Origin of the sequence: Flavobacterium sp. ACN2 (assembly GCF_002303885.1) — a bacterium.
Taxonomy (GTDB): Bacteria; Bacteroidota; Bacteroidia; order Flavobacteriales; family Flavobacteriaceae; genus Flavobacterium.
The window spans coordinates 57672-115342 of record NZ_MRCM01000018.1 but is presented as its reverse complement, the minus strand read 5'-3'; the positions used below and the strand labels follow the sequence as shown (position 1 = coordinate 115342).

Genomic DNA, 57671 nt, shown 5'->3' with positions numbered 1-57671 from the left:
TGTATTTTGGACTCGAATAATCAATGAAACAGATGATTCTATTGAATTGAAAATTAACTTTCCTATAGATTCTTATGAGATTCCTACTCTGCCTGGAAAATATTACAAAACATTGATTCCATCTGACACGATGACAATTCAGAAAATACCTTTGTTTAATTATGGTTTGACAAACTTAGAAACTTTTTTTGATAAGAATATTGATAAACCATCTTTATTAAAAAGGACTATTAAACCAAAAGAATCAACTGCATTTTATGTTGTAACGTTTCGTTTGATTGGAGGAGATCAATATGGTGTGTTGAGAACAGAACTTAGTTTAAAGGGACAAAATCTTTTTTATAAAATAAGAGATAAAGAAATTCTGTGCGGAAGTATAGAAATAAAATAAGCTACTAAAAAAGAAAAATCCTGTAAATCAAAAGACTTACAGGCTTTTCGTTTCTTTGTGGGGAGAGCAGGATTCGAACCTGCGAAGTTCACACAGCAGATTTACAGTCTGCCCTCGTTGGCCGCTTGAGTATCTCCCCAAAATCTGATTGCAAATTACAATTTATTGCATTCACGAAATTCAAAAAAAAATCCTTAATTTCTTAAGGATTTATTTGTGGGCGATGAGGGGTTCGAACCCCCGACCCCCTCGGTGTAAACGAGGTGCTCTGAACCAGCTGAGCTAATCGCCCTATTTTACTAGGCTGCTATCGTTTGTGATTGCGAGTGCAAATATACAGCTAGATTTTATATTTGCAAGCCTTTTTTTGAAAAAAGTAAAAAAAACTTCAATAAAAATATATAGAAAACTATTTTTCAACGAATTAAAAAAAAGAAAAAATCTGCAATTTCTAAATTTTAGTTAAAAATTGATTAGTCGAAAGCTTATTCAAGATATTCTTTTTGTATTCATTTGCTATAGTCATACCTTTGCGTACCTTAATTGTATATTCAAATGGCAAGATTTCAAGAAAATGATTTACCTAAAGCTAAATTAAACTCTAACTCCCTACAAAAAGCTCTCCGAATTTTTAAATACGCTAAAAACCACAAATGGAAATTCTTCCTGGGATTGGTTTTCTTATTTTTAACAAGTGCCACTGCCCTAGCCTTTCCTAAATTGATGGGAATGTTGGTTGATTGCGTTACGAATAAAGATCTTTCTAAAGCAAACGAAATTGCTCTTGGTTTAATGGTAATTCTCGCACTTCAGGCAATTTTCTCGTTTTTCAGAATTTCATTGTTTGTAAATTTTACCGAAAACTCTCTTTCTAATATTCGTTTTGCATTATATGAGAATCTGATAAAATTACCCATGTCGTTTTATTCTCAAAAACGTGTTGGAGAACTTAATAGTAGAATCAGTGCCGATATTTCGCAATTGCAAGATACTTTCAGCACCACTATTGCAGAGTTTCTGCGTCAGTTTATTTTAATTATTGGAGGTTTTGTAATTTTAGGAAGCATTAGTCCAAAATTAACCTTAATGATGCTAGCAATTGTACCTATTGTAGCAGTTGCTGCTGTGATCTTTGGAAGATTCATTCGTAAGTACGGAAAAAAGACACAAGATAAAGTTGCCGAAAGCCAAGTTATAGTTGAAGAAACGCTGCAAGGAATTAGCAATGTAAAAGCATTTGCTAACGAATGGTACGAAATTCAGCGTTATAAAAACAAAATTAGAGAAATTGTAAAAATCGCTATTAAAGGTGGTCAATACAGAGGTTATTTTGCTTCGTTTATTATTCTTTGCCTTTTCGGATGTGTTGTTGCTGTTGTTTGGTACGGAATCACATTAACGATTAAAGGAGAAGTTGAAGGTGTTGGTGATTTAATCTCGTTTGTATTATATACTACATTTATTGGTGCTTCTTTTGGTGGAATTGCAGAAATGTACGCGCAAATTCAAAAAGCAGTTGGCGCAACAGAGCGTGTTTTTGAATTATTAGAAGAAACTCCAGAAGAAATCAATGCTAAGCCAAGACTTTCGGCAGTTGAAAAAATAAAAGGAAATGTAGCTTTCAATAACGTTGCTTTTAGTTATCCTTCAAGAAAGGAAGTTCAGGTTTTAAAAGATGTGAATTTCAATGCCGAATTCGGCCAGAAAATAGCAATCGTTGGACCAAGTGGAGCCGGAAAATCTACTATTTCTTCGCTTTTATTGCGTTTTTACGATATAACTTCAGGAGAAATTTTAGTTGATGGAAAAAATATTTACGATTATGATTTAGAAAATCTTCGAGGAAATATGAGTATCGTTCCTCAAGATGTTATTTTGTTTGGTGGAACAATTAGAGAAAATATTGCTTATGGAAATCCAAACGCTTCTGAAGAAGAAATTATAGCAGCCGCTAAACAAGCTAATGCGTTCAATTTTGTAGATGGTTTCCCTGAGAAATTTGAAACTTTGGTTGGAGAACGTGGAGTTAAGCTTTCTGGAGGTCAGCGTCAGCGTATCGCAATTGCGAGAGCTTTGCTTAAAAACCCAAGCATTTTGATCTTAGACGAAGCAACTTCTTCTTTAGATAGTGAAAGCGAAAAACTAGTTCAAGAAGCTCTAGAAGTTCTGATGGAAGGAAGAACAAGCATTATTATTGCGCACAGGCTTTCTACAATTAGAAATGCAGACAAAATCTTAGTTTTAGACAACGGAAGAATTTCTGAAGAAGGAACACATCAAGAACTAATAAACTTAGAAAACGGAATTTACAAGAATTTAAGCAACTTACAGTTTAGTAACTCTTAATTTGAAAATCCAATTTTTATAAAATCCAAATTCAAAAAAAAACTCCATTTAAAGATCAAATGGAGTTTTTTTATCTCAAATAACAAACCCGAAAGATTCTTAAAAACTGTCGGGTTTAATAATACTGACTTATTTCGAATAAAAAAGCTTCAATTTTAATTGAAGCTTTTTCTATATTAAACTGTAAACTGAATTATTTCCCTTTTCTACGTTTACGTTCTGCTTTAATCATAGATAATTCGCGGCTAGTTTGACCAGCAACAGAAGTATTCTCTTCTGCACGACGAATCAAGTACGGCATAACATCTTTTACAGGTCCGAATGGTAAGTATTTAGCAACGTTATAACCATTTTCTGCTAAGTTGTAGCTAATATTATCACTCATTCCGTATAATTGTCCGAACCAAATTCTAGAATCATTTTTAGCGATTCCTTTTTGGGCCATCATTTCCATTAATTTATAAGAGCTCAATTCGTTGTGAGTTCCTGCAAAAATGGCCATTTTTTCAATATGCTCTAACATATATTGTACAGCATTATCGTAATTGATATCAGTAGCTTCTTTAGAAACACAGATTGGAGAAACATAACCTTTTTCTTCCGCTCTTTTGTTTTCTTTTTCCATGTAAGCGCCACGAACTAGTTTCATTCCGATATAAAAACCTTCGGATTTCGCTACCTCATGAAGTTTTTTCAAATAATCTAAACGATCCCAACGATACATTTGCAAAGTGTTAAATACAATTGCTTTTTCTTTATTGTATTTACGCATCATATCGGTAACCAAATCATCAGCTGCATCTTGCATCCAGCTTTCTTCACCATCAATTAATAAGGCAACATCTTTTTTATGAGCTTCGCCACAAACTTTATCAAAACGGGCCACTACTCGATCCCACTCTGCTTGTTCTGCGGGATTAAGAGTTTGTTTTTCTCCTAATTTTTCGTACAATTCAAAACGACCTAAACCTGTTGGTTTAAAAACTGCAAATGGAATTGCTAAACGTTCTTTAGCAAAATCAATAGTTCTTAAAGTCATTTCTAATGCAGCATCAAATTGCTCCTCTTCTTCTTTTCCTTCAACAGAATAATCTAAAACAGACGAAACGCCTTTTGTAAACATTTTATCTACAACAGTAAGACAGTCGTTTTCGTTTACACCACCACAAAAGTGATCAAAAACAGTTGCACGAATTAATCCTTCTACTGGTAAATGAGCTTTAATTGCAAAATTTGTTACAGCAGTTCCTATTCTTACTAGAGGTTCACTGTCAATCATTTTGAAAAGGAAATAAGCTCTATCAAGTTCTGTATCACTTTTTAGCGAAAACGCAACTTGTGTGTTATCGAATATTTTTTCCATTAAGTTTAGTTTTTGTGCAAAGATATAGAGTGTTTTGAATATTATTCACTAAATGGTATCATATTTTTCAATTTTAGCAATAAAAAAGAAATCAATTTTAGCTAAAGAATGCGATAGAATAATTATTTTCCAAATAAGTAAGAAATTACTTTGAATTTTTACTAATTTTGCAAAAAAATGAGTGTTATGAATGCAATTGATAAAATACTTAATGAAACAAAAAGAAAGCAAAGCATCTCAAGCTTTACTGTTCTAACAGTTATTATTTCATTACTCGCAATTGACTTTTTTCCTTATTTTAAAAGTTTAGAAATCATCAATCCTCAATTCCTTTATTTGTCACTGATAAATATGCTATTGGGCTTTTATTTTTACTTTAATTCAGATATAACTTCAATTACCTCATTGTCAATATTAAAAAAGAGTTTCCTTTTTAAACTTTATCTAGCTTTTGTATTTCTTTGCGGAATATCTCTTTTTGCAGCAAAAAACACATCGCTAGTTTATACTAAATTTACTGAAATAGTAATTGTATTTTGCTTATTTATAAATCTCACTATTCTACTGAAAGACAAGCTAGATCTGCTTTATAAAATTACTATAATCGTAGGTATTAGCGCTTTTTTACAGGCTTGGTTGCAATTATGCAATTTTATAATTATTCCGCGACATGCTTCCATAATAGATCTTTTGCATGCAATGAAAGGAAATACAGGAAATATAAATATACTTGCAGCAAGTCTTACAATCAAAGTTCCATTTTTATTGCTTGGAATAACTTATTACGATGGTTATAAAAAATGGTTCCTTCTCGTCGCATTATTTTCAGTAAGTGCAGTCATTTTTCTAACTGGCGCAAGAACTCCTTTAATAAATCTTTTTTTAATCTATACTGTCTACATCATTTATCTACTTAAAGGATCTCTTAGTAAATCGAATTTCATAAGGATTATATATTTAATAATTCCTGTTTTAATAGCTGTATTATTTGTAAATTCAATTTTTGAAAAATCTAAAGACAAGGAACGATATGCATCGTTGGAGAACAGAGTTAGCCAGATTAATACTGATGACGCTTCATCAAAGGCTAGATTAACATTTTGGGGTAATGCAATTAAAATGAGCGAAAAAAATCCAATTTTTGGAATTGGATTAGGTAATTATCAAGTCGAATCCATTCCTTATGAAAGGACTACTTCTAACGATTCAACTGTTTCTTTGCATGCCCATAATGACTTTCTTGAAATCTTAGCTGAAACAGGTATTATTAATGGTTTAATTTACCTTTCTATATTTATTTATCTTTTAATTATTAATTTGAAGAAGATAATTAAGCCAAATAGCACCGATAAGCAACTTATTGCGATCTTAACATTGATGTTGCTAATTGCATATGGTATAGATTCTTTCTTTAATTTCCCGATGTACAGACCTACAATGGCTATATTTTTTAGTTTGATTTTAGCCTTGAGCTTGGCTAATACTGAAATAGATCAAATCGTGCCATCAAATAAAATTTCATTAAAAATTACAGTTTCAATTATAATTATAGTATCTCTACTAACAAGTTATTCTGCTTTTATAATTTATAAAGCTTCAAACTTAGAATACTTAATTGCTCTTGACGATATAAACATGAACACAAAAGGTGTTCTTAGCGGAGATGAAGTAGTGAATAAAATGTCAGCATATCCCAATACACTTAGTAGTTCAGAGTCATTTTATGAATATGCTGGAATTTATTATGTACGCGAGAAAAATTACGAAAAGGCACTTAACTGTTTTTCAAAAGCAAGTAAAATTAATGGTTATGCTGGACGTATTGAGTTTTACAAGCAAGTCATTTCTAAACATAAAGGAAATATTGATAGTGCTTATATTTATTCAAAACAAGCTTTTTATCTACGTCCAAGAAATTATGACATATTTAATAATGCAATTAAATTTGCTATATCTAAAAGGGACACATTAGAAATAATAAAACAGAATAAGTTGTTTTCGGAATACAGACCAATGCCTCAAACATGGAATATTGCAGCTCGCGGACTTCAATATTCAGGCTATAATTATCGAAATTTACTTAAATTTATTGATGAAGGATTGAGGAAATTCCCTAAAGATAGTCTCTTAACAATACAAAAAAACGAACTTTTAATTACAAGTTATCTAATTGGAGGTCATAATTTTGAAAACAAATCGGATTTAAACAATGCTTTACATTCCTATGAAAAAGCGTTAAAAATTGATCCTAGAAATGTGTACGTATCTCAAAATATAGGATTTAATTATTTAAAGCAGGGGCAAAATAAAAAAGCAATAAATGCTTTTCTTGAAGCATTAAAATCGCCTGGTTTAAATGGCGGAAAGACAGAGTTTTTCTTAGGTATTTGTTATTTAAAAGAAAATGATAAAGCTAATGCACTTAAGTATTTTAACTTAGCAAAAGAGAAAAATTATTCTGCTGCAAAACAATTAATGTCTAAAATTCAGAATACTGATGCAGAAGAAGCTGCATTTAAAAAGCGTAAAAATGATCTTTTAATCGCAGATTTAATTACAGAAGGACAAAAATTTGAAGAACAGAAAAAAATGGATGAAGCTCTTGAGTCTTACCAAAAAGCTTTAAAAATTGATCCAAAAAGTATTTACGCTGCACAAAATATTGGTTTCTATTATTTAAAAGTCGGCCAGTCAAAAAAAGCCATAAATTATCTTTTGAATGCTTTAAAGTATCCGGGCTTAAATGGTGGAAAAACAGAATATTTCCTTGCAATTTGTTATCTCCAAGTAAATGACAATAGTAATGCATGTAAGTATTTGCATATATCAAAAAGCAAAAGCTATCGTGATGCTGAAGCACTAATTGCTAACAAATGCAATTAGCTATACAGGCGAAATTTTGAATTTAAGAAAGCTGCTAAATGATATAGGCTAATTTATTTTAAAACAAATTAGCCCAGAAGTTTGAATATTATTACGTTAAAAATGCCTTATTTTGCGCTTTCAATTAACAAAAGAATTATGCAATCTATTCAAGCCAATAATTATCTCGTACATTTTAATGAGAATGCTTACGAAGCTTTAAATAAACATTTGAGAGAGAATAAATATTCTAACATATTTATAATCGTAGATGATCAGACTAATGAACATTGTTTGCCAAAATTTATTCCTTTATTAGAGACAGATTTAGCGATCGAAATCATTGAATTTGAAGCTGGTGAAGCCAATAAAAACATTGAGACTTGTATCGAGATATGGAATATATTAACAGAACTTGGTGCTGATAGAAAATCGCTAGTTATTAATTTGGGAGGTGGCGTTGTTACAGACTTAGGTGGTTTTGTTGCTTCTACTTTTAAAAGAGGTGTAAATTTCATTAATATCCCTACTACATTATTATCTATGGTTGATGCTTCTGTTGGAGGAAAAACTGGTGTTGACTTAGGAAATCTTAAAAATCAGATTGGCGTTATCAACGTGCCTCAAATGGTTTTAATTGATACGCAATATTTAGAAACACTACCACAAAGCGAAATGCGTTCTGGTTTGGCAGAAATGCTAAAACACGGGTTAATATATGATGCGCCGTACTGGAGACAATTTTCAGATTTGAAATCAATTGTTTTTGATGAATTAGATCAATTGATTTATCGCTCGGTTGAAATCAAGAATGAAATCGTAATTCAGGATCCAACTGAGAAAAACATCCGTAAAGCTTTAAATTTCGGACATACGTTAGGACACGCCATTGAAGGATATTTTCTAGAAAGTGAAGAAAAAATCACTTTACTACATGGAGAAGCCATTGCGGTTGGAATGATTTTGGAAAGTTATATTTCTCTTCAAAAAGGATTAATTTCTGCAGAAGAATATAGAGAGATTAAAGCAGTGATTAAAGACATTTATGACGATGTAATTTTTGAAGAAAAAGATATCGATCCGATCTTAGAATTGCTAATTCATGACAAAAAAAATGAATACGGTTTAATTCAATTTGCATTGATTGAAGGAATCGGAAAAATAAAAATTAACCAATCCGTTGAAAATAAATTGATTCTAGAAGCGTTTGAGGATTATAAATCTTAAACTTTTTTTAATCAAAAGCATTGCATTTGGTATATATTATTTTTTACATTTGCCCCATGAAAACAAAGAATCAGCAAAGGCACTTTAGCTCTTACAGAAACAGACTCAATAGTTCTTTATTAAGAATGTTGAACCGTTTCTATAATAGTAAAAGCCCGTTTTGTTTTGATGTTTTCCAATGTACTAAAGCTGAGCATGAAAAACTGCCAATTATATTTGCCAATATTAGAGTTTGAATTTAAGATTAAGCCCCAGAAAGCCTAACATTAAGTAAAATTACAATCTCTAAACATTGACAAATAAATGAATACAAAATATTCTGATCTAATAAATCAAACATACTACTTTCCACAAGAGGAATTCAAACTAAACAAAGACAACCTATTGTTTCACAACATCGATTTGATGAAATTGGTTGAGCAATATGGCACACCATTAAAGTTTACTTATCTGCCTCAGATTTCTGAAAATATCAACAAAGCAAAAGCTTGGTTCAGAAAATCAATGGAAAAGAATAAATACGAAGCAAAATATTACTATTGTTATTGTACAAAAAGCTCTCATTTTGAATACATTATGAATGAAGCTTTCAAGAATAACATTCACATCGAAACTTCATCTGCATTTGACGTGAATATTGTGGAGAATTTATTAGAAAATGGAAAAATCAACAAAAGCACTTATGTAATTTGTAACGGTTTTAAAAGAGATGAATATATTGCTAACATTGCAAGATTAATCAACAACGGACATAAAAACACTATTCCGATTATTGATAATTACGAGGAGTTAGATTTGCTACAGGCAGAAATTAAAGGAAAATTCAAAATCGGAATCCGTATTGCTGCCGAAGAAGAGCCTAAATTTGAGTTTTATACTTCTAGATTAGGTATTGGTTACAAAAACATTGTTTCTTTCTATAAAAAACAAATCCAGGAAAATGATAAATTAGAGCTTAAAATGCTTCACTTTTTTATCAATACTGGAATTAACGATACATCATATTACTGGAATGAGCTTGTAAAATGTATTAAAGTATACATTGCTCTTAAAAAAGAGTGCCCTACTCTAGATGGTTTGAACATTGGTGGTGGTTTTCCAATTAAAAACTCACTTGCCTTTGAATATGATTATCAATACATGATTGATGAAATTATCAATCAGATTAAAATTGCTTGTGATGAAGCCGAAGTTGATGTTCCAAATATTTTTACGGAATTTGGATCGTTTACTGTAGGCGAAAGCGGTGGTGCAATCTATCAGATTTTGTATCAGAAACAACAAAATGATAGAGAAAAATGGAATATGATTGACTCATCTTTCATTACCACTTTACCAGATACTTGGGCTATAAACAAACGTTTTATTATGCTGGCAGTAAATCGCTGGAATGATACTTACGAACGGGTTCTGTTAGGAGGTCTGACTTGTGATAGTGACGATTATTACAATTCTGAGCAAAACATGAACGCCATTTATTTGCCTAAATATAACAAAGAGAAGCCTTTGTATATTGGATTCTTTAATACTGGCGCTTATCAAGAAACAATTGGAGGATACGGAGGTCTACACCACTGTTTGATTCCACAACCTAAACATATTTTAATCGATCGTGATGAAAATGGAATTCTGGCAACCGAAGTGTTCTCAGAGCAACAGACTTCAGACGACGTTTTAAAGATTTTAGGATACAAAAAAAAGGTGTAAAAAAAAACGGCACATTAAGTAATAATTTTTCTTAAAAAATTCTTAATTTGCATGAACATCCAAAAAGGTTAAAACTTTTTAATTCAAAAAAAAAAAAACAAAAAAAATGAAAGGACCAATCAGTCAGTTTATTGAAAAACATTATTTGCATTTTAACTCTGCTTCATTAGTAGATGCTGCAAAAGCTTATGAGCAGCAATTAGCTGATGGTGCTAAAATGCTGGTAAGTATGGCTGGCGCAATGAGTACAGCAGAAATTGGTAAAATTTTTGCCGAAGTAATCAGACAGGACAAAGTGCATATTATTTCATGTACTGGAGCAAACTTAGAAGAAGATATCATGAATTTAGTAGCTCATTCTCACTACGAGAGAGTTCCTAACTATCGCGATTTAACACCAGAAGACGAATGGGCTTTATTAGAAAGAGGATTAAACCGTGTTACAGACACTTGTATTCCTGAGCATGAAGCTTTCCGTCGTTTGCAAAAACATATTTACAAAATTTGGAAAGACGCTGATGACAAAGGTGAGCGTTACTTCCCGCATGAATTTATGTATAAAATGTTATTGTCTGGCGTTTTAGAAGAATATTATGAAATTGATCTAAAAGATAGCTGGATGTATGCAGCTGCAGAGAAAAACTTGCCGATTATCGTTCCAGGATGGGAAGATAGTACAATGGGGAACATCTTTGCTTCATACGTAATTAAAGGAGAATTAAAAGCGTCTACTATGAAATCTGGAATTGAATACATGACTTTCCTTGCGGATTGGTATTCTAAAAACAGTTCAAACGGAATTGGATTCTTCCAAATCGGTGGTGGTATCGCAGGTGACTTCCCTATCTGTGTAGTGCCAATGCTATACCAAGATATGGAAATGCACGATGTTCCATTTTGGAGTTATTTCTGCCAAATTTCAGATTCAACAACTAGTTATGGATCTTATTCTGGAGCAGTTCCAAATGAAAAAATCACTTGGGGTAAATTAGACATCAAAACCCCAAAATTTATTATTGAATCGGATGCTACAATCGTTGCGCCGTTAATTTTTGCATACTTATTAGATTTATAAGATAATTTATGAAAAGAGTTATAGTAGACTACGCCAAACTTACCAACGAAATTTTAAACCTTTTGGTTGAAAAATTTCCTGATGGTTATGATGATTCGGATGTTATCCGTTTTAGAAATGCTAAAAACGAATTGGTTGAAGCTGTAGAAGTTCGTACTGAAGACACAATTTACTTGGTGAAAATTAGTACTAAACTTGCTGACAGAATTGAAAACTACGATGAAGATGATGATTTAGATGTTGATGTAGATGCAATTGCGCCAGTTAAAGGTATTGATCTTGATGATGATATTAGCAATGACGATGACGAAGATGATGATAATCTTGATAAGCCAGATACTGACAGTGGTGACGATGATGACGATGAAGATGACAAAGCAGATACTGAATATGATGAAGAAGACGAAGACGATGAAGATTAATTCATTTTCTTTTTAATAAATAAAGGAACTCTATTGGGAGTTCCTTTTTTTTATGATGAATAAGAAACAAACAAAACCAAATTATATTTTTATTTTTATAGGATTATTTTTACATTTAAATCTTGGATAAAAAATATATGCCTATGACTTCAGAAATTCTACATACTACACTAAAAGAAAATTTTGGTTTCGAAAGATTCAGACCCAATCAAGAAACCATAATTAATACCATTTTGTCAGGACAAGATACCTTGGCAATTATGCCCACTGGAGGTGGAAAATCAATATGTTTTCAACTTCCCGCTTTAATTCTACCAGGAATAACAGTTGTCATATCGCCTTTGATCGCTTTAATGAAAGATCAGGTTGATAGTTTAAAAACCAACGGAATTTCTGCTTGTTTTATTAATAGTAGCCAATCTTCTCAAGAGCAGCAATATTATATTGATAATTTAAAAACAAATCATTTTAAGTTAGTTTATATCGCGCCTGAAAGTCTTTCTTATTTGGATATGGCTTTCAATGAGTTGAACATTAGCTTAATAGCAATTGATGAAGCACATTGTATTTCGTCTTGGGGTCATGACTTTAGACCTGCTTATACTAATTTGGGTTATTTGAAAAGTCGTTTCCCTTCTACTCCAATTTTGGCCTTAACTGCGACTGCTGACAAAGCAACACGAACAGATATAACCAAGCAATTAAATCTTAAGAATCCAAAAACGTTTATCGCTTCTTTTGATAGAGCAAATTTGAGTCTAGAAGTTCGTCCTGCTTTAGATCGCGTTAAGCAAATCATTGATTTTATTGAAAGCAAACCCAATGAATCTGGAATAATTTATTGCTTGAGTCGTAAAACTACAGAAGAACTTGCTGAAAAACTTAAAAAGAACGGAATTGAAGCTAAAGCATATCATGCAGGCCTAGATAATGAAACACGTGCCAAAACTCAGGATCAATTTATTAATGACGATTGTCAAGTAGTTTGCGCTACAATTGCTTTCGGAATGGGAATTGACAAATCAAATGTTCGTTGGGTCATTCACTACAATCTTCCAAAAAATATAGAAGGATATTACCAAGAAATTGGGCGTGCGGGCCGAGATGGTTTGCCAGCTGAAACCGTTTTGTTTGAAAGTTACGCCGATGTAATTCAATTGCAGAAATTTGCATCGGAAGGATTGAACTCTGATATTCAGCTTGCAAAGTTAGATCGTATGAAGCAATATGCCGATGCTGTAAGCTGTCGCAGAAAAATTCTGCTGTCTTATTTTGGCGAACTGGTAACTGAGAATTGCGGAAACTGCGATATTTGTAAAAATCCGCCAACTTTTTTTGATGGGACGATTCTCGCGCAAAAGGCTTTGTCGGCAATTGTGCGATTAAGAGAATCTGAGTCTCTAGCTGTAATTGTTGATTTTTTGAGAGGCTCGAGAAACGCGTATATTTACGAAAAAAATTATCAAGAGCTAAAAACGTACGGAATTGGCGCTGATGTTTCTTGGTACGATTGGAATCAATATCTTATTCAGCTTATCAATTTAGGATATTGTGAAATTGCTTTTCATCAGCACAATAAAATTTTGCTTACTCCCTTTGCGAAGAAAGTTTTGTTTGAAGGAGAAAAAGTAAAACTGACAACAGTTGTCAAAAAAGTAATTGATAAAAACGAAGCCAAAGAAGCAAAACCAAAAGCTGCTAAAAATTCTCTTTTTGAAACGCTTAGAAAATTACGTTATGAAATCGCTCAAGAAGAAGAAGTTCCCGCGTATGTTATCTTTAGTGACGCATCATTAAGACAAATGGAAGTTTTAAGACCAATGTCTGATGAAGATTTTCTTGCTGTGGAAGGTGTCGGTAAAGCTAAACTAGAAAAATACGGAACCGATTTTATAAATGTTATAATTGAATTTCAGCGAAATAAATCGGTTGTCAAAAAAGAGAAAAAAGAGAATACTTATAAAAAAACGTTAGAATTATTTCAAGCCGGACTTTCTGTGAAGGGAATTGCTGAGCAACGAAATCTCGGCGAAACTACAATCATTTCTCATTTGGCTAAATTATACGTTGACGGAAATGATATAGATTTAAGTCAATTTGTTTCTGAAGAGGAAATTCTTCAAATTGAAAAAGCTCAGATTGAATTAGAAAATCCAAATGCACTAAGACCTTACTTCGATTATTTTGAAGAAAAAATGTCTTATGACAAAATTCGATTTGGATTGGCGTTCCTGGAGAGAAAGCATCAAACAGCATAAAAAGGCTTCGACTTCGCTCAGCCTGACATACCAATTAATAAACTATCTATTCCAGGCTGAGCGAAGTCGAAGCTCACGTTTCTAAAAGCAAAAAACTGTACTTTTTCAAGTACAGTTTTTTTTTTATATACAAAGTATATTTTACAAATATCTCTCTTCAAAAACTTTCTGATGGTGTTTTTGATGTCCAATCATTACAAAACCTAAAGCACGAACAGAAATCGGATTGTTAGACGCAGTTCCAATTCTCTTCAACTGTTCTTCGGATAAGCTTTTGTAAAATAATAAAGTCGAATGTCTTACCGCTGAAAATTCAGTAAGCAGATCTTGAATACTTCTGCTGTTTGAATTTGTATTGTCTGCATAATCATTTTCCTCAAAGCTTGGTAAAGGCGTTTTGTCGTTTCTTGAAAAACGCAAAGCACGATATGCAAAAATTCTCTCCGTATCTATTACGTGCTGAATAATATCTTTAATGGTCCACTTCCCTTCCGCGTAGCGATAATCAAATTTATCCATTGGAATATTTTGAACAAATCGAATGAACTCGTGAAGAGAAATTTCCAATTCTTCAATTAAAATACCATCTCCGGCTGCTTTAATGTAAGTTTCAAAATGACCTGAATATTCATTTTCCAATAATTCTGATGCTCTCATTTTTTATTTTTTTTAAGCTGAGTTTCTACTTGCATTCGTATTTCCGAATAGTGATCTCGTTACGATTTTCTCATAAACTTTAATCAACTCTTCATCAGGAGTTTGTTCTTTGTTTAGCTCATTGATTCTCAATAAAGCATATTGCTGAATTGTCAATAAAGGCAAAACAATACGCTCTCTTATTTGAATAGAAGCAATACCATCAGGATAATTTTCCATTAATGTTTTATGATCAGCAATTTTCAACAAAAGACGTTTTGTTTCTGAGAACTCATCGTAAATAATCTGCCAGAATTCGCCAAACTCAGGATCATTTTTCATGTAAGCTGTCAAAGGCAAGAATGATTTTGCTAATGACATCATACTGTTTTCAAGCAAAGTTTTGAAAAACAATGAATTGTGATATAAATCGCTTACTTTGTTCCATTGACCAGATTCTTCAAAATGTTTTAATGCCGAACCTACTCCAAAAAACCCAGGAACGTTTTGCTTTAATTGACTCCATGAACCTACAAACGGAATTGCTCTTAAATCGGCAAAATCTAAAGATTCAGATTTACTTCTTTTTGAAGGACGGCTTCCGATATTAGTCTTAGAATAATATTTAAGCGTACTCATTTTTTCTAAATACGGAATAAACTTTGGATGGTTTTTGAAACTTAAATATTTCTCATAACCTAAATTAGCCAAATCCGTTAAAATTTGAGTTTCATCAGCTGTTAGTTCATTTTTCTCTTTACTAAATACTTGATTTGTAACACCGGCACTCAATAAGTTTTCGATATTGTAACGGCAAGAATCTAAAGTTCCAAAATTAGAGCTAATAGTCTGACCTTGAACTGTAATTTGAATCTCGTTGTTTTCAATTTTTGGACCTAAAGAAGCGTAGAATTTATGTGTTTTTCCACCGCCACGAGCTGGAGGTCCACCACGTCCGTCAAAGAAAATAGCTTTAATTCCGTATTCTCTAGAAATTTTAGTCAGCGAAATTTTAGCTTGATAAATACTCCAGTTTGCCATTAAATAGCCGCCATCTTTAGTTCCGTCAGAGAATCCAAGCATAATGGTCTGTTTGTTTCCTCTAGATTTCAAATGTTTAGCATATTCTGGATTGGTATACAACTGTTCCATAATAGCATGTGCATTTTGCAAATCGTCTACTGATTCGAAAAGCGGAATAATATCAACTGTTGGTTTTTCCCAGTTATTCAAACGAATCATGGCAAATGTTTCCATCACATTCAGCGCGCTTTCGTTATTACTGATAATGTAACGGTTTGCTCCTTCTTCACCATTATTTTGCTGAATGGTTTTAATGGCTTGCACCGATTCTAAAGTATATCTTGTAATTTCATTTTCGAAATCAACAGGATTTAGATTTCCTTTTACTTTAGAAAGAACATCAATTTTTTGATCTTCTGTCAATTCGAAATAATTCTTAGGAAAAACATCTGAACCAGAATTCAAATAGTAATCTACCACATCTTTGAAAACGGCATTATGAATTTTACTATTCTGACGAATATCTAAAGTCGCAAAATGGAATCCGAACAAATTAATTTTTACTAGAAAAGCATCTAATTCATCCAAATATAAAGATTGATGTTTCTCTATAATTATAGTTCGAATTTTGTTTAATTGTGTCAATAATTCTTCTAAAGTAATAAAGATATCTCCTTTAGAATAGAATACAGAACGGTAAAGCTTATGTTCAAGTTCTGCTACTAAATCATCTACACCTGAGAAAGTTAGCTTGCGTTTTAAGTTTCTCATTTCTACATAATAGCACTTTAAAATTGAGGTGCGCAAACGATCTGCAACTTTAAGTGTAATATCTGTAGTAACAAAAGGATTTCCGTCACGATCACCCCCTGGCCAGAAACCAAGTTTTACTAATTGATTATGAATCGGATTTCCGTTTAAAATGTTTTTCTGCAAATAATGTACAATTTCTCCTGCAGTAGCATAAAATACATTTTCTAGGTACCAAATTAAGCTTACTGCTTCATCATAAGGATTTGGTTTTTCTTTCTGAATGAAAGGCGTTTTTCCTAATTGAGCAAGTAATTGTTTAATTTGAAGCAAATCATTTTGACGAATAGCTTCTGTCAAGTCATTTATAATTCCTAAAACGGGTCCTGGATAAAACTGAGTAGGATGCGCTGTTAAAACTGTACGAACGTTAAAGTTTTCTAGAAACTCTACCAATTCGTCATCTTTCTCTTTAGCATCAGATTTCTCCTTAATATCACGAAGAGATCCACGCCCTTCCATATTATTAACTTCTGGAAAAGCAGCATCTTCAATGGCATCAAACAATACAATCTGACGTTCTATATATTGAATAAATCGAAACATAAGATCGATTTTTTCGTCTTCAGAAGTATTGTTTAAAAATTTATTAGAAAAGAAATCTACGATTTCTTTTGGTGTTTCTTGTTTTTTAAAGCCCGTTTCGCAAGTCTCTGTAAATAAAGGAAGTAAAACCCCTGTGTTATCTATAGAGTCAAAAGGTAATGTTATGAAAACACTATTATAAATGTGGTATTTTGAGAGAACGTCTTGATTAAAACGCTCAATTTTTGGCAACGTATACATAATCGTGTTATAGTTGGTTGGTTAATTAGTCATAAAAAAACCCCAAGAATAAACTTGAGGTTATATTTTAATATAGCATTCAAGAAAAGTTATTACATATTTTTGAAAATAGTATGCATCAAACGCTTCTTATCGTTTATACTTTCCTCTAATGAAATCATTGTTTCTGTTCTGTAAACACCATCAATATCGTCAATCATAAAGATAACTTCTTTCGCGTGCTTAGTATCTTTTGCTCTAATTTTACAAAAGATGTTGAATTTTCCTGTAGTTACAGAAGCTACAGTTACGAATGGAATTTGATTGATTCTCTCTAATACAAATTTAGTCTGAGATGTATTATTTAGAAAAACCCCTACATAAGCAATAAATGAATAACCTAATTTATCGTAATCCAAGGCTAATGAAGACCCCATGATGATACCGGCATCTTCCATCTTTTTAACTCTAACGTGTACTGTACCAGCAGATATCAATAGTTTTTTTGCAATGTCAGTAAACGGAACTCTCGTATTGTCTATTAACATATCTAAAATCTGGTGATCTACTTCATCTAAACGAAATTTACTCATAATTGTTTAATTAATATTACTAATTGCTATTACAAAGTATAAAATTATATATAAAAAACAACAAATTCACATAAAAATTAACTTTTTATTAATCCGTTAACAAATTTAACATTTTTATTTAAATAAAAATTTGCTTTCTGACCCGTTTTTGGAAAATTTTGGAAATCGTCCGAATATTCTGCGCCTTTTGCGTCGTATTCGTAATGACCAAAATAATTTTCCAGCTCACCTACTTCTACTATGTAAGCATTAAAATGAATCTTATTTTCGATTAATTCCTCTTTGTATTGTGCGACAAAATTCGTAATAATTTCGATACCATCATAATTTATTTTGACATTTTTATACATAAAATCATAAAAAACCACGTTATTTTGTGAAATATTCAAATATTCGGAAAATCTATTGTCAACTAAATCGTTTTCGGATATCAGCTTGAAGCTTAAAATTAACGAGAAAAATATGAATTTCCTAGTAATTTCTCGCTCGTAATCTTCTGGAAAGTGGCCAGCCTCAAATAAGATAGTAGGAACACCTAAAAATTGAAAAGTGTCTCCTATACAATTAATATTGAATGAGTCATCAAATCGGCCAACCTGTCCGGGAATGTATTTTTGAAGTTCTTCATTGATTCCTGCAATAATATTGATCGCTTTCAATCTATTATCGTTTACTTCTCTTTCTTCATTATAAGAAGGAGCTAGAAAAGAAACTGTTGCTGGTTTTCCTGTCGTTCCTGCTCCAAAGATTGTTCGCTGGTCATGTAGGTTAAAACAGAAATCAGGTTTAAATTTTTCAAATACTTCGCGTAGAACTTTGCTTTCTGGTTGTGTCAGGTTTTGAGAATCACGATTTAAATCTACTTCATTTGCATTTGCTCGTGTATAAAGTCTCGCTCCATCAGGATTAAGTATCGGAATACAGTAGAAAGTAAAAGTCTCCAGCATTTGCTTAGCAAAATCAGTATCGCCATTTAATAAATTAATGAAATCAAATAAAGATTTAGTTGTTGTGCTTTCGTTACCATGCATTTGAGACCATAAATAAACACGTAACTTTCCTGTTCCGATTTGGTAACTATATATAGGTTCGCCTAAAACAGATGTACCAATAATCTCCACTTGGCCATTTGTATTTAACTTATCTAAAAGAGGTTTTATATGATCTAAAGTAAGATATCGTCCAGATATTGACTTTTCTTTGTATTGCGTAAAAAGCTGTTCTAAATTCATTGTATTTTGATTAGTTTACAAAAGTAAATATCTTTATTTTTACAATTGTAAACAAAAGAAAAATTTAATAATTTAGATTTGTAAACAGTTTTATAAAGTATTTATCCATTTACGCTTTAACTTGTTTTAATAGAGCTGTTTAATTCATTTAAGATTCATAAATATATTAATTTCAGTTAATTATAAAGCTTTACATAAATTTTATATTTAACATAAAACTAAAGTCCTATTAAAAATGAAACAACAAGATTGGAGTGTTCTTTCTTTTTGTTTACATTTGTAAATAGAACAATTTAAAACATTAATTCACAATGGTAAACATAGATGATTTTGTAAAAAGACTCGAAACCATATTAGATTATTATGGTTTAAATGCTTCTACCTTTGCAGATAAAATTGGTGTGCAACGTTCTAGTATGTCTCATCTTTTATCTGGTAGAAACAAGCCAAGTTTAGATTTTGTAATGAAAATTCTGGAGGTTTTCCCTGATGTTGATCTGTATTGGATTTTAGTTGGGAAAGGAAGTTTTCCTAAAAACCATGACGAAAATTTAGAAATTCCAGAATCTCCTACTCCAATTTCATCCAATGAAAATATAGGTACAGATTTGTTTTCTTCCATTGAAAAAAATGAAGAAGAAAAGAGCGAAATAAAAAAAGTATCACCTTCAAAAAATGTAAATATTAATTTTGAAGATGATGAAATTGAAAAAATAGTCTTATTCTACAAAAATGGAACTTTTAAAGCCTATTCTCCATAATATAAAAATTAGCGCGTATTTGATTCTTAGTCCAGAAAATTTTCAAATATGCAATTCTCGCGCGTTTGAAAAAATTCTCAGAAATTACAATTTGACTCCATTTTCAGGAATTTTCCCCAAAACTCCTTCATAGTGTTTTTTTAAGATTTCAAAATCGGCTTCATAATTTCCAGTTGGATAAAATGGCTTGCCCAGATTTACTTCTTTTTTGCCCCAATCAAAAGCTACGGGAACAATTGGAACATTCGCTTTAAGAGCGATAAAATAAAATCCTGTTTTAATTTCTTTTACTTTTTTTCTAGTTCCTTCTGGAGCAACAGCTAAACGAAAGATTTCTTTTCTGTCAAAAATTGCAGCAATAGAATCTACTTTATTTAATCCGCCGGAACGATCTAAAGGCTCTCCTCCAACATTTCTAAAATAATAACCGAACGGAAAACGAAACAATTCTTTCTTTCCTACCCAATTCATCTGTAGTCCAGAGATGCCTCGAGTAAAAAGTCCGATATAAAAATCGTGATTACTCGTATGAGGCATCACCATGAGTATACATTTTTTAACTTCTGCATTTTCGATTCCTACTATTTTCCAGCCCATTAGCTTAAAAAAGACGAATTTATATAATAGTTTTTTCATTAAAGATATAATATTTCGTGCAAAATAAAAGATTTAATGGTAAATTTGAGTAAAAGCATAAAAAATGATTCGAAAATTTTTCAGTTACTTAATTCCAATAAAAATATTTAAGAAAAAATCGACCCGAAGTAAAATGATCGAAGTTACCTGGGCAAATGGAGAATTAGTATTGGACACTGAAAACACCAATTATTCGTACGGAAGTCTACAGCGTATATTAAGGTACGGACTTCGAAATATTGGTTATGATAAAATTCTAGAAATGGAACACATCTTATTATTAGGTGTTGCTGGTGGAAGCGTAGTTAAAACATTAGTAAATGAGATCGAATATAAAGAAAAAATAACTGGGGTAGAAATAGATCCCGATATGATTGAGATTGCAAATCAGTATTTTAATCTTAATCAAATTAAACAGTTGGAAGTGGTTATTGATGATGCATTTGAATTTGTTTTAAAAACAAAAGAGAAATACGATCTCATAATAATTGATATTTTTGAAGATACACATATGCCTTACTTTTTGTTTGAGAAGTTTTTTGTAGATAGAATCTGCACGATTTTAAAAGATGCTGGCTTTGTTTTATTCAACACCATGATATTAGACGAAGCGCATAATGTTCGAAATAGAAAGTATGTGACAGAAGTTAATCCGAAATTGTTTCAAACCAAAATGTTACCCCGAATAGAAGTACATAATGAATTAATAATTATAAATAAAGTTGCCTAGTTTTATGAAGCCCCTTACCTCAATCTTAAATGCCCAGCCACCTACTAAAGTTATTGATGCCTCAATTAATATTTCAGAATACACGCCGTTAAATTTATCGGTTTCTAATGAGGAATTAGTAAGTCAAAAATTGGATACCTCAGAAGATTTTGAAAAATACATTTCAAAATTTTTAAAAGAAAACAACGCTAAAGTTGCATTTGGCGGTTATATAGAAGGAAGATTTTTATATCAAAGAAGTCCTATTTTTTTAGATGTATCCAAACCCGAACGTAATATTCACATAGGATTAGATTTATGGGCCGAAGCTGGAACAGCTGTTCTTGCTGCCCTTGACGGAGTTGTTCATAGTTTTAAAAACAATATTGGCCTAGGAGACTATGGACCGACTATTATATTGGAACATGAAGTAGAAAATGAGAAATTTTATACTTTATACGGACATTTATCGTTAGAAAGTATAGAAAATTTAAATATCGGAGACCAATTTAAGAAAGGCGAAAAGATTGCGACTTTAGGAAATGCCTCAGTAAATGGAGATTACGCCCCTCATGTACATTTTCAGATTATCCATAATATTGGCGATTATTGGGGAGACTATCCAGGCGTCTGCAATACAAATGACCTAAACTTTTATATCGAAAATTGTCCCGATCCTAACTTATTATTAAAAATTACTTAAATAGTTATGAAGAAAGCAGGATTGATTATATGTTTGTTATTGTTAATTGGATGTAAGTCGAAAACAGTAAGTAGAGATACAGAAGATTTAAAAATTAAAAAAGTTTCTGGAGAAGAAGTAAATGCAAATCAGCAGCGAAAAGCGTATGATTTAGGAAAGAGAGTTTTAGAAACTTGTAACACTTCAAAATTTAAACCTTTTAATGAAACTGAAGTTACTAAATCGGTTATGGAAAACACTACAGAAGAGCGTTTAACAAAGACCTGCCAAAGATTTAGACAATATTACGGAAGTTTTATAGATTTAAAATTGGATGGAGTTTACAAAACCAAACAAGAAGTCATTTACCGCTATCATGCCTTGTACACTAAAAAAGTGGCCAATAAAGAATTACGCATTTTTGTAAATGAAGATAATCTTATTTCTGCCATAAAATCTATGGATTGGGATGAGAAATTTGATGCCAAATTAGCCGAACAATAAATACCATATATATGAATTTTAAACTGTCACTACTCCTATTATTTTTTATTTCAACTTTTGCTTCGGCACAGCAAACAATGAGTGTAAAAGGTTCAGCTCCCTATCCAGCAACACAAGAATACACTTTTATTTGCGAAAAATATGCTTACTCTGGCGAAATTAACGTTCAAATAGCTAAGACGGAAAAAGGAGGCATTTTAAAACTAACTGTTTCAACAGCAAGTGACAAAGCAAAAATTGCTGGTGGCGTTTATGTCGATTTAACCAATGCAGATGTAATTGCGTGTACAGATAAAAACGTAAAAGAATCTGCTGACGGAAAAACAACTGCCTACTATTATTTTACTCCCGCAGAATGGCTGAAACTTAAAAAGACCGATATTTATGCGATACGGTTTATAATTGCTGGAGGGCCAGATATTTCAGGGAATCTAACGGGACATTTTACTGCTTACAGCAAAGTGAAGTATTTCTCAACAGCATTTGATAAAACAAAAAAAACATTTGATACAGCAAAAGAAATTAGTGTTTTGTAATGATTTTTTAATTTAATAAACCTTATATTTAACATAAATATATTTTTATGAATGCAAATGAGGCTTTAATTGCAAAATTCTATACTGCTTTCGCAAATGCAGATGCTAAAACGATGAGTGAATGCTATCATCCGAAAGTTCATTTTATAGATCCAGCTTTTGGATTATTAAAAGAAGAACAGGTTTCTAAAATGTGGGAAATGTTACTTCTAAAAAGTAAAGGCAATTTAAAAATCGAATTTTCAAACGTAACTGCCGATGATTCGACTGGTTCAGCAAATTGGACCGCTACCTATAATTTTAGCAAAACAAATAGAAAAGTTGTCAATAAAATCTCTGCCCATTTTATTTTTCAAGACGGATTAATTATCAAACACACCGATAGTTTTGATGTGTGGAAATGGTCAAAACAAGCTTTTGGCATTACGGGCTATTTATTAGGTTGGACAGGATTTTTTCAGAAGAAAGTTCAATCGCAAGCCTTATCAGCACTGAAACAATTTCAGAATGCCAAATAAAACAATACGTTACAACTAGATATCACTATTTGCCTCACGCCCGATTCTAATTTTTTTGTTACTTAATTTTACTAAAAGTGTAAATTTTAGATACTAATGAAAGAAATCGTACACAAAAAATTAAATGAATTACAGGCAACTGCAATTTGCGGAAACGACATTAGCTCTTCTTGCTTATATGTTTCAGCGTTAACCATTTTATATGCAGGTCAATATGCTTGGATTTCACTTCTAATTGTTGCTGTTGTATTATTTCTTTTCCGTAAAATTTACGCTGAAGTTGTTGGAGCAATTCCCTTAAATGGTGGTGCTTACAATGTTTTATTAAACACTTCGACCAAACGTCTGGCTTCTTTAGCAGCGACTTTAACGGTTTTATCCTATATGGCAACTGCCGTAATTTCAGCTTCTGAAGGAATGCATTATTTGCACGGAATCTTTGAAGGTCTAAATGTAACCATTGCAACAGTAGTCGTTTTAATTTTGTTTACGGGATTAGCCATTTTAGGAATTGGAGAATCGGCATTTGTGGCCGTCATTATTTTCATGACACATATAGGGACTTTGACTTTGCTGGTTTTAGCATCAGTTTGGTTTGTCCTAACTCACGGATTAGATACTTTTCACATCAATTGGCAAACACCTATTTCATCAGGAAGCATACAAACGGCTCTTTTTCTTGGTTTTTCGGCAGCCATGTTGGGCATCTCAGGTTTTGAGAGTTCGGCCAATTTTGTTGAAGAACAAGAACACGGTGTTTTTCCTAAAACACTTCGAAACATGTGGGGAATTGTAAGTTTCTTCAATCCCGTAATTGCTATTTTGTTAATCAGCGTAATTCCGCTAACAGAAGTTGGAGAAAATAAAGAATCACTTTTAGCGCATTTAGGAGAAACAACAGGTGGATCTTGGTTAGCATGGCTTATCTCTATAGATGCTGTTATGGTGCTGTGCGGAGCTGTTTTAACCTCATTTGTGGGGGTTTCAGGGCTTTTAAACCGAATGACATTAGACCGAATTCTTCCTAATTATTTTCTAAAACAAAACAAAAGAGGTTCTCATTATAGAATTGTTTTAAGTTTTCTAATTCTTTGTATTTCTGTTCTTTTTGCGACAAACGGGCATTTGGAATCTCTTGCTGGAGTTTATACTTTTTCATTTTTAGCTGTTATGGCTCTTTTCGGAATCGGAAATCTGCTTTTAAAATACAAACGCAGAAAACTGCCAAGACCAGAACGTGCGCGAGGTATTGCGGTCGTAATTGCGGTAGTTTCTGTAATAGCTGCTTTTTTTGGAAACATGCTCCTCAACATCAATTCGTTTTATACCTTTTTGCAATATATGATTCCAGCCTTACTCTTTATTGGAATTATGCTCAATCGTGTTATCTTAATACGTCTATTAATAGAAGCTTTAGAATATTTCTATCAGCCACTGCGTAAAATGGTTATTCTGAGTAATCGTTATCTTGAAAAACTAAGTTCCGAAATTAACTCTCAAGAGTTTGTTTTCTTTACAAAAGGAGATGACATTACAATCTTGAACAAAGTCTTGCAATACGTTGAAGACAACGAAACTACAAAGAAATTAAAAATTGTTCATGTCAAAAAAGATCCTGTAGACAACGAAGCACTTAAAAAAGATCTCGAAGTTTTAGATCGCGCTTACGGCGGACTAGATATAGAATACATCGAAATTGAAGGCACATTTGGTCCCGAAATAATCGACGAGCTTTCTGAAAAATGGAAAATCCCAAAAAACTTTATGTTTATCGGTTCTCCAGGAAACAAATTCTCTTACCGTGTAGCCGATCTTGGTGGTGTACGATTGATTATGTAATTTTTAAGAAGCAGAAAAATTTGTGTTTTCATAAGAAATAACAAAATTAATTGCCTTAGAAGACCTTTGTCAAAGTTTCAAACTTTGACAAAGGTTATACGTAAAATTGACAAACCCGACAGGTTTCAAAAACCTGTCGGGTTTACTAAACTTTGCGTTCTTTAAAAATATTTTTATAGAAAAAACTTTCGCGAACTTTGCGGTTAAATAAAAATCTAAGATTTAAACCAACTTTCAACTAGTTCATCTTCAAACGAAGTTGCATCTTTATGAATAAACTCGTTACGCATTTTATCATAAGAATAATCCAATGCCCAAGTTTTATGATTTGCTGCCAACTCTTTTATACTTTCACAAACAAAAGCAATTTCCTCATCTGTAGTCGTTGGGTGAATCGACATTCTAATCCATCCCGGCTTTTTAATTAAATCACCAATCGTAATTTCATTAACCAGCTTATTAGAAGTTTCTTGATCAACATGTAATAAATAATGACCGTAAGTTCCCGCACAGCTGCATCCTCCTCTAGTCTGAATTCCGAAACGATCATTCAAAATTTTAACACCCAAATTAAAGTGAAGATCATCAATAAAGAATGAAATGACCCCCAGACGTTCTTTGTGTTGCCCTGCTAAAATTTTGATATTTTCGACAGAATCTAATTGAGAGAAAACATAATCAACAATTTCGTGCTCACGCTCCATGATGTTTTCAATCCCCATTTCTTCTTTCAATTCAATGGCAAGCGCGATTTTAATAACTTGTAGAAAACCAGGTGTTCCACCATCTTCGCGATCTTCAATATTATCGATGTATTTATGCTCACCCCAAGGATTTGTCCAACTTACCGTTCCTCCTCCAGGGCAATCAGGAATCATATTATTGTATAATTTCTTATTGAAAATTAAAACCCCAGAAGTTCCTGGCCCTCCTAAGAATTTATGTGGAGACATAAAAACAGCATCTAAATAGGCTTCTGGATCAGCAGGATGCATGTCAATTTCTACATAAGGTCCAGAACAAGCAAAATCAACAAAACAAACACCATTGTACTGATGCATCAATTTTGCCGCTTCGTGAAAAGGAGTTCTTAATCCAGTAACATTCGAACATGCTGTAATAGAAGCGATTTTTATCGTTCTATCTTTATATTTTTCTAATAAAACTTCAAGATTTTCTAAATTGAAAAGCCCTTTCTCGCAAGAAGGAATAATTTCTACATCTGCAATAGTCTCCAACCAAGAAGTCTGGTTAGAATGGTGCTCCATATGCGAAATAAAGACAATTGGCTTTTTCTCAGCAGGAACATTGGTAAAACCTTTCAAGTTTTCAGGAATTTTCAATCCCAAAATACGTTGGAACTTATTGATAACTCCCGTCATTCCAGTTCCATCCGTAATTAACACATCATCATGATTGGCATTAGCATGACGCTTAATAATATGTCTAGCATGATGATACGCTTTTGTCATGGCAGTACCAGAAACAGTCGTTTCTGTATGTGTATTGGCAACAAATGGCCCAAATTGATTCAATAATTTTTCTTCAATAGGGCGATATAATCTTCCGCTGGCAGTCCAATCGGTGTAAATTATTGATTTTCTGCCATAAGGTGACGTAAATTCTTGGTTTATACCGACAATATTTTGTCTAAATTCCTGAAAATAAGTTTCCAGGGTCATGGTACTATTTTTGCTATTCATTAGTTGTGCCTTGTGTTTGACTGCAAATATATAGTTTTTTTACAAAATTGCGAATTTATCAATACTAAACTTCAAACACTACGTTACCGTTTGGTATTTTTAGTTAAAAGAACTTTTTTTTAATAAATTATCATAATATCCTATCGAATTAATAGGCATTAAATTTAAAGAAAGCATTATTTATGGGAAATTTATCAGTTGCTACCTTTGGTGGCGGATGTTTTTGGTGTATTGAGGCTGTAATTCAGCGTATAAAAGGTGTAGAATCTATAAAATCGGGTTATTCAGACGGATTTATAAAGAATCCTGCTTATCGCGAAGTATGCACGGGTAGAACAGGACATGCTGAAGTGATTCAAGTAACTTTCAACCCTGACATAATTTCATATCATGACTTAATTTTCATATTCATGACAAGTCATGATCCAACAACTTTAAATCGTCAAGGTGGCGATAGCGGAACGCAATATCGTTCTATCATTCTATATCATAATGACGAACAAAAAGAAATTGCAGAAAAAGTATTTGAAGAAGTTCAGCCTGCATATCCAGATCCAATTGTAACCCAATTAAAGCCTTTTGAAGTTTTTTACGAAGCCGAAGATTATCACCAGAACTATTATAATGAAAATCAAGAAGCTGGATATTGCCAAGTTGTAATTGATCCAAAAATTCAAAAACTTAAAAAAATGTATGCTGATAGGTTAATCAGCTAAATTTAGTTCTAGCCACAGATTACACAGATTAAAAAAGATTTTCTGTATTATCCATTTGCCACGAATTACACGAATTCGCACGAATCTTATTTAAACTAAGCCTAAAAATTAGTGGAAATTTGTGCAATTCGTGGCAAACAAAAAAATCCTTCTATTCTGTATAATCTGTGGCAAAAAGAAAATCAACAAAATGAAAAATCTTAAAATAAAAAATCGTTTTACTGCCGAATTACCAGCAGATCCAGATTTGACAAATGAAATTCGTCAGGTTAAAGACACGCTGTTTTCGTACGTAAATCCAGTAAAACCTTCCAATCCAAAATTGATTCATGCTTCTCAAGAAGTTGCTGAATTGGTTGGTATTTCTAAAGATGAAATTCAATCAGAGGAATTTTTAAATGTTTTTTCTGGAAAAGAAATTCTTCCAGAATCACATCCTTATGCAATGTGCTACGCAGGACATCAATTTGGAAACTGGGCAGGACAATTAGGCGACGGTCGTGCAATCAATCTGATGGAAGTAGAAAACAACAATCAGTTTTATACTCTGCAATTAAAAGGAGCTGGAAAAACTCCCTATTCTAGAACTGCAGATGGATTGGCTGTTTTACGTTCTTCTATAAGAGAGTATCTATGCGCCGAAGCAATGCACTATTTGGGTGTTCCTACTACTCGATCGCTTTCTCTTGCTCTTTCTGGAGATCAAGTTTTAAGGGATATTTTGTATAACGGAAATCCTGCTTATGAAAAAGGTGCAATTGTTTGTCGTGTTGCTCCTTCATTTATTCGTTTCGGAAGCTTTGAAATGCTAACGGCTCGAAATGAGTTGAAAAATTTGAAACAGTTTGTAGAATATACTATTCAACACTATTTTCCTGAAATAAAGGGCGAACCCAAAGAACAATATTTACAATTCTTTCAAAAAGTTGCCGATACAACTCGCGAAATGATTCTGCATTGGCAACGTGTCGGATTTGTACATGGTGTAATGAATACCGACAATATGTCGATTCACGGAATCACAATCGATTATGGCCCATACGGATGGCTTGAAAATTATGATCCAGACTGGACGCCAAATACAACCGACAGCCAAAATAGAAGATATCGTTTCGGAAATCAGCCTCAGGTAGCTCAATGGAATTTGTTTCAATTGGCTAATTCGCTTTATCCTTTGGTTAATGAAGCGGCACCTTTAGAAAAGATCTTAGATTCATTTATGACAGAGTTTGAAAATGATTACAAAACAATGTTTTTAAGCAAATTAGGTATCTTTACTTCAAGTGAATCTGATAATAAAATTATTAAAGGTTTAGAGGAAATTTTGCAGTTATCAGAAACCGATATGACTATCTTTTTTAGAAATCTGAGTAAAATTAAAAAAGAAGATTCTGTAGAACAAGCATTCGAAAAAATAGAATACGCTTTTTATATTTCAGAAGAAATAAAAGAAAACATTCTCGATGCTTGGCAAAAATGGTTTACGGTTTATTTGAAAAGATTAAACGCAGAAGAACTTTCAGATGAAGAAAGGGCTTTAAAAATGAATCAAATTAATCCGAAATATGTACTTCGAAATTATATGGCTCAATTAGCCATAGATGCTGCAGATAAAGACGATTACTCTTTGGTTGATGAATTATTTCAGCTTTTGAAAAATCCATATGATGAACAGCCTGAATCTGAAAAATGGTTTGCCAAACGTCCAGATTGGGCAAGAACTAAGGTGGGATGCTCTATGTTATCTTGTAGTTCATAAAAGTTTTTTGCCACGAATTACACAAATTCACACCAATTTCTATACTTTAAGAATAAAAATTAAACGGATAAAATTGGTGTGAATTTGTGTAATTCGTGCCTTACTTTTACTTTGAGCTTATATAATCTACAATCAGATTAGCATGAACTCTCGAGTTTTCTATAAACCACTTATGCGTCTGCATTCCGCCGCAAACTACACCAGCAAGGAATAAACCTTCTACATTAGTTTCCATGGTTTCAGGATTATAAACTGGAATTTTTAATTCATCTTCAGAAAGTTTAATACCCATTTTTTCTAGAAAAGTAAGATCTGGCTTATAACCCGTTAAAGCTAGAACGAAATCATTTTCAATTGTAACTTTTCCGTTTGGAGTTTCAATTTCTACTTCATTTTCTCTAATTTCGGTGATATTAGATTCAAAATAAGCTTTAATACTTCCTTCTGCAATTCGGTTTTCAATATCGGGTTTAACCCAATATTTTACACGGCTATTAATTTCGTTTTTACGAATTACCATGGTAACCTCTGATCCTTTTCTCCAGCATTCTAAAGACGCATCTACAGACGAATTATTAGCGCCTACAACCAAAACTTTTCTAAAAGCATATTCGTGCGCTTCTTTATAATAATGGCGTACTTTGGGTAAAGCTTCACCTAAAACATTCATTTCAATCGGAATATCATAAAAGCCAGTTGCAATTACCACGTTTTGAGCTTCATAATTTCGTTTGTCTGTTGTAATCTTAAAAATTGCGTTTTGTTTTTCAACACTCAGAACCTTTTCAAATAAATTGATATTGAATTTAAAATAGCGATGAATATTTCTGTAATATTCCAAAGCTTCCTGACGTCCTGGTTTTGGTGCCAAACAATTAAACGGAATCTCGCCAATTTCTAATCTTTCTGCTGTAGAAAAAAAGGTCATGTAAAGTGGATAGTTGAAAATGCTATTAACGATCGCACCTTTTTCTATAATTAAATATTTAAGTTTTTTCTTTTCAGCTTCTATCGCACAAGCCAGACCAATTGGTCCGCCCCCCACAATAATAAGGTCGTATTTTGATTCTGTCATTTTATTTTTGCCAATCTTTAAATGGATTTTTGCTTAAGTAAGCATTGTAATATCTTTCGTCATTTGTTACTTCTTCGCCCAACCATTCTGGCTTTTCAAAAGTTTCATTTTCAGAATTTAACTCGATTTCAGCCATTACCAAACCTTCATTTTCTCCATAAAACTCATCTACTTCAAAGATATGCTCTCCAGATTTTATTTCGTAACGTGTTTTTTCAATTTTGCCCTTTTCGCATAATTTCAATAGCTCTTGTGCTTCATCTAACGGAATTTCATTTTCCCATTCAAAACGAGACATACCACCGCTATGGCTTATTCCTTTTATGGTTATAAAGCCTTTGTGCCCTTTAATCCTAATCCGAACTGTACGCTCAGGAGCAGAACTCAAATAACCCTGGGCAATATTATTCTGAGTAAAAGCTTGACTCTTGAAATCATTGGATTTCACAAGAAACTTTCTTTCTATTTCGACCATTTTAACTGTAGATTATTTTTTATGCAAGTTACTCATTTTAATCAAGTCTTTGAACGTATAAAAATCGAAAAACAAGTCATTTTTTTTGCTTCACTTTAATGTATAAACATTAAAATAACTGATTATTAATGTGTTATGATTATTATTTTAATTAAATTTGATAGAATCTTAATCCGAAATATATGTCTAAAAAAGCACTTTACCTGTTAGGCATTGCAATAACCATCATTTTGGGTACTTTTTTATATCTGAAATTTTGCTGCAATTGCTGCGAAAAAACAACAACGGACATTACTCCAAAAACAGTTACTCCTACTGTCACAGAGCCCAATTTTGTTCCGTTTGTATTAAATGGTCCCGGACTTAATTATCAGACAAATGATAATTTGAAGTTCCTTAAAAACAGTGCAAAGCTTATTATGCCTGTAAGCGACTCGGTCACAACTGGCATCGATAACTTAAAGAAATTCTTAGAAGCAAATCCGAAACAGAAAATTACAATAACTGGTTACGCGACTTCGGACGAAACAAATTCTACTACTTTTGAAAATCTAGGTCTGGCGAGGGCCAATGATGTTAAGAATTATTTTGTTTCAAAAGGATTGTTAGAAAATCAGTTTTCTACTAAAGGCACCATTATAGATAAGTGGAAAATGAGTGGCGACACACTTCTTGGGCCTGCAGAATATTTATTTGAAGCAATAGATTCTACTGCAACATCAAATGATGAGTGGAGCGCATTAAAAGCAAAAATAAATGCTGATCCGTTAATTCTCCACTTCAACACCAACAAATCTAGCGAGAAATTAAGCGATATTGAGAAGCAAAAAGTTACTGACATCGCCAAATATGCCGAGAACGTAAAAGATGCGGTGATTGTAGTGATCGGGCATTCTGATAATGTTGGTAATCGCGATTCAAATATTGTTTTAGGACAAAAAAGAGCCGATTTCTCAAAAAATTATCTCTCTAAAAACGGAATCGATAATGCGAGAATTGAAACACAATCTAAAGGTCCTGACGAGCCTATTGGCGATAATAATACTTCAGAAGGAAAAGCTTCAAACAGAAGAACTGTAATTACCATTAAATAACATAAAAATATACGATCATGAATATACCTTGTATCTTAATACCTATTCTAATAGGCTTAATTTGTGGAATCTTAGGTTATTTACTAGGAAAAATGAATTCTAAAAATGATGATTCGCTTTCAGCATCGCTTCAAGCTGATTTAGATGCCTGTAAAGCGAATACACGAAACTTAAATGCAAAAATCGCTACACTAGAAGCAGATTTGGCGGCAAAAACCAAAGCTTCGGTACAATCTTTTGCAACTGCACCTGCAGACATTGTTTTTGATGCTGGTTTGGCGGCAAATGTCTTAGGCAAGAAAATTAAAGAAAATGATTTAAAAATTGTAGAAGGAATTGGTCCTAAAATAGAAGCGCTGTTTAATGCCTCAGGAATCAATACCTGGTACGAGCTTTCACAAGCTTCTACCGAAAAAATGCAGTCTATTCTTGATGCTGGCGGAGAAAATTACGCCATGCATAATCCGAGCACATGGGCAAAACAAGCACTCTTGGCTTATCAAGGCAAATGGCAGGATTTGAAAGAATGGCAAGAAAATCTTTTGGGAGGAAAAGAGTAAAAAATAGGTTCAAAGGTACACAGTTTCAAAGGTTCAGAGATTTTACCTTTGTCACTCTGTACCTTTGAACCTTTCCCAATTCTTAGAAGAATTGTACCAAAGTTTTCCATTTTTTACTTCAAGTGGGCAATCTATATTATTAGTATATAATGCTCCGGTTCCTAAACCTTGTGGCATATCTGAATTTAAAGTAAAGGTCCATTGTGCAATAGCATTCAATCCGATATTGCTTTCTAATGCCGAAGTAATCCACCAGCCAATATTATTTTTTTCTGCTAGAGTAATCCATTCCTGAGTACCACGGAAACCGCCGATAAAGCTTGGTTTTAAAATGATGTATTGGGGTTGAATTTCTTGAAGCAATTTTTCTTTTTCTTCAAATGAAAACACTCCAATAAGCTCTTCATCCAACGCAATTGGAAATGGAGTTTGTTTGCACAATTCTGCCATTTCTGAAATATGGCCTTTTTTAATTGGTTGTTCTATGCTATGAAGCTGAAATTGATTTAATTGATTCAATTTATTTAAAGCCTCTATTGAAGAAAAAGCACCATTAGCATCTACTCTGATTTCTATTTCTTCTGCAGAAAAATGGCTTCTAATATATTGCAATAATTCTAATTCTTTATTGAAATCAATAGCGCCAATTTTAAGTTTTATGCAGTTAAAACCGTCGGCCAATTTCTCTTCTATTTGCTGTTTCATAAAAGCAGCTTCACCCATCCAGACTAATCCGTTTATAGGAATTGAAGCCGTATTTTTTGTAAAATCTGAAGGAAATAAAATGTGTGGGTTTTCGCTTTTAAGAGACAAGAAAGCCATTTCTAAGCCAAATTGAATAGAAGGAAATTCTAATAAGGTATACCAAATTTCCGTTTCTCCTAAATGAATGTTATCGCAAGTCCATTTTAGTTTTTCTTCGTAGTCCTCACGGTCATCTGCACTTAAGCCACGAAGTATACCGCACTCTCCTATTCCTTTTTTGCCATTTTCTTCCAGAATTATAAACCAAGTTTCTTTCTCGGTCATAATCCCTCTTGAAGTTCCTGACGGACGTTTAAACTCTAATAAATACTTTTGATAGGATGCTTTCATTTTTTTTAAGATGCTGAGTTGCTAAGATACTGAGCTGCTAAGCTTAAAAAAAAGACTTTAAGAAGTACTTCATAGCTCAGAAACTTAATTGTATAATTTTAAGACTTTTTCAAAATCTTTTGTTGGCAAACCTGCTTTTTCAAATGCTGCAAAGTCTAATTTTGTTTTGGCAATCCAGCTTAAGCTATCGGTTACATTTTGTGTTTGGTATTTTTTGTAAATGGCTTTAGCAGCACTATAATCATCGCTTACCAAATAAGTATGTGCTAAATTTAATTTTACCAATAATTCGGTATCATCCAATTTTTCGCCTTCTACAAGCACTTTTAATGCTTTTGCATATTGTTTGGTTAAAATATAGCAATAACCTAAAGAACTGTAATCTAATGCAGTTGCTTTGCCTTCGCTCACAATCGTGTTTAATTTTGGAATTGCCTCGTTGTATTTTTGAGCTTTAATTAAAGAAGCAACTTGCGTTCTCAAATCGTTGAATACATTTTTAGAAATATCGGCATCTTTGTAACAGCTGTTTCCAAAATCTTTGTACACTTTTGTCTTTTCTACGGCTAATAATTTTTGAAACTCGTCGTAACGATATTGCTTCATAATTTTATTTAAAATGCAAACACAGAAATCATCTGAATTGGCCATTTTTTGTGCCATTGTAGACGTTTTGCACAAACTTATAATTTCATTTTTATTGTCTTGATTCCAACCACGGCTTAATTTAGTATCAACCCAAGGCACCACTTCTATAACAACTTTCTGACTCAAGATCCAATTTTTGCTTTCAAAGCCAAACCAAATAGTGCTAATATCTTCTTTTAAACAAGAAGATTTGTTTACGGATAAACGTTTGGCATCTTTGCTTACAGGTTCTGCTTGAGAATAGCAAGCATTGTCAATTTTACCATCTGCAATATATTTTTTAGCATTTTCATTAGATGTAAAAATCGAATAAGTGCATTTGTCATCTCCTGAAATTTTTGACATCAGAAAAACAGCGCCAGCCGAACCCTGACTTACTCCTGTTGGATCTGGAATTGCTTTTAACAAAGAGACCAAACTATTGGCCATTTCTTGGTTTTTGTCTAAAAGAGTGATTCTATATACAATTTCTGTAGTTCCAACCGGCAAATCTTCTGTTGGTATAGAAATTCTATCGCGCGCAGGAACCATAATTTCTTTGGTTGTAGCGCGTTCTTTGTCCCAATAACCGTCTTTTTGTGCAAACGCATTACTGGAAATTGCGATAAATAGTAAGAATAGAATTGGTTTGAAAGTTGAATTTTGTGATGATGCTTTAGTTGCCACTGATTTCACAGATTAAAATGATTTTTACTTTAAAAAACTTTAATTCAATTAACATAGATTATGCCAAATAACTTTCTTATGGAATTGAGTGCCCTAGCCCCGATAGTAGCGATATCCTTTTGTGGCGGGGTTCGCCACAAAAGATATAGCGTATAGCGGGATTAGCTTCTTATAATTCAATAGAATCTCCGATTGGTAAAAGCATTAAATCTTTTCCTTTATCGAAAAATTTGCGGATTGCTTCTTCATGATTGATTTCGATATAGCCAAAAGTGTCAAAGTGATATCCTAAAACTTTGTCACATTCTACAAAATCTGAAGCAATAATAGCATCTTCAACATCCATTGTAAAATTGTTTCCAATTGGAAGAATTGCTAAATCTAATTTTGTACGAAGCGGAATCAATTTCATATCGTAAGTCAAAGCGGTATCTCCAGCGATATAGATATTTTTATGTTCTCCTTCGATTACAAAACCTCCAGGATTTCCTCCGTATGTGCCATCAGGAAAACTGCTTGAGTGAATTGCGTTTACATATTTTACTTTTCCGAAATCAAATTTCCAACTTCCGCCGTGATTCATTGGGTGAGAATTGAATCCTTTTTTTGCGTAATAGCTTGCAATTTCAGCATTAGAAACAATAACTGCCTTTGTATTTTGAGCAATAGCCTCAACATCTAAAACGTGATCGGCATGCGCATGCGTCAATAAGATATAATCGGCTTTTATGGTACTAAGATTGATTGATGCTGCTTGCGGATTTCCGGTAATAAATGGATCCACAATGATATGTTTTCCTCCTACTTCAATTCCTAATGAAGCATGTCCGTAGTATGTAATTTTCATTTTTTTACCTTTTAAATTAAACGTTTATTTTTATCTACCTCCCAAAAAGAGGTTTACAATGATATCTGAAATCAAAGAAATCATACACACTGTAAGTAGTATAGAAAGTAAGAACGTGCTTAATGCCAGTTTCTTTAATTCTGGATCTAATAATTTTGGATCTTGATTTTTGTAAACCGTAATTAAATGTTTTGTCAACGGAATATAAGCCAATAAAAATAAGTATTGGTCGAAGTTGTAATCGCTTAAAATAGCAAATACAACTACTAATACCATTGCAGTAATGATTAGGAAAAAGTGATAGTTTTTAGCTTTTTTAGCTCCTATCTGCACTACAATTGTATTTTTACCGGATTTTTTATCCGATTCCTGATCGCGCATATTGTTTAGGTTTAAAACCCCAACACTCAATAATCCGATTGCAACGGCTGGAAGAATCAAAAGCGGATCAACTTCTTTTGCGTACAAAAAGTTTACTCCTAAAGTACTCACTAGTCCGAAGAAAATGAAAACGAATACATCTCCAAATCCTCTATAACCGTAAGCAGAATTACCAACAGTATAACGAATTGCAGAAACAATAGCCGCGATTCCTAATAATAGAAAAAAGATTGAATATCCGAAATTGTCTTTTCCGAAAGCAAAATAAATTAATGTGATGGCAGACAATAAAGTTAAAAGCGAAGTAATAATAATGGCTTTTTTCATTGCCTGAGGCGTAATAACACCACTCTGAATAGCGCGTTGTGGCCCTACTCGATCAGCATTATCAGTGCCTTTTACTCCATCGCCATAATCGTTTGCAAAATTGGATAAAACCTGTAATCCTAACGTTGTCAATAGAGCAAAACCAAAAACTTTCCAGCTGAATACTTCTGTTGGAGTGTTAATCGTTTCTGTTGGATTTGACAATGCATAAATACTTCCAACTATAATTCCGGAAACTGATAAAGGTAATGTGCGCAGTCTAGCGGCTTCAATCCAATGTTTCATTTTTATTATTTTAGATTTTAGAATGTAGATTTTAGATTTTTAAAAATTCTGATTTTAGATTGCTTGAATATCACATCTAAAATCTAAAATCAGAAATCTACAATTTATTATGGTAACCACTTATTTTCACCGAAGTTTGGTTTTCTTTTCTCTAAGAAAGCGTTTCTTCCTTCTTTTGCTTCTTCGGTCATGTAAGCTAAACGAGTTGCTTCTCCTGCAAAAACTTGTTGTCCGACCATTCCGTCGTCTGTCAAGTTCATTGCAAATTTCAGCATTTTTATAGATGTTGGTGATTTTTGAAGAATTTCCTGTGCCCACTCGTAAGCAGTAGCTTCTAACTCGTCATGTGGAATTACAGCATTTACCATTCCCATTTCAAAAGCTTCTTGAGCAGAATAATTTCTACCTAAAAAGAAGATTTCACGAGCTTTTTTCTGACCCACCATTTTAGCCAAATATGCCGATCCGTAACCACCGTCAAAACTTGTTACGTCTGCATCAGTTTGTTTAAAAATGGCATGTTCTTTACTTGCAAGCGTCATGTCGCAAACTACGTGCAAACTATGTCCGCCACCTACGGCCCATCCTGGAACCACTGCAATAACTACTTTAGGCATAAAACGGATTAAACGCTGTACTTCTAAAATATTTAAACGGTGCTGTCCGTCGTCTCCAACGTAACCTTGGTGTCCACGCGCATTTTGATCTCCACCGCTGCAGAAAGAATAAACTCCGTCTTTTGTTGAAGGCCCTTCAGCTGAAAGTAAAACTACACCAATCGAAGTATCCTCTTGTGCATCATAAAAAGCTTGGTATAATTCTGAAGTAGTTTTAGGACGGAATGCATTTCTAACATTAGGTCTGTTAAAAGCTATTCTCGCTACTCCATTGCATTTTTTATAAGTTATATCTTCAAATTCTCTGGCTGTAATCCAATCCATTTTGATTTTTTGTTTAAAAATAATTATAGGGTAAAAATAAATCATTTTTACTACTTTACCTACTCAATCGCTCTTAAGTCTTTGCTAAATTGACTTCTAATGTTAACAATTGGTATTTACTTACAAAAAATAACATTTTTTAACATTAGTTTAGAAAAATAATAATTAATTTTACACCCTAGAAATCAATGAGATACAAAACATTTCAAAGATTTCAGATTGATTTTCTTTCACTGATTTATTAACCTAAAAAATGATTTTTTTGAGAAAATTTAAAAAATTTGTCGCTCATTTTTTTAGGGTTTTAAGTAACAAACCTCAATTAAAGGAGCAAATGATTTATGTGTTTGTCGAAACTTCAAAAAGAAAAAAGTAACACCTAAGGTTAAATGTTAGAATTGTCTATTGATTAGTATAGAAATGATAACGAAAAGAGGAAAAAAGTACTAATTCACAACTTTCTAAAAGTTATTTTATAAAACCAATGGATGAGCCGTGAAATTCTCTTTTTTGCTTTTAAGATAGGTGCATTGATTATTTAAAAGACATACCATCGATGGGACGATCTCTAAAATACGTAAAGCCATTGTCCTGAGATGAATTCGAATTATTTTATTTCTGTTTTTTTTTAATTACAATTTTTTTTAAAACTGAATAAAAAGCGAAAGGCTGCTTGTAATGAGCAGCCTTTCGTGTTATAATAATTTTGCTAGCGCAAAATAAATTCCAAATTTTAAATTCCAAATTCCAATGGATTGCGTTGAATCAGTCTTGGAATTTGGAATTTAAAATATTAGGATTTGATTTATCAGATAAATTCCGTCTTCTTTATTTTCTGTTTTTTTTTAAACTGAATAAAAAGCGAAAGGCTGCTTGTAATGAGCAGCCTTTCGTGTTATAATAATTTTGCTAGCGCAAAATAAATTCCAAATTTTAAATTCCAAATTCCAAGTATCAATTGGAATTTGGAATTTTTTAATTGGAATTTCTATTCTTTTACCAGATAAATTCCGTCTTCTTTAATTTCGATCAGTTTTTCTTTGTATAAAGAACCAATTGCTTTTTTGAATGACTTTTTACTCATTTTCAAAACTGTTTTAATGTCTTCTGGATGAGAATTATCGTTTAAACGAAGGAAACCTCTACTGGCTCTCAATTCACTTAAAATCTTCTCTGCATTGGGCTCGATACTCTCAACGCCTTGAGGCTGAAGCGCAACATCAATTTTGTTATCAGGACGAATGTTTTTGATATAACCACGCATTCTGTCGCCGGTTCTTATCGAATCATCATAAACTTCATCTTTGTACAAAAGACCTTTATGACGTTCGTTTATAATAACATTAATTCCCATATCGGTAATATGAGACACGATTAAATCTACTTCTTCGCCTTTTTCAACCGTCAACTGGTCATTACTCAAAAATTGATTGGTTTTACTTGAAGCCACCAAACGATTGGTCTGTGTGTCTAAATATAAATAAACCAAATAGCGTTTTCCTTTTTCCATCGGACGCGCTTGTTCTTTAAACGGAACCAAGATATCTTTTTCCATTCCCCAGTCCATAAACGCACCAACGTTATTAATGTAATTTACTCTCAAAAGAGCAAACTCATTAAGTAAAATGTACGGAACCAAAGTTGTCGCAACTGGTCGCTGTTCATGATCTAAGTAAACAAAAACGATTAATTCTTCGCCAATTTCAAATACTTTTGGTACATATTTATTGGGAAGCAAAACATCGTGAACGCCATCTGGATCGTTTTCAGGATCTCCTAAAAACAAACCAACTTTGGTGTCACGCAATATAGTTAGGGTATTGTATTTTCCTATTTCTAGCATTTTCTAAATATTCTAAGTTGATTATACAACTAAGTTTGTGAGGTGCAAAGGTACGAAGTTTGGCATCGTACAAAGAAATTAATTTAACAAAACTTAATTTGTAGGTAAAAAACAGAAAATCCCTTTATAAGTAGAACTTATGAAGGGATTTTAAATTGCATCAAACTTAATTACTTGAAGATGCTTTCTTTTTTAAAATGTACAGTCAGTAAATAATAAACAACAGCTCTATATTTGTGTTTATTAGATTTTCCATATTTTTCCATAACGGCATCAATTCCTTTGTCTAAATCTGGACCACTACTTAAACCTAATTTCTTAATTAGAAAGTTGTTTTTTACAGTATCCAATTCTGATTGTTGCGAAGAAGCTACTGTAGAGGCATCATCATTATAAATAGATGGGCCACAAGCAATTGTGACTTTTGTTAATAAATCTACATCAGCTGTAATACCGCATTTCTCTTTTAAATCAGTAGTGTACTTTGTAATTAATTCTTCTCTCTTGCTCATAACTATGAATGTATTTGGTGAATAATGCGCCAAATCTATAGCTAAAGAAGCAATAAATCAATAATTTTAACAAAATTTTTCTTTCAAAAAATCAATATAGGTATTTAAAATACTGCTTTAAAATCTGATCATTCTCCAATGTTGGCGTAAATACTTCCAAAATTGCTGGAACATCATCTGAACCATATAAGGATTTGATTCCGCTTTCTAAAGATTCATTGTCTTTTGCTGCATAATAATTAAAATTATACATCTTAGCCAAATGCTCCGCTGTAAGATTATGAGAGGTTTCAAAATACGTATTGAAAACAGGTTTTTCTTCATGTCCGGGCAAAATTCTAAAGATTCCTCCTCCTCCATTATTTATTAGAATAATTTTGAAGTTTTTTGGAATGTATGAATTCCATAAAGCATTGCTATCGTACAAGAAACTAATGTCTCCAGTAACAAAAACAGTTTGCTTTTTATTTCCAACCGCTGCACCAATTGCTGTAGAAGTGCTTCCATCAATTCCGCTTGTTCCGCGATTACAGAAAACCTCAATAGAACTATCAATATCGATTAATTGCGCATAGCGAATTGCAGAACTGTTGCTAATTTGCAACAAACTATTTTTAGGAAGTGATTCTATTACTTTTTCGAAAACTTTAAAATCAGAAAAATCAATTTTACTTAAATATTCTTTTCTTCTCTCTAATCTCGTTTGGTAAACGGCATCTACATTTTTAAAATAATTGCTTTTTACAAAAGAGGTTTTTGAAAGCAGGTTTTTAAAGAAATCATTGGGCTGCATCTCAAAATGTTTTGTCAATGCTCCAAATGTATCATACGCTCTTAAAGTATCAATATGCCAATGGTGTTCTGGTTTGTATTTTCTTAAAAATCCTTTGATTCTTTTTGAGACAACCATTCCTCCAAAAGTGATTAAAACTTCAGGGTTAAACTTCTTAAAATCAAAATCATCAAAAGGAGTAATTAAAGTATCTATTGAATTGATAAAACTAGGATGATGTAAATTTGATGTTGTTTCTGTCAGTACAACAATTGACGGATCTGAAGCTAAATTTTCAATAACTTCTTGATCAATTGCATTTGCTTCGTTAACTCCTACTAAGATTAATTTTCGCTTTGCAGTATTCCAAATAGAAACTATTTCGTCGCTATTTTCTATTGCTAAAGGAAAAGCTTCTGGCTCGGGATTTGTAATTTTGGGCTGTACAGAAAGCTCTTCTGTTGTTTCGTATAAAGGTTCTTCAAAAGGCGCGTTAATATGAACTGGTCCTTTCTTTTGAATTGCCGTTTCAATGGCCAAATTGATTTTCAAATCATTTTCTTCTGAAGCATCTTCGGTCAAATTTGCATTAAAAACGGAATGATTAGAGAAAACATTTTCTTGACGAATCGTTTGTCCGTCACCAATATCAATTTTACTTTGCGGACGATCGGCAGAGATTACAATTAAAGGAATTTGGCTGTAAAACGCTTCCGCGAAAGCGGGATAATAATTCAATAAAGCCGATCCTGAAGTACAAACAATTGCAGTTGGCTGTTTAGTTTGCTGTGCAATTCCTAGAGCAAAAAAAGCGGCACATCGCTCGTCTGCAATACTATAACAGGTAAAATTTGAATTTTGAGCAAATCCGATAGTTAACGGTGCATTTCTAGATCCTGGAGAAATTATAATATTAACAATGCCTTTGGCAGATAAAATTTCGATAATGCTTTGTGCAAGCGCTATTTTGGGGTAAATCATTCCGGTCGTGTATTACTTTTTTCAAAGAAAAATCCTTATTTAATCTTTCTTTCTCTTGCTTACAAAGTTACAAACTTCGCACTTGATTTATATTATAATTAGGAATATATTAAGGCTCTTTCTCAAAAAAGGGGATATATTTGTAAAATCGAATAATTAATAAAAGCCAGCCTTATTATGCGTTTCTTATTTATACTTTTTTTATCTGTTACTTTTCAAACCATAACTTCTCAGAATCAATTTGTTCCTGTTGATGTTCCGTACAAAACAGCTTTAGAAAATGCAAAAAAAGAAGGAAAACCACTTTTTGTAATGCTTTATGCCGATTGGTGTCCGCATTGTAATTTAATGAAAACCGAAGTTTTAAGCGATCCCGCTATTATTGATTTTTTGAATAAAAATTATGTATGCACGTATAAAAATATTGAAAAAGAAGAAGGAATTGCTTTAAAGAATAAATTCAATACAAAATCACTTCCTACTTTTTTATTTCTTGACGGCAATGAAACGCTAATTTATGCTCTGAAAGGAGAAATGAAAAAAGCGGAGTTTCAAAATGAATTGCGTTATGCTTTAAATCCGAAAATGCAATTACCATATTTAGAAAAGGAGTTTCTTGCTGATCCAAGCAATTCTGATAAATTCTTCACGTATTTAAATACTCTAAAAAAAGGAAAAGACAGAACTGAGTTATCAATACCAACTCACGTATATTTGAATACTCAAACGGATAATCAATTGGTTAGCGAATTAAACTGGAGAGTTATAGCCAACGGTGTTACGGATATTAAATCTAGAGAATTTCAGTTTGTTTTAGACCATCAGAAGGAATTTGCTGCTGTAGCATCTCAAAATCGCGTTGACCGTAAAATTGAAAGTATTGTAAATGAATTGCTTCGTCCTTTGGTTGATAATTTAGATACGGTAAACTATTATAAACAAAGGGAAATTGCCAAATCTATCCGATTGCAAAAAACAGATTCTTTGGTTTTTAAATACGATTTGACATTAGCAGAAAGAACTGAAAAGTGGAATTTCTATAAAAAAGTTACTCTTGAAGATACTCAGAAACTAGTTTGGAACGATGCTAGTTTTTTAAAGGACATCGGAAATACTTACTTTAAACATATTAAAGACACTGAAAGTTTAAAAAAGGCTATTTCTTGGGTGGATCGCTCTTTAGAATTAAATGATTCCTACGACGGAAACTTACTCGAAGCTAAGCTTTACAATAAAATAAAGAATAAGAAAAAAGCTTTGGAATACGCCAAAAATGCCAAAGCCATTGCTAAAGAAATGGATTGGAACTCTAAAGAAGTAGATGTTCTATTGGCTGAACTGAATACCAAATAAATCACAATAATTACCAATGAGCATTATTTTAAGACCTGCAACCACAAACGATTTACAAAAGATTCTAGAAATTGTAAATCACTCTATTTTACATACAACCGCTAATTATAGCTACGAGATTCAAACTTTGGAAGTTCAGACCAAATGGTTTGAAGATAAAAAAGCTAAAAATCTTCCTGTAATTGTAGCCGATTTAGATGGCGAAGTAGTTGGTTTTGGAAGTTATGGGCAATTTAGAGAGAAAATAGGCTATCAACATACCGTAGAACATTCTGTCTATGTAGTGGACAATGTTATAGGAAAAGGAATTGGTTCTAAACTTTTGACAGAATTAATTTGTTTAGCAAAAGAACAAGGTTATCATGTTATGATTGGCGCAATTGATGCTGATAATGCAGGAAGTATTGCTTTTCATGAAAAATTTGGATTTATCGCTACGGGCACGATTCGTGAAGTTGGCTACAAATTTGACCATTGGCTGGACTTGGTTTTTATGCAGCTTATTTTAGTTTAACCGCAAAGTTCGCGAAGCATTACGCAAGGTTCGCAAAGTATTTAAAAACTCTGTTCCTTTGCCTTTGTATCTTTGGAACTTAAAGTTTTTGTTTTATTAACCGCAAAGTACGCAAAGTATTTAAAAACTCTGTTCCTTTGTATCTTTGTCCCTTTGAAACTAAAAAAAAAAACTCAAATTTGAAAATTTCAAATTTGAGTTTTTTTTTATGCTTTTTAGCTTTTAATCCAATTAATAACTTCAGGTTCTGTAACTAAAGTTTTTGGTTTAATTACTTTAACCAATTCCCCTTTTTCGTTGATTAGGTATTTTTGAAAATTCCATTCCACTTCAGAATCTTGCAAACCATTTCTAGATTTCTCGGTTAAGAATTTATACACTTCACACATATCACTTCCTTTAACAGAAACCTTGTTCATCATCGGGAAAGTTACACCGTAATTCTGCTGGCAGAATGTTTCGATTTCTTTAGCTGTCCCAGGTTCTTGTGAAGCAAAATTATTTGCCGGAAATCCAACAATTACAAAACCTTTATCTTTATATTCTTTGTAAACCGCTTCTAAATCTTTGTATTGCGGAGTTAAACCGCATTTTGAAGCTGTATTAACAATCATGACTTTTTTGCCTTTTAAAGAAGCAAAGTCAAAAGTATCTCCTGATAAATCTTCTACTTTAAATTGATAAATTGTTTCTTTAGCCATGGCTTTATCTTTTTTAGATAATTTGTTTGTATTAGTTTGAGCATTTAATCCTGTTGCTGACAAAAGAGCTGCTCCAAATAGCATTAATATTATTTTTTTCATCTGATAATTTTTTATAAAATTAGCTAAAATCCATTTCACAAAAACTATTTTAAGTCTATAATTTTTGCCAATCAAAAGTTAAATAAAAAATTGAAGCCTAACGTTAATCAGACGTTAGGCTTCCCCCCATACAAACAAATCAAACCATGAATTAATTATTATGTAATCTTTTATAAATTATAGTTGATGACACTCGGTTATGTCGAAAATTTCTTCAACCCCCATATGTCAAACGTCTTTAAAAAAAATCTCTTATTGGCTTGTATGATGAAAACTTAAATCCTAAAATTGTCGAATGACCTATTAAAAAAATCTTCTTTTTTTGGAAGTCCGAGTGCATCAACTATTTAATATTTTTAAACTATTTCGTTATCAATTCTTATACTAATAAAGCTCGTTAAAGCATCTTTCAAAAATTCACTTTCAGAAAAACTGATCAGTGTCAAAACTGTTGTTAATCCAACTATTAATATTCTGACTATTATTTTGCTATCCATATGTCTATAATGCTATTATAACAACAGTTTTTCGATTTTCTATAACTCTATTGAGATTTTTCTGGCCTTATAAACTCATTTACGTAATTGGATTGTTTTTGGTTTTAAAAAAAATGAAAAAAAAATGCATTTTTTTCTTGAAGCCTTTGTTTTCTTAGGTTTTTCGCTATTAAAAAAAATATAAAAGTGAGAGAAAAATAATTTAACTTTATAACAGGTTAACATATAATGCTTCAATTTCTAATGTTTAAACTTAAAATTTCTAATCTATGAGTCAAGAAGAACTGCTAGTTTTAATTTACAAAAAGGACGAAAAAGCTTTTACCCATTTGTACGATATGTATTCAAAAAGCTTGTTTTCTGTTATTCATGTCCTAATCAAAAATCGAGAAGAAGCAGAAGATGTTCTGCAAGATGTTTTTGTCAAAATATGGAAAAACATCGATTCTTATAATGAAAGTAAAGGTCGTTTTTACACCTGGATCATTAATATTGCCAGAAACACATCGATCGATAAACTTCGTTCTAAAGACTATAATAACACCCAAAAAAACCTTTCCTCAGATAATTTCGTAAATCTGTTAGATGAGAGTAATAAATTAAGCCACAAACTCGATGCAATTGGAATTCAAGAATTCGTAAAGAAACTGAAACCAAAATGTATCGAAATAATTAACCTATTATTCTTTAAAGGATATACCCAGCAAGAAGCTTCAGAAGAATTGGCACTGCCACTGGGGACTATCAAGACACAAAACAGAAACTGTATTAACGATTTACGTAATTATTTGAAAGTATAATGGAAGCACAAGAATATATAGAATCAGGAATTTTAGAGCTATACGTTTATGGCTTACTGAGCGAAAAAGAAAATTTAGAAATAGCAGAACTAGCAAAAAAGTCACCCGAAGTTGATCAAGAAATCATTTCGATAGAAAAAGCTATAATTGCACTTTCGTCGAGCTTCTCTCCTTTCCATTCTGTGGAAAATTTTGAAAAAATTAAAGCTCGTCTGGAGCTTAAGCACGGAAAAGTAGTCGAACTGAAACCAACTTCAAACTGGTCTCAATATGTCGGTTGGGCCGCTGCCGTGCTGTTATTGCTAGGTTTAGGATATCAGACTTTAGAATTAACAAAAACTAAAGAAGCAATCTCGACTGTTGGAAATGAAAAAAATAAAATTCAGCGCGAATACGCTTTCTTAGATCAGCAGAATAAACAAACTGAAAAAAATCTAAGTATCGTAAGAGATATTAAAAATACCGGAGTAACTCTTGGCGGTCAGGCCGTTTCTCCAGCTTCTTTTGCAAAAGTATACTGGAATAAGCAGACTAAAACAACTTATATTGATGCCGCAGGTTTACCAGATCCTCCAAAAGGAATGGTTTATCAGGTTTGGTCTTTAAAGCTAAGTCCTGTTCTTACGCCAACAAGTATTGGTTTACTGGATGATTTTGAAGGAAATAAACAAAAAATCTTTGCTGTAAGCCAAACCGATTCGGCTGAGGCTTTTGGAATTACTTTGGAGCCAGCTGGCGGAAGTCTAACACCAACAATGGAACAACTTTATACTTTAGGAAAAGTTTAAAACTCATTTTTCATAAAAAGCTAAAACGCATATTCAGAGTAATATGCGTTTTTTTATTACTTTTAATTCACCAAAAACCAATTTATGAGTGCAAATTTACTTTTGAGAATTGCTGTGGCTATTATCCTTTTAACTCATTCCGTTTTTGGAATGTTCAATAACGGTATAAATGATTTCGGAAATCTTTTTCTCAACCAAATCGGTTTTGCTTCTTATGGCGTGTTTCTAGCCTGGAGTATCAAATTATCTCATGTTGTTGCGGCGGTACTTTTGTTAGCAAACAAATATGTTAAACTTGCTGGTTTTGTAACCATTTTTGTTCTTATAATGGGAATTGTTTTAGTGCATTTTAAAGAAGGCTGGTTTGTTGTAGGCGGCGGAAGAAACGGTGTCGAATATAATTTTCTGCTGATAATAGTTTTATTGGCGATTATGTATCCTAACGGAATCATAAGAAAGCAAAAAAGTAATTCATAAAACCAAATATGGAACTGAAATGGAAATAATATGCAAAAATTGCCATCAGGTTTTTAGAGGTCATTATTGCAATAATTGCGGTCAGCCTGCAGAAACACACAAGATCAATATTCATTTTTTGTGGCACGACATTCAGCACGGTTTATTGCATTTTGATAAAGGTATTTTGTATTCTCTAAAACAATTGTTTACAAGGCCAGGCCATTCTATCCGCGAATTTATAGAAGGAAAAAGAGTTCGTCATTTTAAGCCTTTATCATTGGTTGTGGTTCTTGCGACGCTTTATGGGGTTTTGTATCATTATTTTCACATTAATACTTTTGATTCGGTAAAGAGTCCAAACATAGATTCTGATTATTTAAACGAATTTTTCGCGACCCATTTCTCATGGGTAACAGTAGCTTCCATTCCTATTTATACTATTGGTACGTATCTCGTTTTTAGAAAACAAGGTTATAATTTTGTGGAACTTTTTGTGCTTAATACTTTCAAAGCTGCACAAAGAATTTCTGTACAGCTATTAACAATACCAGCGTTGATTTTTTTCAATCATACTTCACACATACAGCAGTATACTTACGCCATGTATATTATTGGTATTGTTTTAATCTTTTGGACCAATATTCAGTTCTTCAATAAAATATCTAAAACAAAAGCATTTTTATTATCCATATTAAGCCACCTTATCTTTTTAATCTGCTTTTTAATACTAACTGCTATTGTGCTTCTTCTCTCGGGTAAATTTTCAGATTAGAAATATAAAAAAAGGCTCAACATAGTGTTGAGCCTTTCTTATGAATTAATAATTATTGTAAATTATTTATTTCTTTACTTTTTTAGTTTTGTAGTATTTATGATATTTTGGATACGTAATTGCTCCAATTATACTAATGGCAATTAGTAAATAATATACCCAGTTTAATGAATGTGCTTCTCCGCTTGCATAAGAATGCAGACCAACTAAGTGAAAATTCACTCCATAATAAGTAAATAAGATCGAAATAAAAGCAAACATACTCATTAAGTTAAAGAACCATTTTCCTCTTAGCGCAGGTACAAAACGAGCGTGAATAACAAAGGCATAAACCATAATTGAAATTAAAGCCCAAGTTTCTTTTGGATCCCATCCCCAGTAACGTCCCCAACTTTCATTTGCCCATTGTCCGCCAAGGAAATTTCCAATAGTCAACATAATAAGACCAATTGTTAAGGCCATTTCATTGATATAGCTTATTTCTTTAATATGTAAGTCCATTTTAGTTTTGTTTTTCTCAGTTGTAAAGAAAATCAATACAAGACCAACAAAACCTAAAATCATTCCTAATGCAAATGGGCCGTAACTAGCCACGATTACTGCAACGTGAATCATTAACCAGTAAGAATTAAGCACCGGCTGTAAATTTGCAATTTCAGGGTCAATCCAGTTCATATAAGCAGCCATCAAAATCATTGCTGTAACAAATGCAGATGAAGCAACTGTTAATTTAGATTTTCTATCAAAAGCAAGTCCGAAGAACATAGTTGCCCAAGCCACATATACAATAGATTCGTACGCGTTACTCCAAGGTGCGTGTCCAGAAATATACCAGCGTGCAATTAATCCTACCGTATGAAGTGCAAACAATAATCCCACCATAACGTGGAAAACGTTTACGGTAACACGAAGCCATTTTTTCTCAAAGAAAATATTTAAAATCGTAAATATTAACATCAAAATAGCTACTGTAATATACCAGTAAGGCAAAACTTTAAATACATCATACTTATTGTAAGCAATCTCTGCATCGATTTTTTGCTCACTTGGTCTTACTTTAGCTCCAAATTTCTTTTGAAAACCATTGATGCTTTCTACTAAATTATCTGCTGTATCGAAGTTTTTTTCGATAGAACCGTTATTTAAAGCGCTAAAATATAACGGAAGAATTTGTTTTACGTAAGTAGAATCCATTCCTTTAAAACCAGCACTTTCACGCTCTAAATAAGAAACCCATTTGTGGTTTGGATCATTTGGAATTGGGAAGATTCTTAAAATACTTCCGCTTAATGCCGATTCCATTAAGTTTACTTTTTTATCAGTCTCAACAAAATCTTTCTCAAAATTATTCGGATTTGCTGCTTTGTAAGCTGCATCTAAATAAGGAGATAATTTATAATTTCCTTGTTCATCAAAGAATTTTACAAAAGGAGCGTATTGATCTTTAGAATCGATTCCGATAATTTTACGAATACTGTCATTTCCAGATTTAATATAAATCAAAGGAACTTGAATCCAAACCTGCGCATATTGCGTCATAGATAAGAAAACCTGATCAGAATTCATTTCGTTATATTTATCACTATGACTTACTTTACGAAGTAATTCAGATGAAAATGTATTGATTGGCTTCATTCTTCCGCCAGCATCCTGAATAATCAAACGACCAAATTTTGCTGCGTGTGCTTCTGGCGCTTTGTAAATATTCAATAAAGAATCTAACTGTTTCTTGCTTGGTGGAGCCGTAACGTGATTGGCATGATCATTTGAATCTGCAGTATGCTCATGGTCATGATCATGATCGTGTGAATGAACATGAGGTGTTTGCTGTGCAAATCCGTTCAAACTAATCAATAAAACTAAAATAGTAATTAGCTTTTCTTTTTTCTTCTGAATGGCTTCTAATTTCTTTTTCAAATCACCAAAACGAGAATATTTAGTAAACATAATTGCCATTAAACCAATGTATAATAGATAATAACCAAAATAAGTAATGTTTGTCCCCCAGAAGTCATGGTTTACAGATAGAACAGTTCCTTTTTCGTCTGGATCAAATGAAGATTGGAAGAAACGGAATCCTTTATAATCTAAAACGTGATTCATAAAAATATCAGCATCAAAAGTTTCTGTTGAATCTTGAACAGTTACTTTACTTTTGTATGAAGAATAACTTTTTTCTGTTCCAGGATATTTCTCTGCAATAAAATCGTTCAAACGAACTTTAAATGGCAAAATATAAGCTTTACTTCCGTAAAATAAAGAATATTCTATGTTGCCAATTTTTACTGTTTTAGCTTCTCCAACTTGTCCTTTAGAACCAAAAAGCATCACTTCTTTTTCTTGTCCTTCTGCTTTTACTTTAACTACTAAAGCGTCAGAATGAGATTTTGCTTTAAAATCATTATTCGATTCATAATCCACTTTTCCTTTCAATGGAGGCTCTGGAAATACAATTCTAATATCTCCAATGCTATATAATGAGCGCATCATTAAAGGCTGTACATTATCTTTTGTAACTTTTCCTTTAAATTGATCTGCCATTCGCATAAATTCACCCTCAAACGGAGTTTGGATTGTATATTCTTTTCCAGTTGTATTGATGTTAATGGCACCGTCTGTCTGCTTATTTAAAGCAAATAAAACATTGTGAATGTTCTGAACTTCACCTTCTTTTAGGTAATGTTCTTCTCGCCCACCCGCTCCGGCTTCAACTAGTTTAAGGTATAAAGTTCCGTTTGGATCTGGCTTAACCACTTCTTTTGCTCCCATGATATAGTTCGAATAGGTCACTTCAAAAGGAGTTTCGTCAAATTTTCCTGAAATGCTAAAATCATTATTGGTAACAGGAGACAATAAAAGATTTTTTTCAAAAACCCTTCTTTTCATTTCCCCTTTATATTCGCCATCAGCAAAAATGGTTAAAAAGGTTTTATCTGAATATACTTGGTTTTCTGCCGCGCCTTCGCGAATTGGCATCATTCCTTCGTAACTAATATATCTTGTAATAAAAGCTCCTAAAAGGATAAAAACAAAAGCAAGGTGTAATAAAAGAGTTGCCCATTTTTCTTTTTTATGCAATTGATATCTTTTGATATTTCCGAAGAAATTCAGCATAAAGATGGCCATAATTGCCTCAAACCACCAAGTATTGTAAATTAGTATTCTAGCCGTATCGGTATTGTATTTACTTTCGATAAAAGTTCCAATACCCATTGCAATTGCGAATGTTAAAAAAAGAACGGCCATTAATCGTGTAGAAAACAAAAAAGAGAATATTTTTTTATCCATTTCTTAGGAATTACATTGTATAAAAGTGCGACAAAAGTACTTAAAAATGTTGATTAGCAGGCTTTGCCTTTTGTTAATAAAAACCAAAAATAAGGACTATTTTTTAAACGAATTGGTAATATAGAAAGTTTAAACCTACAAAACAGATGTACTTTTTTTGAATAATTGTTTTTAGCTAAAAAGTGTTAGAATTCTAACCAAAACCAGAAGACAATAAAAACTTCAAAAAAGCATTATCAATATTCAATAGTCTCCCGCATTAAAAAAAATAATACTAATTTTGCTTTCATGATTCAGATAACAATAATCGGTTCCGGCAATGTTGCACAGCATTTGATAAAGGCTTTTTCTGCCAGCAAAATTGTTGAAATTAAGCAGGTTTTTTCACGAAAGAAAGAAGCCTTACTTCATCTTATTGATTCTGAAAAGATTGTAACCGATTTTCAAGCATTAGAACCTACTGATTTGCATATTATTTCAGTTTCAGATAATGCCATTACAGAAGTTTCAGAACAGCTTCCGTTTAACAATCAATTGGTGGTTCATACTTCTGGAACATCTTCAATTGAACTTTTAGATCCTAAAAACAGACGTGGTGTTTTTTATCCGCTTCAGACATTTTCTAAAAATAAAGAATTAGATTATTCTGTTGTTCCTTTTTGTCTAGAAGCAGAAAATACAGCCGATTTCAAACTTTTAGAAACCATTGCAAAAAGTGTTTCAACTGCGGTTTATTCTATAAGTTCAGAACAGCGCAAGGCACTTCATGTTGCTGCGGTATTTGTAAGCAATTTTACGAATCACTTGTACCAAATGGGACACGAAATCTGCGAAGAAAATCAGGTTCCTTTTGCTGTTTTAAAGCCTTTAATTCAAGAGACAGCAGATAAAATCAATACACTCGATCCTATTGATGCACAAACAGGCCCAGCGATACGCCATGATTCTAACACAACCAATGCGCATATGGCCTTTTTACAAGACGAAAACAAAAAAAATATCTATAAAATCCTAACACAATCTATACAGCATAATGGGAAAAAGTTATAAAGAAATAATGAATGACATCACAACGTTTGTTTTTGATGTAGATGGCGTACTTACAGATGGTTCTGTTTTTGTAACCAATGAAGGCGAAATGTTAAGAACAATGAACATTCGTGATGGTTATGCAATGAAAGCGGCTATTGAAAGCGGTTACCATGTATGCATTATTTCTGGCGGAAGCAACGAAGGCGTTCGTGTTCGTCTTCGTAATTTGGGCGTTAATGACATTCATTTAGGAACTCCTGATAAAGTAAAAACGTTTAACGCTTACTGCGAAAGCAACAATATTAAACCAGAAAATGTGTTGTATATGGGAGACGATATCCCTGATTTTCATGTAATGAAATTAGTTGGACTTCCAACTTGTCCGCAAGATGCTAGCCCAGAAATTAAAACGCTTTGCCATTATATTTCACACGTAAAAGGCGGACGTGGCGCTGCGAGAGACGTTATCGAGCAAGTGATGAAAGTGCAAGGAAAATGGATGGATTATTTTAACGGAAAACACGATTAAGTAATCAGTCGCAGTTTTCAGTTCCCAGTATCCATTTTGAAAAAAAACTTAGTACCTTAGAATCTTAGCCTCTCAGAACCTTAGAATATGAAATTCCTAAAACTTATTCGTTATAAAAACCTTTTAATGCTTGCTTTTATGCAGCTGCTTTTTCGCTATGCCTTTTTAAAACAACAGCAAGTTCCGCTGGCATTGGCTGACTGGCAATATGGATTGCTGGTTTTAAGCACTGTTTTATTAGCCGCTGCAGGTTATGTAATTAATAATATTTACGATGTGGGAACTGATAGCATCAACAAACCGCAAAATGTTGTCGTTGGAAAAGGAATTACAGAAACGGCTGCTTATAATATTTATATAGGTTTAAATATTTCTGGCGTTGCAATTGGTTTTATTTTGTCGAATATTATTATGAGGCCGACTTTTGCATCCCTTTTTATTCTAATAGCTTCGCTTCTATATTTTTATGCGACGAGTCTAAAACAAATTATGATTTTAGGCAATTTTGTAGTCGCATTGCTTTTAGCGACAAGCGTATTAATTATTGGGGTTTTTGATCTTTTTCCTGCTACTACAGGCGAAAATCAAGCCCAAATGGCAAGTCTTTTTTCTATTCTGATAGACTATGCCTTATTTGCTTTTATGATTAATTTTATTCGTGAAATTATAAAAGATATCGAAGATGTAAATGGCGATTACAATATGGGAATGAATACATTACCTGTTGCAATAGGAGTTAATAGAGCGGCCAAAATCGCTTTGGGCTTTGCCGTTGTTGCGTTTATTATGTGTGCGCTTTATTGCAATACGTACTTCATGCAAAACAAGCTTTACATTTCAGTATTTTATGCTTTTGCCACTGTTTTAGCGCCTTTGCTTTATTTTATAGTAAAAATATTCAGTGCAAAATCTCAAAAGGAATTTCATCATTTAAGCAACATCTTAAAACTTATCTTATTCTTCGGAATCTTATCAATCTTGGTTATTGCCTTAAATATCAAATACAATGCTTAAAGAAAAACTAAAAAAGTATAAAATCATTTTAGCTTCGGGTTCTCCTCGCAGACAGCAATTTTTTAAGGATTTAGACCTTGATTTTGAAATTCGCTTAAAAGACGTTGAAGAAATTTATCCGCCAGAATTAAAAGCGGTAGAAATTACCGATTATCTAGCCGAATTAAAGGCCAGCGCTTTTGAAGGAGAATTGAAAGAAAACGAAATCTTGGTTACAAGCGATACCATTGTTTGGCACCAGAATAAAGCTTTAGGAAAGCCTAAAAGTGCCGAAGAAGCATTTGAAATGATTAAATCGATGTCTAATGCAACTCATGAAGTCATTACTTCTGTTTGTTTTAAAACTTCAGATTCCTCTACTCTTTTGCACGATATTACAAAAGTAACCTTCAACGATTTGTCAGACGAAGCTATTTTGTATTATATAGAAAACTACAAACCTTACGATAAAGCTGGTGCTTATGGTATTCAGGAATGGTTTGGTTTTATGGCAGTTGCAAAAGTAGAAGGTTCTTATACCAATGTAATGGGGCTTCCGACAGCCAAAGTTTACGAATTTTTGACTACATTAGTGTAAAAATTTATTTATGTTTTCTTTTAAAGAGTATAGCCGAGAAATAATAGCGACAATCATTCTTATTGGTGTTTTGATTGTATTACGTATAGTAATTGCTAAACTAATAAAGCGTTTTGCGGCTACAAGTCAATTATTTGAACATCGCACCAATCTGGTTATTAAGTATATTAATATTTTAATGAATATACTTCTTGTAACCATTTTGATCATAATCTGGGGAGTTCAGACAGAAGATATTTTTATTACCATTTCTTCTATTGCAACTGTAATTGGTGTTGCTATGTTTGCGCAATGGTCGATTTTAAGCAATATTACTTCCGGAATGGTTTTATTCTTTTCCTTTCCTTTTAGAATTGGGGATACGATTAAAATTCATGATAAAGATTTTCCAATTGAAGCTGAAATCGAAGACATTAATACCTTTCATGTAAGCTTAAAAACAAAAGAAGGAGAAAAAATTGTTTTCCCGAACAATTTACTGCTTCAAAAAGGAATTTCGATTATTCCAGCAAAATATGAAGAGCGAGAGTTTTTTGACTAAAATGTAATGGGAATTTTATAACGGGCGCGAGAAAAGCTAGAACGTAAAAAGACAAATAAAGTGTAATATTTGTTTTATAAATTCAGCTAAATAAAATAAAAAATGACTCGGCCAATAACATTACCCTTTTATGCAAAACTTTCTTTTATTCTTGTAACTTTAATTTGTTTTGCATTCATTTTTTGTCTCGGAAAAGATATTCTTACGCCCATTTTAATGGCATTTTTATTTGCCGTTTTACTCCTTCCGATTTTTACTTTTCTAAAGACCAAACTTAAGTTTCCAAGGCACCTCGCTGCTATAGTCTGTCTTGCTATTTTCATTTCTATTGTGGTCGGAATTCTAGTTTTTATTTCCTACCAAGTCACTTATATGGCCAATGATTTTGAAACTATAAAGAAAAATGCAAACTCCTTTATTGTCGAAATTCATAAGTTTATAAGAGAAAATTTTCAGGTAAGCATTGGCGAACAGAAAAAATATCTGGATTCTGTTACAAAAGATTCGGTCAAAACGGGTCAGGCTAAACTAGGTTCGTTTATAATTTCGATAAGCGATGTTCTTTTGGACAGTACCATTATGATCATTTACACTTTTTTGTTTTTGATTTATAAAGAGCATTTTAAACTGTTTTTTGCCAAGTTAATCAAACAAGAAAATCATGGAATTTTGCAGGATATTTTATCTCAGATAAAAGTTTCAATCAACAATTACATCGTCAGTTTAATTATCGAAATGATTGTTGTTTCGGTATTGACGAGTTTAGGTTTGTGGATCATTGGCGTGAAATACTTCGTCCTTCTCGGATTGATTACAGGAATTTTGAACTTGATTCCTTATATCGGAATTTTTATTGCTGGAATTATTACCGTTCTGGCATCGTTAACAGGATCTGGAGAAATTTCAGTAATCCTCGGAATTCTAATTGTAAACGTTATTGTTCAGTTTATTGATAATAATCTCCTTGTGCCGTTAATTATTAATTCTAAAGTAGAAATAAATGCTTTTGTGTCTATTATGGGAATTATTGTCGGAGGTGCCGCAGCTGGAATTGCCGGAATGTTTTTAGCTATTCCGCTTTTGGCTATTTTGAAAATTATTTTTGATCGAATTGATTCGCTTTCTGCTTGGGGTTATCTAATGGGAAATCATGTTCCGCGAAAATTTGCTTGGAGAAAGAGAAAAATTACAACAGAAAATTAAAAATAACGTTATGCTAGCATAGCATCTGTTTATTCCTTAAATTCATAAAACTTAAAACTATTAGAAGAAAATTACCGAATGTCTTTAAACAATAAAATACTGTTTTTTATTTTGCTGTGCTTTTGTTTACAAAGCGGGTATGCGCAGGTAAATGATAATAAAAAAGAGCCTAAAAAAGAGAAAGATACTACGGAAATCTACACTAAGATTAGAAATTATTCTAAGAAAAATAAATTTACGCAGACCATGCATAAATTATTCTTCAGATCTAAAAAACCGAAGAAAAAAGAAGAATTGCTTGTTCCTATTGATTCCACAAATTATGATGGGAAAATTATTCGAAAAATCAATATTATTACTCTGGATCCTTTTGGGTATTCTGTTGCCGATACTACTCTAACTCCGAAAAACTGGGGAGAAAGAATGGGTAACAGACTTCATTTAAAAACAAAGAAAATTGCCATTTACAACTTGTTGCTTTTTAAGAGAAATTCTCGTTACGATACCTACAAAGTTCTAGAGTCTGAGCGTTTGATTCGTGCGCAGCGCTATGTTACAGCGGTTAGAATTTCCAATCAGACAGTGGGTCAAGCTTCAGATTCTGTAGATGTTACCATTCGTGTTTTAGATTCCTGGAGTACAATTCCGAGGTTTTCAATTTCGAGCAATCAAGTTTCGGTAGGTTTTAAAGAAAAAGATTTTTTTGGAAGTGGACAACAGCTTGAATATCGTTTTACCAACCGTTTTGATGACGGTCAAAATGCCAATGAAGTAACGTATACTGTTCCCAATATTAAGAATACCTATATAGGAACTGTTCTGCATTACAAAATGGATTTAGATAATAACTATATTAAAAGCATTGATATCGAACGAGACTTCTACTCTCCCCTGACCAAATGGGCTGGCGGATTTTATATGGATGAAAGTTTTAGAAAAGATACGCTTCAGGCTCCAGATTCTACATTTGCTTATCAACCCAAAAAATATACCTCACAAGATGTTTGGGCGGGGCGTGCTTTTAAAGTATTTGAAGACAATCACAAAGCCATAACAAACCTTGTTACTACTGCTCGTTTTTTGAATGTCAATTACAGTGAGTCGCCATCTGATCTTTACGATCCGAATCATTTTTATTCTTCTGAAAAGCTAATTCTGAGTGGAATTGGTCTCAATACAAGAAAATTTATCAAAGACAGCTATATTTTTAGAAACGGACAAACAGAAGACGTACCGATAGGAAGAATATATGGTGTTACTTTTGGATATCAGTACAAAAACACTTTTTGGCGGCCTTATGTTGGGGCTCAATTCTCTTTTGGAAATTATTACCGTTTAGGTTTTTTAAGTATGAATTTTGAAGCAGGCACTTTTTTTCATCAATCCAAAACTTACCAAACTTCCTTTCTGTTTGAATCCAATTATTTTACAAAATTATTTAGCGTCGGAAATTGGAAAATCAGACAATTCGTAAATCCGAAAGTGGTAATTGGAATAAATCGTGATGACATAATTGGAGATCAGCTGAATATAAATGAAGGAAACGGAATTCCTGGATTTAACAGTTATTTGTATGGAACCAGCAAAGCTGTTTTATCACTACAGACACAAACGTATTCGCCACACTCTTTACTTGGATTTCGTTTAAACCCATTTTTCAATTATTCCATTGCAGTATTAGGAAGTCCAGAAATGGCAATGACAAAGAGTAAGCCCTATTCTAAACTTACCGTAGGATTATTAATTAGTAATGACTACTTGGTTTTCAGTTCATTCCAGCTTTCGTTATCTTATTATCCAAGTATTCCGCAGCAAGGCGATAATGTTTTCAAAACCAATACTTTTGAAACTACCGATTACGGACTTCAAAGTTTCGAACTTGCAAAGCCTAGAGTTGTCAATTACAAATAATTTTTTTGTCTTTTT

At 32.6% G+C, this 57671-nt stretch carries 51 protein-coding genes and 2 tRNA genes (1 of these 53 only partly in view); 32 read left to right on the top strand and 21 right to left on the bottom strand.

Annotation, left to right across the window (positions count from 1 at the left end):
- On the top strand, nucleotides 1-391 hold the 3' portion of the coding sequence (locus BSF41_RS19695; protein ID WP_095931207.1) for a hypothetical protein. The gene continues 272 nt to the left of window position 1, outside the view; 391 of the gene's 663 nt are visible here — the last part of the coding sequence; its start codon lies beyond the left edge, outside the window; it ends in the stop codon at nucleotides 389-391.
- A 58-nt stretch (nucleotides 392-449) separates the two neighbouring features.
- On the opposite strand, the gene BSF41_RS19690 is transcribed toward BSF41_RS19695, so the two are convergent.
- Both BSF41_RS19690 and BSF41_RS19685 read right to left on the bottom strand, forming a co-directional pair.
- Nucleotides 450-530: transfer RNA gene (locus tag BSF41_RS19690), tRNA-Tyr, on the bottom strand.
- Nucleotides 531-608: 78 nt separating this feature from the next.
- A tRNA-Val gene (locus BSF41_RS19685) sits at nucleotides 609-683 on the bottom strand.
- Between the two features lie 263 nt (nucleotides 684-946).
- On the opposite strand from BSF41_RS19685, the gene BSF41_RS19680 reads away from it, so the two are divergent.
- The gene (locus BSF41_RS19680; RefSeq protein ID WP_095931206.1) at nucleotides 947-2737 is read left to right on the top strand and encodes an ABC transporter ATP-binding protein; all 1791 of its coding nucleotides are present in this window, start codon (nucleotides 947-949) and stop codon (nucleotides 2735-2737) included.
- Between the two features lie 193 nt (nucleotides 2738-2930).
- On the opposite strand, the gene BSF41_RS19675 is transcribed toward BSF41_RS19680, so the two are convergent.
- Nucleotides 2931-4100 carry a proline dehydrogenase family protein gene (locus BSF41_RS19675; RefSeq protein WP_095931205.1) on the bottom strand — a complete coding sequence of 390 codons (1170 nt, stop codon included), beginning with the start codon at nucleotides 4098-4100 and terminating at the stop codon, nucleotides 2931-2933.
- Nucleotides 4101-4286: 186 nt separating this feature from the next.
- On the opposite strand from BSF41_RS19675, the gene BSF41_RS19670 reads away from it, so the two are divergent.
- The 6 genes from BSF41_RS19670 to recQ all read left to right on the top strand — a co-directional run bounded on the left by BSF41_RS19670 (nucleotide 4287) and on the right by recQ (nucleotide 13651).
- Nucleotides 4287-6983 (top strand): O-antigen ligase family protein, encoded by a 2697-nt coding sequence (locus tag BSF41_RS19670; protein ID WP_172426944.1) that lies wholly within the window; start codon nucleotides 4287-4289, stop codon nucleotides 6981-6983.
- Between the two features lie 138 nt (nucleotides 6984-7121).
- On the top strand, nucleotides 7122-8189 hold the full coding sequence (gene aroB / locus BSF41_RS19665; protein ID WP_095931243.1) for a 3-dehydroquinate synthase: 1068 nt from the start codon (nucleotides 7122-7124) through the stop codon (nucleotides 8187-8189).
- Nucleotides 8190-8492: 303 nt separating this feature from the next.
- Complete coding sequence (locus BSF41_RS19660) at nucleotides 8493-9896, top strand: arginine decarboxylase (RefSeq protein WP_095931203.1); 1404 nt, start codon at nucleotides 8493-8495, stop codon at nucleotides 9894-9896.
- Between the two features lie 106 nt (nucleotides 9897-10002).
- Complete coding sequence (locus tag BSF41_RS19655; protein ID WP_095931202.1) at nucleotides 10003-10971, top strand: deoxyhypusine synthase family protein; 969 nt, start codon at nucleotides 10003-10005, stop codon at nucleotides 10969-10971.
- Between the two features lie 8 nt (nucleotides 10972-10979).
- Nucleotides 10980-11393 (top strand): DNA primase, encoded by a 414-nt coding sequence (locus BSF41_RS23820; RefSeq protein WP_172426943.1) that lies wholly within the window; start codon nucleotides 10980-10982, stop codon nucleotides 11391-11393.
- A 143-nt stretch (nucleotides 11394-11536) separates the two neighbouring features.
- On the top strand, nucleotides 11537-13651 hold the full coding sequence (gene recQ / locus BSF41_RS19645; RefSeq protein ID WP_095931201.1) for a DNA helicase RecQ: 2115 nt from the start codon (nucleotides 11537-11539) through the stop codon (nucleotides 13649-13651).
- Nucleotides 13652-13792: 141 nt separating this feature from the next.
- Here recQ and BSF41_RS19640 read toward each other — a convergent pair whose 3' ends face one another.
- The 4 genes from BSF41_RS19640 to BSF41_RS19625 form a co-directional block, all read right to left on the bottom strand.
- Nucleotides 13793-14308, bottom strand: a complete 516-nt coding sequence (locus BSF41_RS19640; protein WP_095931200.1) for a DinB family protein — start codon at nucleotides 14306-14308, stop codon at nucleotides 13793-13795.
- Nucleotides 14309-14320: 12 nt separating this feature from the next.
- The gene (locus BSF41_RS19635) at nucleotides 14321-16906 is read right to left on the bottom strand and encodes a phosphoenolpyruvate carboxylase (RefSeq protein ID WP_095931199.1); all 2586 of its coding nucleotides are present in this window, start codon (nucleotides 16904-16906) and stop codon (nucleotides 14321-14323) included.
- A gap of 92 nt (nucleotides 16907-16998) precedes the next feature.
- Nucleotides 16999-17478, bottom strand: coding sequence for an Lrp/AsnC family transcriptional regulator (locus tag BSF41_RS19630; protein ID WP_008468989.1), 480 nt, complete (start codon nucleotides 17476-17478; stop codon nucleotides 16999-17001).
- A gap of 77 nt (nucleotides 17479-17555) precedes the next feature.
- Complete coding sequence (locus BSF41_RS19625) at nucleotides 17556-18710, bottom strand: M14 metallopeptidase family protein (RefSeq protein WP_095931198.1); 1155 nt, start codon at nucleotides 18708-18710, stop codon at nucleotides 17556-17558.
- A gap of 311 nt (nucleotides 18711-19021) precedes the next feature.
- Here BSF41_RS19625 and BSF41_RS19620 point away from each other — a divergent pair, with 311 nt between their 5' ends.
- On the top strand, nucleotides 19022-19471 hold the full coding sequence (locus tag BSF41_RS19620; protein WP_095931197.1) for a helix-turn-helix transcriptional regulator: 450 nt from the start codon (nucleotides 19022-19024) through the stop codon (nucleotides 19469-19471).
- 84 nt (nucleotides 19472-19555) lie between these two features.
- Here the strand turns inward: BSF41_RS19620 and BSF41_RS19615 are convergent, their stop codons facing one another.
- Entirely contained in the window at nucleotides 19556-20107 is a 552-nt protein-coding gene (locus BSF41_RS19615) for a 1-acyl-sn-glycerol-3-phosphate acyltransferase (RefSeq protein WP_095931196.1), read from the bottom strand.
- A gap of 64 nt (nucleotides 20108-20171) precedes the next feature.
- Here BSF41_RS19615 and BSF41_RS19610 point away from each other — a divergent pair, with 64 nt between their 5' ends.
- The 6 genes from BSF41_RS19610 to BSF41_RS19585 all read left to right on the top strand — a co-directional run bounded on the left by BSF41_RS19610 (nucleotide 20172) and on the right by BSF41_RS19585 (nucleotide 24895).
- A complete protein-coding gene (locus BSF41_RS19610) occupies nucleotides 20172-20837 on the top strand; it encodes a spermidine synthase (RefSeq protein ID WP_095931195.1) in 666 nt (221 codons plus the stop codon).
- A 4-nt stretch (nucleotides 20838-20841) separates the two neighbouring features.
- Nucleotides 20842-21519, top strand: a complete 678-nt coding sequence (locus BSF41_RS19605; protein ID WP_095931194.1) for a peptidoglycan DD-metalloendopeptidase family protein — start codon at nucleotides 20842-20844, stop codon at nucleotides 21517-21519.
- 6 nt (nucleotides 21520-21525) lie between these two features.
- Nucleotides 21526-22002 carry a hypothetical protein gene (locus BSF41_RS19600; protein ID WP_095931193.1) on the top strand — a complete coding sequence of 159 codons (477 nt, stop codon included), beginning with the start codon at nucleotides 21526-21528 and terminating at the stop codon, nucleotides 22000-22002.
- An 11-nt stretch (nucleotides 22003-22013) separates the two neighbouring features.
- Complete coding sequence (locus BSF41_RS19595) at nucleotides 22014-22538, top strand: hypothetical protein (protein WP_095931192.1); 525 nt, start codon at nucleotides 22014-22016, stop codon at nucleotides 22536-22538.
- A 47-nt stretch (nucleotides 22539-22585) separates the two neighbouring features.
- Entirely contained in the window at nucleotides 22586-23056 is a 471-nt protein-coding gene (locus tag BSF41_RS19590) for a nuclear transport factor 2 family protein (RefSeq protein WP_095931191.1), read from the top strand.
- A 96-nt stretch (nucleotides 23057-23152) separates the two neighbouring features.
- Entirely contained in the window at nucleotides 23153-24895 is a 1743-nt protein-coding gene (locus BSF41_RS19585) for an APC family permease (RefSeq protein WP_095931190.1), read from the top strand.
- A gap of 215 nt (nucleotides 24896-25110) precedes the next feature.
- Here the strand turns inward: BSF41_RS19585 and BSF41_RS19580 are convergent, their stop codons facing one another.
- Nucleotides 25111-26598, bottom strand: a complete 1488-nt coding sequence (locus BSF41_RS19580) for an aminotransferase class V-fold PLP-dependent enzyme (RefSeq protein ID WP_095931189.1) — start codon at nucleotides 26596-26598, stop codon at nucleotides 25111-25113.
- A 182-nt stretch (nucleotides 26599-26780) separates the two neighbouring features.
- On the opposite strand from BSF41_RS19580, the gene msrA reads away from it, so the two are divergent.
- Nucleotides 26781-27314 (top strand): peptide-methionine (S)-S-oxide reductase MsrA, encoded by a 534-nt coding sequence (msrA, locus tag BSF41_RS19575; protein WP_095931188.1) that lies wholly within the window; start codon nucleotides 26781-26783, stop codon nucleotides 27312-27314.
- Nucleotides 27315-27504: 190 nt separating this feature from the next.
- The gene (locus BSF41_RS19570; RefSeq protein ID WP_095931187.1) at nucleotides 27505-29073 is read left to right on the top strand and encodes a YdiU family protein; all 1569 of its coding nucleotides are present in this window, start codon (nucleotides 27505-27507) and stop codon (nucleotides 29071-29073) included.
- 106 nt (nucleotides 29074-29179) lie between these two features.
- Here BSF41_RS19570 and BSF41_RS19565 read toward each other — a convergent pair whose 3' ends face one another.
- The gene (locus tag BSF41_RS19565) at nucleotides 29180-30148 is read right to left on the bottom strand and encodes a YpdA family putative bacillithiol disulfide reductase (RefSeq protein ID WP_095931186.1); all 969 of its coding nucleotides are present in this window, start codon (nucleotides 30146-30148) and stop codon (nucleotides 29180-29182) included.
- Nucleotide 30149: 1 nt separating this feature from the next.
- Complete coding sequence (locus tag BSF41_RS19560) at nucleotides 30150-30623, bottom strand: CYTH domain-containing protein (protein ID WP_095931185.1); 474 nt, start codon at nucleotides 30621-30623, stop codon at nucleotides 30150-30152.
- Nucleotides 30624-30805: 182 nt separating this feature from the next.
- Between BSF41_RS19560 and BSF41_RS19555 the strand changes: the two genes are divergently transcribed.
- Nucleotides 30806-31717, top strand: coding sequence for an OmpA family protein (locus BSF41_RS19555; RefSeq protein ID WP_095931184.1), 912 nt, complete (start codon nucleotides 30806-30808; stop codon nucleotides 31715-31717).
- 17 nt (nucleotides 31718-31734) lie between these two features.
- On the top strand, nucleotides 31735-32277 hold the full coding sequence (locus BSF41_RS19550; RefSeq protein ID WP_095931183.1) for a hypothetical protein: 543 nt from the start codon (nucleotides 31735-31737) through the stop codon (nucleotides 32275-32277).
- A gap of 51 nt (nucleotides 32278-32328) precedes the next feature.
- Here BSF41_RS19550 and BSF41_RS19545 read toward each other — a convergent pair whose 3' ends face one another.
- From BSF41_RS19545 to menD, 8 genes are all read right to left on the bottom strand, one after another.
- Entirely contained in the window at nucleotides 32329-33372 is a 1044-nt protein-coding gene (locus tag BSF41_RS19545) for an o-succinylbenzoate synthase (protein WP_095931182.1), read from the bottom strand.
- Between the two features lie 84 nt (nucleotides 33373-33456).
- Nucleotides 33457-34695 carry a M48 family metallopeptidase gene (locus BSF41_RS19540; protein ID WP_095931181.1) on the bottom strand — a complete coding sequence of 413 codons (1239 nt, stop codon included), beginning with the start codon at nucleotides 34693-34695 and terminating at the stop codon, nucleotides 33457-33459.
- Between the two features lie 160 nt (nucleotides 34696-34855).
- Nucleotides 34856-35533, bottom strand: a complete 678-nt coding sequence (locus tag BSF41_RS19535) for a metal-dependent hydrolase (RefSeq protein ID WP_095931180.1) — start codon at nucleotides 35531-35533, stop codon at nucleotides 34856-34858.
- Between the two features lie 30 nt (nucleotides 35534-35563).
- Nucleotides 35564-36526 carry a 1,4-dihydroxy-2-naphthoate octaprenyltransferase gene (menA, locus tag BSF41_RS19530; RefSeq protein ID WP_095931179.1) on the bottom strand — a complete coding sequence of 321 codons (963 nt, stop codon included), beginning with the start codon at nucleotides 36524-36526 and terminating at the stop codon, nucleotides 35564-35566.
- Between the two features lie 107 nt (nucleotides 36527-36633).
- On the bottom strand, nucleotides 36634-37467 hold the full coding sequence (locus BSF41_RS19525; protein WP_012024845.1) for a 1,4-dihydroxy-2-naphthoyl-CoA synthase: 834 nt from the start codon (nucleotides 37465-37467) through the stop codon (nucleotides 36634-36636).
- A 988-nt stretch (nucleotides 37468-38455) separates the two neighbouring features.
- Entirely contained in the window at nucleotides 38456-39310 is an 855-nt protein-coding gene (locus tag BSF41_RS19515; protein ID WP_095931177.1) for a S1 RNA-binding domain-containing protein, read from the bottom strand.
- Nucleotides 39311-39480: 170 nt separating this feature from the next.
- Entirely contained in the window at nucleotides 39481-39822 is a 342-nt protein-coding gene (locus tag BSF41_RS19510) for a DUF2853 family protein (protein WP_095931176.1), read from the bottom strand.
- A 91-nt stretch (nucleotides 39823-39913) separates the two neighbouring features.
- Nucleotides 39914-41575 carry a 2-succinyl-5-enolpyruvyl-6-hydroxy-3-cyclohexene-1-carboxylic-acid synthase gene (gene menD, locus BSF41_RS19505; protein ID WP_095931175.1) on the bottom strand — a complete coding sequence of 554 codons (1662 nt, stop codon included), beginning with the start codon at nucleotides 41573-41575 and terminating at the stop codon, nucleotides 39914-39916.
- Between the two features lie 177 nt (nucleotides 41576-41752).
- On the opposite strand from menD, the gene BSF41_RS19500 reads away from it, so the two are divergent.
- Together BSF41_RS19500 and BSF41_RS19495 are read left to right on the top strand one after the other, a co-directional pair.
- On the top strand, nucleotides 41753-42928 hold the full coding sequence (locus BSF41_RS19500) for a thioredoxin family protein (protein WP_095931174.1): 1176 nt from the start codon (nucleotides 41753-41755) through the stop codon (nucleotides 42926-42928).
- Between the two features lie 16 nt (nucleotides 42929-42944).
- Nucleotides 42945-43442 (top strand): GNAT family N-acetyltransferase, encoded by a 498-nt coding sequence (locus BSF41_RS19495; RefSeq protein WP_095931173.1) that lies wholly within the window; start codon nucleotides 42945-42947, stop codon nucleotides 43440-43442.
- Nucleotides 43443-43657: 215 nt separating this feature from the next.
- Here the strand turns inward: BSF41_RS19495 and BSF41_RS19490 are convergent, their stop codons facing one another.
- Entirely contained in the window at nucleotides 43658-44245 is a 588-nt protein-coding gene (locus tag BSF41_RS19490; RefSeq protein ID WP_095931242.1) for a glutathione peroxidase, read from the bottom strand.
- A 766-nt stretch (nucleotides 44246-45011) separates the two neighbouring features.
- Here BSF41_RS19490 and BSF41_RS19485 point away from each other — a divergent pair.
- The 4 genes from BSF41_RS19485 (at nucleotide 45012) to BSF41_RS19470 (ending at nucleotide 47561) form a co-directional block, all read left to right on the top strand.
- On the top strand, nucleotides 45012-45542 hold the full coding sequence (locus tag BSF41_RS19485; protein WP_095931172.1) for an RNA polymerase sigma factor: 531 nt from the start codon (nucleotides 45012-45014) through the stop codon (nucleotides 45540-45542).
- Nucleotides 45542-46330, top strand: a complete 789-nt coding sequence (locus BSF41_RS19480; RefSeq protein ID WP_095931171.1) for an anti-sigma factor domain-containing protein — start codon at nucleotides 45542-45544, stop codon at nucleotides 46328-46330. The genes BSF41_RS19485 and BSF41_RS19480 overlap by 1 nt, the downstream gene beginning before the upstream one ends.
- An 84-nt stretch (nucleotides 46331-46414) precedes the next feature.
- Nucleotides 46415-46807: a DoxX family protein gene (locus tag BSF41_RS19475; protein ID WP_095931170.1), complete on the top strand. Its 393-nt coding sequence runs from the start codon at nucleotides 46415-46417 to the stop codon at nucleotides 46805-46807.
- 19 nt (nucleotides 46808-46826) lie between these two features.
- On the top strand, nucleotides 46827-47561 hold the full coding sequence (locus BSF41_RS19470) for a DUF3667 domain-containing protein (protein ID WP_095931169.1): 735 nt from the start codon (nucleotides 46827-46829) through the stop codon (nucleotides 47559-47561).
- Between the two features lie 66 nt (nucleotides 47562-47627).
- Here BSF41_RS19470 and ccsA read toward each other — a convergent pair whose 3' ends face one another.
- Nucleotides 47628-50849, bottom strand: coding sequence for a cytochrome c biogenesis protein CcsA (gene ccsA, locus BSF41_RS19465; RefSeq protein ID WP_095931168.1), 3222 nt, complete (start codon nucleotides 50847-50849; stop codon nucleotides 47628-47630).
- A 288-nt stretch (nucleotides 50850-51137) separates the two neighbouring features.
- Between ccsA and BSF41_RS19460 the strand changes: the two genes are divergently transcribed.
- The 7 genes from BSF41_RS19460 (at nucleotide 51138) to BSF41_RS19430 (ending at nucleotide 57656) form a co-directional block, all read left to right on the top strand.
- Nucleotides 51138-51899 carry a Rossmann-like and DUF2520 domain-containing protein gene (locus tag BSF41_RS19460; RefSeq protein ID WP_095931167.1) on the top strand — a complete coding sequence of 254 codons (762 nt, stop codon included), beginning with the start codon at nucleotides 51138-51140 and terminating at the stop codon, nucleotides 51897-51899.
- Nucleotides 51883-52410, top strand: coding sequence for an HAD family hydrolase (locus BSF41_RS19455; RefSeq protein ID WP_095931166.1), 528 nt, complete (start codon nucleotides 51883-51885; stop codon nucleotides 52408-52410). Before BSF41_RS19460 ends, BSF41_RS19455 begins: the two co-directional genes overlap by 17 nt.
- Before the next feature lie 87 nt (nucleotides 52411-52497).
- Nucleotides 52498-53424, top strand: a complete 927-nt coding sequence (locus BSF41_RS19450) for a geranylgeranylglycerol-phosphate geranylgeranyltransferase (RefSeq protein WP_095931165.1) — start codon at nucleotides 52498-52500, stop codon at nucleotides 53422-53424.
- The gene (locus BSF41_RS19445) at nucleotides 53417-54001 is read left to right on the top strand and encodes a Maf-like protein (RefSeq protein ID WP_095931164.1); all 585 of its coding nucleotides are present in this window, start codon (nucleotides 53417-53419) and stop codon (nucleotides 53999-54001) included. The genes BSF41_RS19450 and BSF41_RS19445 overlap by 8 nt, the downstream gene beginning before the upstream one ends.
- Before the next feature lie 10 nt (nucleotides 54002-54011).
- Nucleotides 54012-54542 carry a mechanosensitive ion channel domain-containing protein gene (locus BSF41_RS19440; RefSeq protein ID WP_095931163.1) on the top strand — a complete coding sequence of 177 codons (531 nt, stop codon included), beginning with the start codon at nucleotides 54012-54014 and terminating at the stop codon, nucleotides 54540-54542.
- Nucleotides 54543-54644: 102 nt separating this feature from the next.
- The gene (locus BSF41_RS19435) at nucleotides 54645-55745 is read left to right on the top strand and encodes an AI-2E family transporter (protein ID WP_095931162.1); all 1101 of its coding nucleotides are present in this window, start codon (nucleotides 54645-54647) and stop codon (nucleotides 55743-55745) included.
- 78 nt (nucleotides 55746-55823) lie between these two features.
- Nucleotides 55824-57656 carry a hypothetical protein gene (locus BSF41_RS19430; RefSeq protein ID WP_095931161.1) on the top strand — a complete coding sequence of 611 codons (1833 nt, stop codon included), beginning with the start codon at nucleotides 55824-55826 and terminating at the stop codon, nucleotides 57654-57656.
- Nucleotides 57657-57671: the final 15 nt, after the last annotated feature.

What these genes read in the sequence shown, in the direction of transcription:
- BSF41_RS19680 (WP_095931206.1), top strand. Translation starts at nt 947, where the DNA reads ATGGCAAGATTTCAAGAAAATGATTTACCTAAAGCTAAATTAAACTCT.
- BSF41_RS19675 (WP_095931205.1), bottom strand. Translation starts at nt 4,100, where the DNA reads ATGGAAAAAATATTCGATAACACACAAGTTGCGTTTTCGCTAAAAAGT.
- BSF41_RS19670 (WP_172426944.1), top strand. Translation starts at nt 4,287, where the DNA reads ATGAATGCAATTGATAAAATACTTAATGAAACAAAAAGAAAGCAAAGC.
- aroB (WP_095931243.1), top strand. Translation starts at nt 7,122, where the DNA reads ATGCAATCTATTCAAGCCAATAATTATCTCGTACATTTTAATGAGAAT.
- BSF41_RS19660 (WP_095931203.1), top strand. Translation starts at nt 8,493, where the DNA reads ATGAATACAAAATATTCTGATCTAATAAATCAAACATACTACTTTCCA.
- BSF41_RS19655 (WP_095931202.1), top strand. Translation starts at nt 10,003, where the DNA reads ATGAAAGGACCAATCAGTCAGTTTATTGAAAAACATTATTTGCATTTT.
- BSF41_RS23820 (WP_172426943.1), top strand. Translation starts at nt 10,980, where the DNA reads ATGAAAAGAGTTATAGTAGACTACGCCAAACTTACCAACGAAATTTTA.
- recQ (WP_095931201.1), top strand. Translation starts at nt 11,537, where the DNA reads ATGACTTCAGAAATTCTACATACTACACTAAAAGAAAATTTTGGTTTC.
- BSF41_RS19640 (WP_095931200.1), bottom strand. Translation starts at nt 14,308, where the DNA reads ATGAGAGCATCAGAATTATTGGAAAATGAATATTCAGGTCATTTTGAA.
- BSF41_RS19635 (WP_095931199.1), bottom strand. Translation starts at nt 16,906, where the DNA reads ATGTATACGTTGCCAAAAATTGAGCGTTTTAATCAAGACGTTCTCTCA.
- BSF41_RS19630 (WP_008468989.1), bottom strand. Translation starts at nt 17,478, where the DNA reads ATGAGTAAATTTCGTTTAGATGAAGTAGATCACCAGATTTTAGATATG.
- BSF41_RS19625 (WP_095931198.1), bottom strand. Translation starts at nt 18,710, where the DNA reads ATGAATTTAGAACAGCTTTTTACGCAATACAAAGAAAAGTCAATATCT.
- BSF41_RS19620 (WP_095931197.1), top strand. Translation starts at nt 19,022, where the DNA reads ATGGTAAACATAGATGATTTTGTAAAAAGACTCGAAACCATATTAGAT.
- BSF41_RS19615 (WP_095931196.1), bottom strand. Translation starts at nt 20,107, where the DNA reads ATGAAAAAACTATTATATAAATTCGTCTTTTTTAAGCTAATGGGCTGG.
- BSF41_RS19610 (WP_095931195.1), top strand. Translation starts at nt 20,172, where the DNA reads ATGATTCGAAAATTTTTCAGTTACTTAATTCCAATAAAAATATTTAAG.
- BSF41_RS19605 (WP_095931194.1), top strand. Translation starts at nt 20,842, where the DNA reads ATGAAGCCCCTTACCTCAATCTTAAATGCCCAGCCACCTACTAAAGTT.
- BSF41_RS19600 (WP_095931193.1), top strand. Translation starts at nt 21,526, where the DNA reads ATGAAGAAAGCAGGATTGATTATATGTTTGTTATTGTTAATTGGATGT.
- BSF41_RS19595 (WP_095931192.1), top strand. Translation starts at nt 22,014, where the DNA reads ATGAATTTTAAACTGTCACTACTCCTATTATTTTTTATTTCAACTTTT.
- BSF41_RS19590 (WP_095931191.1), top strand. Translation starts at nt 22,586, where the DNA reads ATGAATGCAAATGAGGCTTTAATTGCAAAATTCTATACTGCTTTCGCA.
- BSF41_RS19585 (WP_095931190.1), top strand. Translation starts at nt 23,153, where the DNA reads ATGAAAGAAATCGTACACAAAAAATTAAATGAATTACAGGCAACTGCA.
- BSF41_RS19580 (WP_095931189.1), bottom strand. Translation starts at nt 26,598, where the DNA reads ATGAATAGCAAAAATAGTACCATGACCCTGGAAACTTATTTTCAGGAA.
- msrA (WP_095931188.1), top strand. Translation starts at nt 26,781, where the DNA reads ATGGGAAATTTATCAGTTGCTACCTTTGGTGGCGGATGTTTTTGGTGT.
- BSF41_RS19570 (WP_095931187.1), top strand. Translation starts at nt 27,505, where the DNA reads ATGAAAAATCTTAAAATAAAAAATCGTTTTACTGCCGAATTACCAGCA.
- BSF41_RS19565 (WP_095931186.1), bottom strand. Translation starts at nt 30,148, where the DNA reads ATGACAGAATCAAAATACGACCTTATTATTGTGGGGGGCGGACCAATT.
- BSF41_RS19560 (WP_095931185.1), bottom strand. Translation starts at nt 30,623, where the DNA reads ATGGTCGAAATAGAAAGAAAGTTTCTTGTGAAATCCAATGATTTCAAG.
- BSF41_RS19555 (WP_095931184.1), top strand. Translation starts at nt 30,806, where the DNA reads ATGTCTAAAAAAGCACTTTACCTGTTAGGCATTGCAATAACCATCATT.
- BSF41_RS19550 (WP_095931183.1), top strand. Translation starts at nt 31,735, where the DNA reads ATGAATATACCTTGTATCTTAATACCTATTCTAATAGGCTTAATTTGT.
- BSF41_RS19545 (WP_095931182.1), bottom strand. Translation starts at nt 33,372, where the DNA reads ATGAAAGCATCCTATCAAAAGTATTTATTAGAGTTTAAACGTCCGTCA.
- BSF41_RS19535 (WP_095931180.1), bottom strand. Translation starts at nt 35,533, where the DNA reads ATGAAAATTACATACTACGGACATGCTTCATTAGGAATTGAAGTAGGA.
- menA (WP_095931179.1), bottom strand. Translation starts at nt 36,526, where the DNA reads ATGAAACATTGGATTGAAGCCGCTAGACTGCGCACATTACCTTTATCA.
- BSF41_RS19525 (WP_012024845.1), bottom strand. Translation starts at nt 37,467, where the DNA reads ATGGATTGGATTACAGCCAGAGAATTTGAAGATATAACTTATAAAAAA.
- BSF41_RS19515 (WP_095931177.1), bottom strand. Translation starts at nt 39,310, where the DNA reads ATGCTAGAAATAGGAAAATACAATACCCTAACTATATTGCGTGACACC.
- BSF41_RS19510 (WP_095931176.1), bottom strand. Translation starts at nt 39,822, where the DNA reads ATGAGCAAGAGAGAAGAATTAATTACAAAGTACACTACTGATTTAAAA.
- menD (WP_095931175.1), bottom strand. Translation starts at nt 41,575, where the DNA reads ATGATTTACCCCAAAATAGCGCTTGCACAAAGCATTATCGAAATTTTA.
- BSF41_RS19500 (WP_095931174.1), top strand. Translation starts at nt 41,753, where the DNA reads ATGCGTTTCTTATTTATACTTTTTTTATCTGTTACTTTTCAAACCATA.
- BSF41_RS19495 (WP_095931173.1), top strand. Translation starts at nt 42,945, where the DNA reads ATGAGCATTATTTTAAGACCTGCAACCACAAACGATTTACAAAAGATT.
- BSF41_RS19490 (WP_095931242.1), bottom strand. Translation starts at nt 44,245, where the DNA reads ATGAAAAAAATAATATTAATGCTATTTGGAGCAGCTCTTTTGTCAGCA.
- BSF41_RS19485 (WP_095931172.1), top strand. Translation starts at nt 45,012, where the DNA reads ATGAGTCAAGAAGAACTGCTAGTTTTAATTTACAAAAAGGACGAAAAA.
- BSF41_RS19480 (WP_095931171.1), top strand. Translation starts at nt 45,542, where the DNA reads ATGGAAGCACAAGAATATATAGAATCAGGAATTTTAGAGCTATACGTT.
- BSF41_RS19475 (WP_095931170.1), top strand. Translation starts at nt 46,415, where the DNA reads ATGAGTGCAAATTTACTTTTGAGAATTGCTGTGGCTATTATCCTTTTA.
- BSF41_RS19470 (WP_095931169.1), top strand. Translation starts at nt 46,827, where the DNA reads ATGGAAATAATATGCAAAAATTGCCATCAGGTTTTTAGAGGTCATTAT.
- ccsA (WP_095931168.1), bottom strand. Translation starts at nt 50,849, where the DNA reads ATGGATAAAAAAATATTCTCTTTTTTGTTTTCTACACGATTAATGGCC.
- BSF41_RS19460 (WP_095931167.1), top strand. Translation starts at nt 51,138, where the DNA reads ATGATTCAGATAACAATAATCGGTTCCGGCAATGTTGCACAGCATTTG.
- BSF41_RS19455 (WP_095931166.1), top strand. Translation starts at nt 51,883, where the DNA reads ATGGGAAAAAGTTATAAAGAAATAATGAATGACATCACAACGTTTGTT.
- BSF41_RS19450 (WP_095931165.1), top strand. Translation starts at nt 52,498, where the DNA reads ATGAAATTCCTAAAACTTATTCGTTATAAAAACCTTTTAATGCTTGCT.
- BSF41_RS19445 (WP_095931164.1), top strand. Translation starts at nt 53,417, where the DNA reads ATGCTTAAAGAAAAACTAAAAAAGTATAAAATCATTTTAGCTTCGGGT.
- BSF41_RS19440 (WP_095931163.1), top strand. Translation starts at nt 54,012, where the DNA reads ATGTTTTCTTTTAAAGAGTATAGCCGAGAAATAATAGCGACAATCATT.
- BSF41_RS19435 (WP_095931162.1), top strand. Translation starts at nt 54,645, where the DNA reads ATGACTCGGCCAATAACATTACCCTTTTATGCAAAACTTTCTTTTATT.
- BSF41_RS19430 (WP_095931161.1), top strand. Translation starts at nt 55,824, where the DNA reads ATGTCTTTAAACAATAAAATACTGTTTTTTATTTTGCTGTGCTTTTGT.